At 72.7% G+C, this 56819-nt stretch carries 53 protein-coding genes and 1 pseudogene (1 of these 54 cut by a window edge); 40 read left to right on the plus strand and 14 right to left on the minus strand.

Annotated features, from left to right (window positions below; translation table 11 throughout):
- Nucleotides 1-11: 11 nt before the first annotated feature.
- Complete coding sequence (locus FHU28_RS07655; RefSeq protein WP_184682234.1) at nt 12-1103, plus strand: mannose-1-phosphate guanylyltransferase; 1092 nt, start codon at nt 12-14, stop codon at nt 1101-1103.
- Between the two features lie 25 nt (nt 1104-1128).
- Here FHU28_RS07655 and FHU28_RS07660 read toward each other — a convergent pair whose 3' ends face one another.
- Entirely contained in the window at nt 1129-1704 is a 576-nt protein-coding gene (locus FHU28_RS07660; RefSeq protein WP_184682236.1) for an NUDIX hydrolase, read from the minus strand.
- A gap of 299 nt (nt 1705-2003) precedes the next feature.
- On the opposite strand from FHU28_RS07660, the gene FHU28_RS07665 reads away from it, so the two are divergent.
- Nucleotides 2004-2993 carry an ArsR/SmtB family transcription factor gene (locus FHU28_RS07665; protein ID WP_184682238.1) on the plus strand — a complete coding sequence of 330 codons (990 nt, stop codon included), beginning with the start codon at nt 2004-2006 and terminating at the stop codon, nt 2991-2993.
- A gap of 81 nt (nt 2994-3074) precedes the next feature.
- On the opposite strand, the gene FHU28_RS07670 is transcribed toward FHU28_RS07665, so the two are convergent.
- Together FHU28_RS07670 and cofD are read right to left on the minus strand one after the other, a co-directional pair.
- Complete coding sequence (locus tag FHU28_RS07670; protein WP_184682240.1) at nt 3075-4160, minus strand: coenzyme F420-0:L-glutamate ligase; 1086 nt, start codon at nt 4158-4160, stop codon at nt 3075-3077.
- Complete coding sequence (gene cofD, locus FHU28_RS32450) at nt 4157-5104, minus strand: 2-phospho-L-lactate transferase (protein WP_184682242.1); 948 nt, start codon at nt 5102-5104, stop codon at nt 4157-4159. The genes FHU28_RS07670 and cofD overlap by 4 nt, the downstream gene beginning before the upstream one ends.
- A gap of 98 nt (nt 5105-5202) precedes the next feature.
- On the opposite strand from cofD, the gene FHU28_RS07680 reads away from it, so the two are divergent.
- From FHU28_RS07680 to FHU28_RS07705, 6 genes are all read left to right on the plus strand, one after another.
- Entirely contained in the window at nt 5203-6165 is a 963-nt protein-coding gene (locus tag FHU28_RS07680) for a hypothetical protein (protein WP_184682244.1), read from the plus strand.
- A 159-nt stretch (nt 6166-6324) separates the two neighbouring features.
- A complete protein-coding gene (locus FHU28_RS07685; RefSeq protein WP_184682247.1) occupies nt 6325-8850 on the plus strand; it encodes a bifunctional FO biosynthesis protein CofGH in 2526 nt (841 codons plus the stop codon).
- 155 nt (nt 8851-9005) lie between these two features.
- Nucleotides 9006-9299, plus strand: coding sequence for a hypothetical protein (locus FHU28_RS07690; RefSeq protein WP_071096699.1), 294 nt, complete (start codon nt 9006-9008; stop codon nt 9297-9299).
- Nucleotides 9300-9371: 72 nt separating this feature from the next.
- Entirely contained in the window at nt 9372-10769 is a 1398-nt protein-coding gene (locus tag FHU28_RS07695; RefSeq protein WP_184682249.1) for a DUF4331 domain-containing protein, read from the plus strand.
- Nucleotides 10770-10781: 12 nt separating this feature from the next.
- Nucleotides 10782-11120, plus strand: coding sequence for a phospholipase (locus tag FHU28_RS07700; protein WP_184682251.1), 339 nt, complete (start codon nt 10782-10784; stop codon nt 11118-11120).
- A gap of 460 nt (nt 11121-11580) precedes the next feature.
- A complete protein-coding gene (locus FHU28_RS07705) occupies nt 11581-11841 on the plus strand; it encodes a WhiB family transcriptional regulator (protein WP_013284161.1) in 261 nt (86 codons plus the stop codon).
- A gap of 114 nt (nt 11842-11955) precedes the next feature.
- Here FHU28_RS07705 and FHU28_RS07710 read toward each other — a convergent pair whose 3' ends face one another.
- Nucleotides 11956-12405 carry a metallopeptidase family protein gene (locus FHU28_RS07710; RefSeq protein WP_018787548.1) on the minus strand — a complete coding sequence of 150 codons (450 nt, stop codon included), beginning with the start codon at nt 12403-12405 and terminating at the stop codon, nt 11956-11958.
- A 153-nt stretch (nt 12406-12558) separates the two neighbouring features.
- Between FHU28_RS07710 and FHU28_RS07715 the strand changes: the two genes are divergently transcribed.
- Complete coding sequence (locus tag FHU28_RS07715) at nt 12559-12930, plus strand: DUF3499 domain-containing protein (protein WP_073824812.1); 372 nt, start codon at nt 12559-12561, stop codon at nt 12928-12930.
- A gap of 272 nt (nt 12931-13202) precedes the next feature.
- On the opposite strand, the gene FHU28_RS07720 is transcribed toward FHU28_RS07715, so the two are convergent.
- The 3 genes from FHU28_RS07720 to FHU28_RS07730 form a co-directional block, all read right to left on the minus strand.
- The gene (locus FHU28_RS07720; protein ID WP_184682254.1) at nt 13203-14582 is read right to left on the minus strand and encodes an NAD(P)/FAD-dependent oxidoreductase; all 1380 of its coding nucleotides are present in this window, start codon (nt 14580-14582) and stop codon (nt 13203-13205) included.
- Between the two features lie 4 nt (nt 14583-14586).
- Entirely contained in the window at nt 14587-15933 is a 1347-nt protein-coding gene (locus tag FHU28_RS07725; RefSeq protein WP_073824804.1) for an aspartate aminotransferase family protein, read from the minus strand.
- A gap of 148 nt (nt 15934-16081) precedes the next feature.
- Nucleotides 16082-16594, minus strand: coding sequence for an Lrp/AsnC family transcriptional regulator (locus tag FHU28_RS07730; protein WP_116504136.1), 513 nt, complete (start codon nt 16592-16594; stop codon nt 16082-16084).
- Between the two features lie 205 nt (nt 16595-16799).
- On the opposite strand from FHU28_RS07730, the gene FHU28_RS07735 reads away from it, so the two are divergent.
- The 9 genes from FHU28_RS07735 (at nt 16800) to FHU28_RS07775 (ending at nt 25321) form a co-directional block, all read left to right on the plus strand.
- On the plus strand, nt 16800-17984 hold the full coding sequence (locus FHU28_RS07735; RefSeq protein ID WP_184682256.1) for a polyamine ABC transporter substrate-binding protein: 1185 nt from the start codon (nt 16800-16802) through the stop codon (nt 17982-17984).
- Nucleotides 17981-19138 (plus strand): ABC transporter ATP-binding protein, encoded by a 1158-nt coding sequence (locus tag FHU28_RS07740; RefSeq protein WP_184682259.1) that lies wholly within the window; start codon nt 17981-17983, stop codon nt 19136-19138. The genes FHU28_RS07735 and FHU28_RS07740 overlap by 4 nt, the downstream gene beginning before the upstream one ends.
- A gap of 76 nt (nt 19139-19214) precedes the next feature.
- On the plus strand, nt 19215-20123 hold the full coding sequence (locus tag FHU28_RS07745) for an ABC transporter permease (protein ID WP_184682262.1): 909 nt from the start codon (nt 19215-19217) through the stop codon (nt 20121-20123).
- Nucleotides 20120-20950, plus strand: coding sequence for an ABC transporter permease (locus tag FHU28_RS07750; RefSeq protein WP_311773537.1), 831 nt, complete (start codon nt 20120-20122; stop codon nt 20948-20950). The genes FHU28_RS07745 and FHU28_RS07750 overlap by 4 nt, the downstream gene beginning before the upstream one ends.
- Nucleotides 20947-22368, plus strand: coding sequence for an NAD(P)/FAD-dependent oxidoreductase (locus FHU28_RS07755; RefSeq protein WP_184682265.1), 1422 nt, complete (start codon nt 20947-20949; stop codon nt 22366-22368). Before FHU28_RS07750 ends, FHU28_RS07755 begins: the two co-directional genes overlap by 4 nt.
- On the plus strand, nt 22368-23570 hold the full coding sequence (locus FHU28_RS07760) for a saccharopine dehydrogenase family protein (RefSeq protein ID WP_184682275.1): 1203 nt from the start codon (nt 22368-22370) through the stop codon (nt 23568-23570). The genes FHU28_RS07755 and FHU28_RS07760 overlap by 1 nt, the downstream gene beginning before the upstream one ends.
- Nucleotides 23567-24580 carry an agmatinase gene (gene speB, locus FHU28_RS07765; protein WP_184682277.1) on the plus strand — a complete coding sequence of 338 codons (1014 nt, stop codon included), beginning with the start codon at nt 23567-23569 and terminating at the stop codon, nt 24578-24580. The genes FHU28_RS07760 and speB overlap by 4 nt, the downstream gene beginning before the upstream one ends.
- Nucleotides 24581-24620: 40 nt before the next feature.
- Complete coding sequence (locus FHU28_RS07770) at nt 24621-25013, plus strand: type II toxin-antitoxin system RelE/ParE family toxin (protein WP_184682280.1); 393 nt, start codon at nt 24621-24623, stop codon at nt 25011-25013.
- Nucleotides 25010-25321, plus strand: a complete 312-nt coding sequence (locus FHU28_RS07775) for a helix-turn-helix domain-containing protein (RefSeq protein WP_013284175.1) — start codon at nt 25010-25012, stop codon at nt 25319-25321. Before FHU28_RS07770 ends, FHU28_RS07775 begins: the two co-directional genes overlap by 4 nt.
- Nucleotides 25322-25340: 19 nt before the next feature.
- Here FHU28_RS07775 and FHU28_RS07780 read toward each other — a convergent pair whose 3' ends face one another.
- The 4 genes from FHU28_RS07780 to FHU28_RS07795 form a co-directional block, all read right to left on the minus strand.
- Nucleotides 25341-25784, minus strand: coding sequence for a hypothetical protein (locus FHU28_RS07780; RefSeq protein ID WP_184682283.1), 444 nt, complete (start codon nt 25782-25784; stop codon nt 25341-25343).
- Nucleotides 25785-25884: 100 nt separating this feature from the next.
- Nucleotides 25885-26232 carry a DUF779 domain-containing protein gene (locus FHU28_RS07785; protein WP_184682286.1) on the minus strand — a complete coding sequence of 116 codons (348 nt, stop codon included), beginning with the start codon at nt 26230-26232 and terminating at the stop codon, nt 25885-25887.
- Complete coding sequence (adh, locus tag FHU28_RS07790) at nt 26232-27737, minus strand: aldehyde dehydrogenase (RefSeq protein WP_184682288.1); 1506 nt, start codon at nt 27735-27737, stop codon at nt 26232-26234. The genes FHU28_RS07785 and adh overlap by 1 nt, the downstream gene beginning before the upstream one ends.
- 40 nt (nt 27738-27777) lie before the next feature.
- Nucleotides 27778-29058: a sigma-54-dependent transcriptional regulator family protein gene (locus tag FHU28_RS07795; protein ID WP_184682292.1), complete on the minus strand. Its 1281-nt coding sequence runs from the start codon at nt 29056-29058 to the stop codon at nt 27778-27780.
- A 237-nt stretch (nt 29059-29295) separates the two neighbouring features.
- Here FHU28_RS07795 and FHU28_RS07800 point away from each other — a divergent pair, with 237 nt between their 5' ends.
- The 7 genes and pseudogenes from FHU28_RS07800 (at nt 29296) to FHU28_RS07825 (ending at nt 35797) form a co-directional block, all read left to right on the plus strand.
- Nucleotides 29296-29961, plus strand: a complete 666-nt coding sequence (locus FHU28_RS07800) for a response regulator transcription factor (RefSeq protein WP_184682295.1) — start codon at nt 29296-29298, stop codon at nt 29959-29961.
- On the plus strand, nt 29958-31010 hold the full coding sequence (locus tag FHU28_RS07805; protein ID WP_184682297.1) for a sensor histidine kinase: 1053 nt from the start codon (nt 29958-29960) through the stop codon (nt 31008-31010). Before FHU28_RS07800 ends, FHU28_RS07805 begins: the two co-directional genes overlap by 4 nt.
- Before the next feature lie 204 nt (nt 31011-31214).
- Nucleotides 31215-31862, plus strand: a pseudogene (locus tag FHU28_RS32455) (acyltransferase family protein); the annotation flags it as partial.
- 139 nt (nt 31863-32001) lie between these two features.
- The gene (locus FHU28_RS32460) at nt 32002-33300 is read left to right on the plus strand and encodes a threonine ammonia-lyase (RefSeq protein WP_260413337.1); all 1299 of its coding nucleotides are present in this window, start codon (nt 32002-32004) and stop codon (nt 33298-33300) included.
- Nucleotides 33297-34430: a D-alanine--D-alanine ligase family protein gene (locus FHU28_RS07815; protein WP_184682300.1), complete on the plus strand. Its 1134-nt coding sequence runs from the start codon at nt 33297-33299 to the stop codon at nt 34428-34430. The genes FHU28_RS32460 and FHU28_RS07815 overlap by 4 nt, the downstream gene beginning before the upstream one ends.
- A complete protein-coding gene (locus tag FHU28_RS07820; protein WP_184682302.1) occupies nt 34427-35062 on the plus strand; it encodes a M15 family metallopeptidase in 636 nt (211 codons plus the stop codon). Before FHU28_RS07815 ends, FHU28_RS07820 begins: the two co-directional genes overlap by 4 nt.
- 75 nt (nt 35063-35137) lie before the next feature.
- Nucleotides 35138-35797, plus strand: coding sequence for an RlpA-like double-psi beta-barrel domain-containing protein (locus tag FHU28_RS07825; RefSeq protein ID WP_184682305.1), 660 nt, complete (start codon nt 35138-35140; stop codon nt 35795-35797).
- A gap of 66 nt (nt 35798-35863) precedes the next feature.
- Here FHU28_RS07825 and gabT read toward each other — a convergent pair whose 3' ends face one another.
- Both gabT and FHU28_RS07835 read right to left on the minus strand, forming a co-directional pair.
- Nucleotides 35864-37135, minus strand: coding sequence for a 4-aminobutyrate--2-oxoglutarate transaminase (gene gabT / locus FHU28_RS07830; RefSeq protein WP_311773538.1), 1272 nt, complete (start codon nt 37133-37135; stop codon nt 35864-35866).
- A 5-nt stretch (nt 37136-37140) separates the two neighbouring features.
- Nucleotides 37141-38577, minus strand: a complete 1437-nt coding sequence (locus FHU28_RS07835) for a gamma-aminobutyraldehyde dehydrogenase (RefSeq protein ID WP_184682307.1) — start codon at nt 38575-38577, stop codon at nt 37141-37143.
- 142 nt (nt 38578-38719) lie between these two features.
- On the opposite strand from FHU28_RS07835, the gene FHU28_RS07840 reads away from it, so the two are divergent.
- The gene (locus FHU28_RS07840) at nt 38720-40159 is read left to right on the plus strand and encodes an aldehyde dehydrogenase family protein (RefSeq protein ID WP_184682309.1); all 1440 of its coding nucleotides are present in this window, start codon (nt 38720-38722) and stop codon (nt 40157-40159) included.
- A gap of 31 nt (nt 40160-40190) precedes the next feature.
- Here FHU28_RS07840 and FHU28_RS07845 read toward each other — a convergent pair whose 3' ends face one another.
- The gene (locus FHU28_RS07845) at nt 40191-41426 is read right to left on the minus strand and encodes an SUKH-3 domain-containing protein (protein ID WP_184682311.1); all 1236 of its coding nucleotides are present in this window, start codon (nt 41424-41426) and stop codon (nt 40191-40193) included.
- A gap of 78 nt (nt 41427-41504) precedes the next feature.
- Here FHU28_RS07845 and FHU28_RS07850 point away from each other — a divergent pair, with 78 nt between their 5' ends.
- The 14 genes from FHU28_RS07850 to efeO form a co-directional block, all read left to right on the plus strand.
- A complete protein-coding gene (locus FHU28_RS07850; RefSeq protein ID WP_184682313.1) occupies nt 41505-41918 on the plus strand; it encodes a YbaB/EbfC family nucleoid-associated protein in 414 nt (137 codons plus the stop codon).
- 3 nt (nt 41919-41921) lie between these two features.
- Complete coding sequence (locus FHU28_RS07855; RefSeq protein WP_184682315.1) at nt 41922-42278, plus strand: hypothetical protein; 357 nt, start codon at nt 41922-41924, stop codon at nt 42276-42278.
- 24 nt (nt 42279-42302) lie between these two features.
- Nucleotides 42303-46499 (plus strand): toxin glutamine deamidase domain-containing protein, encoded by a 4197-nt coding sequence (locus FHU28_RS07860; RefSeq protein ID WP_221453700.1) that lies wholly within the window; start codon nt 42303-42305, stop codon nt 46497-46499.
- A 14-nt stretch (nt 46500-46513) separates the two neighbouring features.
- The gene (locus FHU28_RS07865) at nt 46514-46981 is read left to right on the plus strand and encodes a hypothetical protein (RefSeq protein ID WP_184682319.1); all 468 of its coding nucleotides are present in this window, start codon (nt 46514-46516) and stop codon (nt 46979-46981) included.
- Entirely contained in the window at nt 46978-47424 is a 447-nt protein-coding gene (locus FHU28_RS07870; protein WP_260412858.1) for a hypothetical protein, read from the plus strand. Before FHU28_RS07865 ends, FHU28_RS07870 begins: the two co-directional genes overlap by 4 nt.
- 17 nt (nt 47425-47441) lie before the next feature.
- Nucleotides 47442-48161, plus strand: coding sequence for a deoxyribonuclease V (gene nfi, locus FHU28_RS07875; RefSeq protein WP_184682321.1), 720 nt, complete (start codon nt 47442-47444; stop codon nt 48159-48161).
- 107 nt (nt 48162-48268) lie between these two features.
- On the plus strand, nt 48269-49267 hold the full coding sequence (locus tag FHU28_RS07880) for a hypothetical protein (RefSeq protein WP_184682323.1): 999 nt from the start codon (nt 48269-48271) through the stop codon (nt 49265-49267).
- A gap of 198 nt (nt 49268-49465) precedes the next feature.
- Nucleotides 49466-49672, plus strand: a complete 207-nt coding sequence (locus FHU28_RS07885; protein ID WP_091418686.1) for a Trm112 family protein — start codon at nt 49466-49468, stop codon at nt 49670-49672.
- Entirely contained in the window at nt 49669-50865 is a 1197-nt protein-coding gene (locus FHU28_RS07890; protein WP_184682325.1) for an SIS domain-containing protein, read from the plus strand. Before FHU28_RS07885 ends, FHU28_RS07890 begins: the two co-directional genes overlap by 4 nt.
- Nucleotides 50866-50893: 28 nt before the next feature.
- Nucleotides 50894-51916 (plus strand): cation diffusion facilitator family transporter, encoded by a 1023-nt coding sequence (locus FHU28_RS07895; protein WP_184682327.1) that lies wholly within the window; start codon nt 50894-50896, stop codon nt 51914-51916.
- Nucleotides 51917-51919: 3 nt separating this feature from the next.
- Entirely contained in the window at nt 51920-53077 is a 1158-nt protein-coding gene (gene manA, locus FHU28_RS07900; RefSeq protein ID WP_184682329.1) for a mannose-6-phosphate isomerase, class I, read from the plus strand.
- 299 nt (nt 53078-53376) lie between these two features.
- Complete coding sequence (gene ahcY, locus FHU28_RS07905; RefSeq protein WP_184682331.1) at nt 53377-54876, plus strand: adenosylhomocysteinase; 1500 nt, start codon at nt 53377-53379, stop codon at nt 54874-54876.
- Nucleotides 54877-55051: 175 nt separating this feature from the next.
- The gene (gene efeU / locus FHU28_RS07910) at nt 55052-55951 is read left to right on the plus strand and encodes an iron uptake transporter permease EfeU (RefSeq protein ID WP_073824695.1); all 900 of its coding nucleotides are present in this window, start codon (nt 55052-55054) and stop codon (nt 55949-55951) included.
- A 28-nt stretch (nt 55952-55979) separates the two neighbouring features.
- A protein-coding gene (gene efeO / locus FHU28_RS07915; protein WP_184682333.1) for an iron uptake system protein EfeO crosses the window boundary here: on the plus strand, nt 55980-56819 show its 5' portion. It continues 291 nt past the right edge of the window; 840 of the gene's 1131 nt are visible here — the first part of the coding sequence; it begins with the start codon at nt 55980-55982; its stop codon lies off the right edge, out of view.

The following is a 56819-nucleotide window of genomic DNA, read 5'->3' on the forward strand; positions in this document are numbered from 1 at the left end:
ATGATGTGCTGATGTTCTACGCCGTCATCCCGGCGGGTGGCAGTGGCACACGGTTGTGGCCGCTGTCCCGTGCCGGCCATCCCAAATTCCTCCACCCGCTGACCGGTACCCCCGCCTCGCTCCTGCAGGCCACTGTCGACCGGTTGTCGCCGTTGACCACACCCGAGCGCACGCTCGTGGTCACCGGGGCCGCGCACGCCGCGGCGGTGGCTCGGCAACTGGCCGGCGTGCCGGAGGAGAACATCCTGGTCGAGCCGTCGCCCCGGGACTCCTGCGCGGCGATCGCGCTGGCCGCCGCGGTGATCGCCGCGCGTACGCCGGACGCGGTGATGGGCTCGTTCGCCGCCGACCACCTGATCGGCGACCCGGCCCGGCTGGCCGAGGTGGTACGGCAGGCCATCCGGGGCGCGGAGCAGGGGCTGCTGATGACTGTGGGTATCACCCCGACCCGCCCGGAGACCGGCTACGGCTACCTGGAGACCGGCGATCCGGTGGCGGACGGCCCGCTGCGCCCGGTGCGCGAGTTCAAGGAGAAGCCGGCGGCGGAGGTGGCCGAGGTCTACGTCAACTCCGGCCGGCACCTCTGGAACGCCAGCATGTTCGTCTGGCGGGTGGACGTCTTCCTCGCCGAACTGGCCCGCCAGCAGCCGGAGCTGCACGCGGGGATCACCGCCATCGCGGCGGCCTGGGGCACCCCGGAGCAGGACGACGTGCTGGGCCGGGTCTGGCCGACGCTGCCCCGGATCTCGGTCGACTACGCGGTCATGGAGGGCGCGGCGACGGCCGGCCGGGTGGCTACCGTGCCGGGTGACTTCGGCTGGAACGACGTCGGTGACTTCCACACGCTCGGTGAGGTGCTGCCGGCCGACGGCGCCGGGAACGTGGTGCTGGGTGGCGACGCCAAGCCGGGCGTGCTGCTGCACGACACCACCGGCACGGTCGTGGTGCCGCACTCCGGCCGGCTCGTCGCCACCGTCGGGGTGCGCGACCTGATCGTGGTGGACACCCCGGACGCGCTGCTGGTCTGCCCGCGTGACCGCGCGCAGGACGTGAAGAAGGTCGTGGACGAGCTGAAGGAACGCGGCGAGGAGGGCCTGGTCTGATCCGGCCGGGACGGCCCGCCTCCGCTCAGTGGGCGGCGTGGCGGGCCAGCACGGCGAGCGCCGGCGGCACCAGTTGGGCCGTGGCGTGGGCGAGCGGCTCGGGCAGGCGGTCCGGCGGGAACCAGCCGAGCGCCTCGGACTCCGCGCTCACCTGCTCGACCGCCCCGGCCGGGGCCAGCACCGCGTACCGGACGTCGTAGTGGAACGACCCGCCCTGGCAGGCGACCTGGTGGATGTCCACGTCGATCGGTTCGGGCTCGACGGTCAGGCCGGCGATCCCGGACTCCTCGGTGGCCTCGCGCAGCGCGGCTGCCACCAGTGTCCGGTCGCCCGGCTCGCAGTGCCCGCCGAGCTGCACCCACCTGCGGATCTTGCCGTGCAGGCAGAGCAGCACCCGGCCGTCCGGGTCGAGCACCAGCGCGCTGGCTGTGACATGCCCCGCCCGGTGCGTCCGGCTCATCGCCACCGGCCCGTCGGCCAGCAGCGCCAGCGTCCGGTCCCGGTTGGCGGCGGCGGCCGGGCTGGTCGCCGTCCAGCGGCTCAGCGCCGCGACGGCGTCGGCGTGCAGGTCGGCGTACGTGGTGAGGTCGGTGTCGGGCACCCGGACACTCTACGAGCGCCACCGCCGTACGCCGGCGCGGCGACCCACCGGCGGACGAGCGAAGACCGGGCGGCACCCCTGCGACGATGTCGCAGACCCTCGTGGTGCCGCCCGGTCACGCCCGTCAGCCGGCGACCGGGTCGGCGCTGCGCCCCGGCGTCGGCGGGCAAGGAAGAGTCTGCCGAACCGGCCACCTCACCGTCGAGGTCTTTCACCTCAGGCTTAAAGATGGAGATTAGTGCCGGCAGGTAAAGTGCGAGGCGTGGCGGGCACCCCCGCCGTCCGCACGGGAGCACTCCATGTTGAAGATCATTTTCTCGGGCGAGGACGTCCTGCGGACCCGGGTCGCCCCGGCCGCGGACCCGCTCTGGGAGTTGGTCCTCAGCCTGCACCTGCTCCAGGGGCGCGGCCGCGACCCGATGATGACCACGTGGCGACGCACAGTGGCCCACGGGCTGCGCACCGACAGCGGCGCCGAGCAGTACCGCCTGCTCCTCGCGCTCAACCCGCCGCGCGGCTACTTCCCCGACTTCCTCACCCCGTTCGCCAGCCGGGAGGGCTTCGAGGTCGGGCTGGATGCCGTCCGGGGCACCCCTGTCGACATGCTGCGCCGCGACCTGACCCGGCTCGCCGAGGAGACCACGCTGCCGTCCTCGGCGACCGCGCTGGCCCGGGGCGAGCCGGAGACGCTGCACCACCTCACCGACGCCATGGCGCGATACCAGTCGCTGGCCGTCACGCCGTACTGGGCCCGGGTGCAGGCAGCTGTCGAGGCGGACCGGGCCCGGCGCGCCCGCGCCATGCTCGACGGCGGCGCCGAAGGGCTGCTGGCCAGCCTGCGGCCGAACATGCGGTGGAACTCCGGCGTGCTGGAGGTGCTCGACTATCCGGACACCCGGGAACTGCACCTGGACGGGCGCGGGCTGCTGCTCGTCCCGTCGTTCTTCTGCTCGCGTACCCCGGTGGCGCTCGTCGACCCGACCCTGCCCCCGGTGCTCGTCTACCCGGTGGACCGCCTCGCCGGGCTGACACCGGCGTCCGGCGTCGGCGTGTCACCGCAGGGCGAGGCACTCGCGGCCCTGCTCGGCCGCACCCGGTCACGGGTGCTCCAGGCCGCCGACGAGGGCTGCACCACCGGTGAGATGGCCCGCCGGCTGCACATCTCCGCCGCCGCGGCCAGCCAGCACACCACAGTGCTGCGCAACGCCGGGCTGCTGGTCAGCCAGCGCGAGCGCAACACCGTCCTGCACACGCTGACGCCGCTGGGCCGAGCCGTCCTCGACGCCTGAGCGCACCCACCGGGCCGGGCACGCCGGACCGCGACCCGCCACGCCCGCAGCGCCGCACCGCGCCCCTGGTGGGGCAGCGCGTCAGATCGCCAGCGCGGCGCTGGCGGCGCTGCCGCCCGGGGGCGGGAGCAGGACGGACCCGATGCCCTCGGCGGCCAGCGCGGCACGCAGGCGTTGCACGTCCGCGCCGAACCGGACCAGGTCCGCCGGGTCGAGCGGGGTCGGCGCCGCGCCGAGCAGCAGGCCGGTGGCCGAGGCGGGCCAGCCGGGCACGCCGGCCGCGAGTCCGGCGCGTACCTCGTCGTCGGTGACGTGGGTGAAGACGGTGCCGGGGGCGACCACGTCGGCGACCGCGGTGATCGCCCGCCGCACCGCGGCCGGGTCGGCGGGGTCGGGGCCGGTCCGGTCGGGCAGCGTCGCCGCCTCCCGCAGACCGGCGACGCGCGCCTCGGCGGTACCCAGCGAGAACAGGTCCATCGAGGCGTCGCGGACGAGCGCCCGGGCGCCCTCGTCGTCGTCCCGGGGCGTGCCGAGATAACCCCGGACCACCGCGACCGGCACCTGGTCGCATTTGCCCTTGATCAGCTCGCCGGCCCCGGCCAGCTCGTCGACCACCGCCATCTGGGTGACGAACAGCTCGTTGCCGTACGGGTCCACCTCGCCCCGGTGGTCGCGGATCGCCGGCATGCCGGCCACCCCGAGCGCCACGTCGGTGAGCCCGTTGCGCCACGGACGGCCCATGGTGTCGCTGACGATCACGGCGACGTCGAGGCCGTACCTGTCGCGCAACGCGGCGCGCAGCTCCCGCGCGGAGGCGTCCGGGTCGACCGGCAGCAGCACCAGCCGGGTCTTGTCCACGTTCGACGCGTCGATGCCGGCGGAGGCCATCACGAACCCGTGGTGGGTCTGCACGATCCGGGTGGTGCCCCGCGTCGCCACCACCCGGGCGGTCTCGTCGGCCAGGATCCGGTCCCGCGCGTCGAGCCGCTCCGGGCCGTCGGCGGGCACGTCGACAAGCCGGCCCTCCGCCTTCGACACGATCTTGCTGGTGACCACCAGCACGTCGCCGTCGCGCAGCCAGGGCGCCGCGCCGGCGATCAGCGCCGCCAGGTCGTCGCCCTCGGTCACGTCGCCGATGCCCTGCACCGGCAGGATCTCCAGCCTCACATCAGCTCCAGCGCGGCGCGCACCATCGCGGCGGTCGCCGCCTCGTCGGTCATCCGCAGCGGCGCCGCGCGGACCACCACGTCCGGCACCACTGTGTCCTCGTCCTCCGGCGCGACCAGCCAGCCGTCGAGCAGCCCACCGGCCGACCGCGCGCCGTAGAGGCCGCCCACCCCGGCCGCGCTGCACTCCACGCCGAGCACGGCGAGGCAGCGGTCGGCCATGCCGCGTACCGGCGCGCCACCGATGATCGGCGACACTCCGATCACCGGGGCCGGCCCGCCGGTCACCGCGTCGCGCAGGCCGGGCACGGCCAGCACCGGGGCGATGCTGACGACCGGGTTGCTGGGCGCGATCAGCACCACGTCCGCCGCCGCGATGGCCTCCACCACGCCGGGCGCGGGCTTCGCCGCGTCGGCGCCGACGAAGACGAACCGGTCAGTGGGTACGTCGGCGCGGTACCGCACCCACCACTCCTGGAAGTGGATCGCGCGCCGGCCCTGCTCGTCGGTGATCACGGCATGCGTCTCCAGGCGGTCGTCGGTGGCCGGCAGCAGCCGTACGCCCGGCTGCCAGCGCGCCGCCAGCGCCTCGGTGACCTGGGACAGCGGATAGCCGGCGTTGAGCATCGTGGTGCGGACCAGGTGGGTGGCGAGGTCCTTGTCGCCCAGGCCGAACCAGCTCGGCTCCGCGCCGTACGCGGCCAGCTCGTTCTTCACCGTCCAGGTTTCGCCCACCCGGCCCCAGCCGCGCTCCGGGTCGGCGCCGCCGCCGAGCGTGTAGAGCACGCTGTCCAGGTCGGGGCAGACCTTCAACCCGTGCAGCAGCAGATCGTCGCCGACGTTCACCACGGCGGTCACCTCGGCGCCCACCTCGCGGGCGTACGCCCGCACGCCGAGCAGGAAACGGGCACCCCCGATGCCGCCGGTCAGAACCACGATGCGCATGCGTCCATCCTTCCGCACGTGCCGCCGTCGATCGTTCGGTGGCCGGAGAGACTACGCTCACTTCGGCAACTGTCCGCTTTCGTCCCCTGGGGGAGTCCGTGACCAGCCCCGCCGAGCCCGCGTCCGGCGACGCCGCGCAGGCCAGCCAGTTGATCAAGCCGTTGCGCGAACTGGCCGCGCTCGTCCTTCTCGGCGCCAACGCCGTGCTGCTCTTCGTCGGCCTGCTCCGCCTACTGGTGCCGGTCGACGACTACAGCACGTTCAGCGGCCGGGCGGGAAGCACGTATTTCAGCTTCATCGGCCTGGAGGCGACGGTCCTGCCGCTGCTCGCCGTCCTGATCGCCACCGTGATCCTCCCGGTCGTTCCGAAGGCCAAGCTGATCACGCAGGTGGCGCTGATCGAGTACGCCGTGTCCGTCGTGTTCGGCGCGCTGACGTTCCTGATCTGGCTGGTCGGCCGACTCGCCGACGGTCAGGTGCTGGACGGGTTCCTCGGTCTGCTGACCCGCGCGGCCTGGCTGGCGATCTTCGCGGTCGCCGCGTTCGTGGTGTTCAAGATCTGGCGCACGCTCTACTACGTGCCGAAGCCCAAGGCGCAGCCCGGCGTGTACGGCCAGGCCCAGCCCGGCTGGCCGCAGCAGCCGGGTCAGCCCGGCGGCTACCCCGGTCCGGGCGGCTACCCGCAGGGCGGCGTGCCGCAGCAGCCGGGCCAGGGCTACCCGCAGGCCGGCTCGCCCCCGCCCGGGTGGCCGCAGCCCGGCCAGTACGGCCAGCCGCAGTCGGCGCCGCCGTTCAACACCGCGCCGCCGCACGCCCCGCAGTCCGGCCCGCCGTTCGCCGACCCGCAGTCGGCCCCGCAGCCCGGCTCGCCGTTCGCCGGTCCGCAGCAGACGCCGCAGTACGGCTCGCCGCAGCCCGCGCCGCCGTTCGGCCAGCCGCCGTCGGCCGACCCGACGCAGGCGATCCCGCGCCAGTCCGCCGAGCCGGGCGCGCCGTCGCCCGCCGCCGACGACGAGCGCACCCAGCGGTTCGACCGCGAGGACCCGAACCAGCCCCGCTGAGCCGCGCGGCGGGCGACGGAGCGACGTCGCCCGCCCGACGGCAGACGGTCGACGGCCCGCGCCGGTCCCGCTGTGAGGCGGGCCACGCGGGCCGTCCCGTTGCCCGGACCGCGAGCGGGCGCGGGCGGCCGGCCGCCCGGCAGCACATAGGCTGGGTGGATGGTTGATCGCAGCGACCCCGAACCGACCGAGGCGAGCGTCCGGCGGGCGCTGGGACGGGCCGCCACCGGCCGGGCGCTTGACGCCGACGAGGCCGGCGCGCTGCTCGCCGCGCGCGGGCAGATGCTCGACGAGCTGCTCCGGGTCGCCGGTGAGATCCGCGACGCCGGGCTGCGCGACGCCGGGCGGCCGGGCGTGGTCACGTACTCGAAGAAGGTCTTCATCCCGCTGACCCGGCTCTGCCGGGACCGCTGCCACTACTGCACGTTCGCCACCGTGCCGCACCGGCTGCCCGCCGCCTACCTGGAACGCGACGAGGTGCTGGCGATCGCCCGCGAGGGCGCCGCGCAGGGCTGCAAGGAGGCGCTGTTCACGCTCGGCGACCGGCCGGAGGAGCGGTGGCCGGCGGCCCGCCGGTGGCTGGACGAGCGGGGGTACGACTCGACGCTGGACTACCTGCGCGCCTGCGCGGTGGCGGTGCTGGAGGAGACCGGCCTGCTGCCCCACCTCAACCCGGGCGTGCTCACCTGGTCGGAGTTGCAGCGGCTCAAGCCGGTCGCGCCGAGCATGGGCATGATGCTGGAGACCACCGCCACCCGGCTCTGGTCCGAGCCGGGCGGCCCGCACTTCGGCTCACCGGACAAGGAGCCGGCGGTCCGCCTGCGGGTGCTCGACGACGCCGGCCGGGTCGGGGTGCCGTTCACCACCGGCATCCTGATCGGCATCGGTGAGAACCGGGCCGAGCGGGTCGACGCGATCTTCGCGATCCGCCGGGCGATGCGGGAGTACGGCCACCTCCAGGAGGTGATCGTGCAGAACTTCCGCGCCAAGCCGGACACCGCGATGCGCGGCATGCCGGACGCGGAGCTGCACGACCTGGCCGCCACGGTGGCGGTGGCCCGGGTGCTGCTCGGCCCGAAGGCTCGCATCCAGGCCCCGCCGAACCTCATCGCGGGCGAGTACGACCTGCTGCTGCGCGCCGGCATCGACGACTGGGGCGGCGTCTCGCCCGTCACGCCCGACCACGTCAACCCGGAGCGGCCCTGGCCGCACCTGGAGGAGCTGGCGGCGCGTACCGCGAGCGCCGGGTTCACGCTGCGCGAGCGGCTGACCGTCTACCCGGAGTACGTCCGCGCGGGCGGCCCGTGGCTGGACCCGCGTCTGCTGCCGCACGTCACGGCGCTCGCCGACCCGGCCACCGGCCTCGCCGTCGAGGAGGCCCGCCCGGTGGGGCGGCCCTGGCAGGAGCCGGAGGAGACCTACGGCGGTCGCACCGACCTGCACGCCACCATCGACGTCACCGGCCGCACCGAGGACCGGCGGGGCGACTTCGACAGCGTCTACGGCGACTGGGCCGCGGTGGCCGGCAAGGTGGCGCCGGAGGCGCGCTCGGGCGTACCCCGGGGTGCCGGCGCGGACGCCCACCTGCGCGCGGGCCTGCGGCTGGCCGCGGACGACCCGGCCGCGTTGCTGACGCCGGCGCACGAGGCGAAGGCGCTGGCGCTGTTCGGCGCGGACGGCCCGGCGCTCGACGAGCTGTGCCGGCTGGCGGACGACGCGCGCCGGGACGCGGTCGGCGACGACGTGACCTACGTGGTGAACCGGAACATCAACTTCACGAACGTCTGCTACGTGGGGTGCCGGTTCTGCGCGTTCGCCCAGCGGGAGAGCGACGCTGACGCGTTCCGGCTCTCGCTCTCGCAGGTGGCCGACCGGGCCGAGGAGGCGTGGGCGGCCGGCGCCACCGAGGTCTGCCTCCAGGGCGGCATCGACCCGAAGATGCCGGTCACCGGCTACGCCGACATCGTCCGGGCGATCAAGGCGCGGGTGCCGGGCATGCACGTGCACGCCTTCTCCCCGATGGAGATCGTCACCGCCGCCGCGAAGGCCGGCGTGCCGGTGCGGGAGTGGCTGCTCCAGCTCCGCGAGGCCGGGCTGGACACCATCCCGGGCACCGCCGCCGAGATCCTCGACGACGACGTGCGCTGGGTGCTCACCAAGGGCAAGCTGCCGGCCGCCGCCTGGGTCGAGGTGGTGAGCACGGCGCACGAGCTGGGCATCCGGTCCAGCTCCACGATGATGTACGGCCACGTCGACCACCCGGGCCAGTGGCTCGCCCACTTCCGGGTGCTGGCCGGGGTGCAGGACCGCACCGGCGGGTTCACCGAGTTCGTGGCGCTGCCCTTCGTGCACACGAACGCGCCGATCTACCTGGCCGGCATCGCCCGCCCGGGGCCGACCTGGCGGGAGAACCGGGCGGTGCACGCGATGGCCCGGCTGCTGCTGCACGGCCGGATCGACAACATCCAGTGCTCCTGGGTGAAGCTCGGCGACGAAGGCACGGTGTCGATGCTGCGCGGCGGCTGCAACGACCTCGGCGGCACGCTGATGGAGGAGACCATTTCCCGGATGGCCGGTTCGGGCAACGGCTCGGCCCGTACCGAGGAGCAGTTGCGGGCGATCGCCGCTGCCGCCGGCCGCCCGTTCCGCAAGCGGACGACCGCGTACGGTCACGCCGGCGCCTGAGGTCGAACCTTTCCCCGTCGCCCGCCGTACCTGTGGATGCCGGCGGCGGTTTCGGCGAGGACCGCCGCCGGTGACCCCCGAACCGGGGGCCCGGCGGGTGTCCGGGCGTCCCGGGCCCGTTGCGGCGCTGCGGCGCCGGTCCGGAAAGGTTGCCGATGAGCACTGACGAGACCACCGACGCGCCGAAACGGCGGACCTGGCCGCGGTTGACCCGCAGGCAGACGCTCACCGCCGCGGCGAGCGCGACACTGGGCGCCGCCGCCCTCACCGTGCCGGGCCTGTCCGCCGCGCAGAACGCCCCCACGGCGAGCCGGCGCGACGAGCCGATCGTGGTCCACCTCCGCGACGCCGCCACCGGCGTGATGGACGTCTTCGTCGGCACGACAAGGGTCGAGGTCCGCGACCGCGGTCTGGCCGACCGCCTGGTGCGCGCCGCCGGCCGGCGCTGATCCCACCCTCCACCGGCGTGGGCTCCCGGCGCCGGTTCCGTCTTCCGTTCCCCCGACGAAGGTGCGTCCGCCATGTCCTCTCACCGCGAGGCCCCGGAGATCGCCAAGGATCCGGTCGCCGACAGTTCCGACCTGTACGCGTTCGTCACGCCGATCCAGCCGGACACGGTCACGTTGATCGCCAACTACGTGCCGCTGCAACTTCCGTCCGGCGGCCCGAACTTCTTCGAGTTCGGCGACGACGTCCGGTACGAGATTCACATCGACAACGACGGCGACGGTAATCCGGACGTCACCTATCGTTTCGAATTCACCACCGAGATCACGAACCAGAACAGCTTTCTCTACAACACCGGGCCGATCGAGTCGCTGGAGAGCAAGAACTGGAACCGGCGGCAGTTCTACCGGCTGACCCGGATCGTCGACGGCCGGGCGCGCGTACTGGCGCACAAACTGCCCTGCCCGCCCTGCAACGTCGGGCCGCTGTCCACACCGAAGTACCAGAACCTCGTACGCCAGGCGACGTTCAAGCTGTCCACCGGTGAGAAGGTCTTCGCCGGCCAGCGGGCCGACGGCTTCTTCGTCGACCTGGGCGCGGTGTTCGACCTGGGCACGCTGCGGCCGTTCCAGCAGCTGCACGTCGCCGGCAAGAAGCTGTTCCAGGCCGAGGGCGAGCCGGTGAACTCGCTGGACCGGCTGAACGTGCACAGCCTCGCCGTGCAGGTGCCGCTGAGCCAGGTACGCCGCAAGGCCGCCCGCTACGGCGTCGCCGACCGCGCCTCGACCATCGGGGTGTGGACCACCGCGTCCCGTCAGCAGGTCCGGGTGCTCGGCGACCGGGTCGCCGCTGACACCGCCGCCGGCCCTTTCACCCAGGTGTCGCGGCTCGGTAACCCGTTGTTCAACGAGGTCATCGTGCCGATGTCCAGGAAGGACGTGTGGAACACGCTGCCGCCGTCGGAGGACAAGCGGTTCGCCGGGTTCGTCGAGCGGCCGGAGCTGGCCGCGCTGCTGCCGGCGCTCTACCCGGGCGTGTTCCCCAGTCTGGACGCGCTGAACAAGTCCAAGAAGCCGCGCGCCGACCTGGTGGCGATCCTGCTCACCGGCATCCCGGCCGGACTGATCGACGGCTTCGCCAACACCACCGGTGACGTCCAGGCGGACATGCTGCGGCTGAACACGGCGATCCGGCCCAGTCGGACGCCGGACCGGTTCGGCGTGCTCGGCGGCGACCTGGCCGGTTTCCCGAACGGCCGCCGGGTCGCCGACGACGTGGTGACCATCGCGCTGCGCGCCATCGCCGGGCTGACCGTGCCGCTGGTGGACAAGACGTTCCGGCCCGACGCCGCCGCGGCGGCGGTCACTCCGGGTCTGAGCGCGGCCGACGTCACCGCGCCGTTCCTGGCCGACTTCCCGTTCCTCGGTACGCCGTACGACGGGTTCGGCAACCCGCAGGCGAAGAAGTCCTGACGGGAGGCGCGGATGTCACACCATCACGATCTCGGCCCGTCGGAGGTCGGCAGCGTCGTGCTCGACCTCGGCGGCAACCAAGGCGCGCTGATCATCCACACCGGCCGGGACCTGCACGGCCGGGAGATCGAGATCAGCCGGGCGGACCTCGACGGACCGCGGACCCACTCCGCGGTACGTGAGCGGCACGTCCTGGACGGCGTCTTCCACAGTGCCGTCTACCCGGACCTGGAGGCGGGTGTCTATACCGTCTGGTGGGACGAGAACACATCGGCCGGCGCGATCTCGGTCAGAGGCGGGTGCATCGCCGAATTCGTCTGGCCAGCCAGCTCGCCAGCCCGCGTGGACTGAACCGGCGACCGCGCCGAAGCCTGCGCCCCGTCCACCATGTGGACGGGGCGCAGTCGGCGTTTGACGGCTCGACGGGCGGTGGGACGGCGGGCGCGTTACCCTTTGCCCCACCAATTCTGATCTTGGTACGAGCGGCCGGCGGGGGCGTCCGGCCGGCCCGCCGACTGGTGCGCCACGGCAGAAACTTCCGGCAACTCGCCGCGGAGGGCGTTACTCGTCCGGGGTCTGAATCGATAGGGCAGGTTGCGAGGCTACGGGCGACCGCGGCGGTCGTCTCGGACGTGTCGGGAGGGCGACTCCATTATCAAGTTTGGCTTGACGGCGCACGCATTACACGCGTGTAATTTGAATGGGGTTGTTCGCACGGAGCGCAACAAATGGTGACCGTACGGACAGGCACGCCTTTCGCGTGGGGGGTTGCAGCGGCGAATGACGCCGGTGCGCGACAAGGAGGCAATCGATGGACGGCCAGCTCGAGGTGGCCGACCTGCTCGGGAACGCGCCGGAGTGGCAGGAGCGGGCGCTCTGCTCGCAGACCGACCCGGAGGCGTTCTTTCCCGAGAAGGGCGGCTCGACCCGCGAGGCGAAGCGCATCTGCTCGCGGTGCGAAGTGAAGACGGAATGCCTGGAGTACGCGCTCGGCCACGACGAGCGGTTCGGAATCTGGGGTGGCCTCTCCGAGCGGGAGCGGCGCAAGCTCAAGCGGCGGGTCGCCGCCTGACACACGTACGGGCCGACGGGCGGTGGGGGCCGCCCGGGCCAGGGTCGCTGTCCGGCCGGCGGGGGTCGGCCGGGTGGCGGCGCAACCAGCAGCGGGACGACCGCCCGACGGGGGTCAGGCCAGCTCGTCCGGGTCCACCCCGAGCAGGTTCGCCACCTGCTCGATGATCACGTCGTGGACCAGGTCGGCGAGGTCCTCGCGGTCCATCGCGCGGAACTCCAGCGGCCGCCGGTAGAGCACGATCCGCGGCGGCACCTCTTGGCGGCCGGGCCGCCCGGGCAGCAGCCGGGCGAGCGGCACCTCGCCGTCCTCCAGCACGTCCGAGTCGTAGACGTTCAGGTCCGGCGGAACGTCCTCGACCGCGAACTCCACCCCGGCCAGCTCCTTGGCGAACCGGCGTTCGAGCGTCTCCACCGTGTCGAGCACCAGGTCGTCGAAGACCTCGGCCTTCGTCCGGGCCAGCGGGACGGTGGCCGGCACCAGCCGCCCGCGCAACCCGCGACCGTGCCGGTCGCGGTGGGTGCGCCGGCCGGAGCCGGGGCGGCGGTTCTGCGGGCTCGTCATGACGGACAGGGTAGCCCGGGGCGGCGGCCCGCCCGCCGTCGCGCGGCCGTCCGGCGCGCCGGTGCGCCGGACGGAGGAATTGTGATCACCATGACGGGCGTGTCGTAACGCGAAGCAGTGCGCCGGACCCGGTAATGGGGATACCCTGCCGCCGTGAGGTCACCACGGCGCTGCTCCCGTAACGGCTGCCCCCGGCAAGCGGTCGCCACATTGACCTATGTCTACAACGAGTCGACAGCGGTGGTGGGCCCGCTCGCCGCGTTCGCCGAACCGCACACGTACGACCTGTGTGAGCCGCACGCCCGCAGCCTGACCGCCCCGCGCGGCTGGGACGTGGTGCGGCACGAGGGCGAGTTCGAGCCGCCGCCGCCCACCACGGACGACCTGGTGGCGCTGGCCGAGGCGGTCCGCGAGGCCGCCCGCCCGGCCCCGCCCCGCCCTCCCGAGGACGAGCCCGGCACCAAGCCCCAGACCCCCCAGCAGGGCCGCCGCGGTCACCTCCGGGTGATCCCGCCCCACCACTGACCGACCCCGCCCAGACCACGGCCCTCCATCGGTCGATCATGAAGGTCGCGCTGGTCGGCCACATGCGTCCGGCTAGGCCAAGGTCAACACCAGTACGGGGATGTGGCGCCATCCAATCCACCCGGACCCCACCACCACCCCGAACTGGTGTCGATCACGAACCCCAGGGCGCACCCAGCGCCCGGACCCACCACTTCCCCGAGTTGACGGCGTTTTCGATCTCCCTGAGTGCCGCCAACTTCATGATCAACGGGGCGTGGAGCCGGGTGCGGTCAGTGGCCCAGGAAGCGGTTGAAGAGATCGGCTCGGCGGGACGGGCGGGCCGTCCGGTGCTCTCTCCGGTCGGCTGAGGACATCACCCGGAGGCCGGCGTTCACCGCGAGCCAGCGCAGCGGTTCCGGTTCCCAGCGCGGGGAGCGGTGGCCCACCCAGGGCAGCGCCGTGAGGTCGCTGTCCACGCCACGGATCAGGTCGGCGAGCGTACGGCCGGCGAGGTTGCTGGTGCCGACGCCGTCACCGACGTACCCGCCGGCCCAGGCGAGCCCGGTGCGGCGGTCCAGCCCCACCGACGCGGCCCAGTCGCGGGCCACGCCGAGCGGCCCGCCCCAGGCGTGCGTCACCGGCACGTCCGGCCCGAGCGCCGGGAACAGCTCGCCGAGCGTGCGGCGCAACGCCGCGAACACCAGGGGCTCCCGGTCGAAGCCGGGCCGGACCCGGGAGGCGTAGTGGTAGGGCGCGCCCCGCCCGCCGAACGCGAGCCGGCCGTCGGCGGTGCGCTGGCCGTACACGATGACGTGCCGGTAGTCGGAGAACGTCTCCCGCTCCGCCAACCCGATCCGCGCCCAGGTCGCCTCGGGCAGCGGCGGCGTGGCCACCATCAGCGAGTAGACAGGCGCCACCGTCCGCCGCTGGCCTGGTAGCCCCGGCGTGTAGCCCTCCGTCGCGCGGACCACCACCGGCGCCCGGACCACGCCCGCCGCTGTCACCGCCGCGCCCGGCCGCAGCGCGGTCACCGGGGTGCGCTCGTGGATGCGTACGCCCCGGCGTTCCACCGCCCGGGCCAGGCCCCGGACCAGCTTCGCCGGGTGCACGGCCGCGCAGTGCGGGGTGTACGTGCCGCCGCGTACCCCCTCGGCGTCGCACCGCGCGGCGGCCTCGGCGGCGTCGAGCAGCGTCAGGTCGTCGTCGGTGAGCCCGTGCGCGTGGGCCTGGGCCACCTCGGCGCGGGCCCGGCCGAGCTGGGCCTCGCTGCGGGCCAGTGTCACAGTGCCGCCGGCCCGCCAGTCGCAGTCGATGCCCTCGGCGGCGGCGACCCGGCCCACCTCGCCGACCGTGTCGTGCATGGCCCGTTGCAGCGCGAGCGCCCGGTCCCGGCCGTGGCGCCGGGCCAGCGCCGGCAGCGAGGTGGGGAACAGCGCGGAGCACCAGCCGCCGTTGCGCCCGGATGCGCCGTACCCGGCGATCTCCCGCTCCAGCACGACGACGCGCAGCGTGGGGTCGGCCTCGGCCAGGTACCAGGCCGTCCACAGCCCGGTGTACCCGGCGCCCACGATCGCCACGTCGGCGTCCGTGTCGCCGGGCAACCCGGGTCGCGGTGTCAGCGGCTCGTCCAGGCTGGACAGCCAGTACGACAGGTGCTGGTAGCCCGTCATCGGCTCAGAGCCGGGACCACGCCTCGGTCAGCACCGCGCGCAGGATCTGCTCGATCTCGTCGAAGTGCTGCTGGTCGGCGATCAGCGGCGGGGCGAGCTGCACCACCGGGTCGCCCCGGTCGTCGGCCCGGCAGTAGAGCCCGGCGTCGAACAGCGCGGTGGAGAGGAAGCCGCGCAGCAGCCGCTCCGACTCGGCCTCGTCGAACGTCTCCCGCGTCGTCTTGTCCTTGACCAGCTCGATGCCGTAGAAGTAGCCGTCGCCGCGTACGTCGCCGACGATCGGCAGGTCGTACAGTTTCTCCAGGGTGGACCGGAACGCGCCCTCGTTGGCCCGGACGTGCCCGATCAGGTCCTCCCGGGCGAACACCTCCAGGTTGGCCAGCGCGACCGCGCAGGAGACCGGGTGGCCGCCGAACGTCACGCCGTGCGCGAACATGCCGGTCTCGGTGAGGAACGGCTCCATCAGCCGCTCGCTGGCGATCATCGCGCCGAGCGGGGCGTAGCCGGACGTGATGCCCTTGGCGGTGGTGATGATGTCCGGCTGGTAGCCGTACCGGACTGCGCCGAAGTACTCGCCGAGCCGGCCCCAGGAGCAGATCACCTCGTCGCTGACCAGCAGCACGTCGTACGCGTCGCAGATCTCGCGTACCCGCTCGAAGTAGCCGGGCGGCGGCGGGAAGCAGCCGCCGGAGTTCTGCACCGGCTCCAGGAACACGGCGGCGACCGTCTCCGGCCCCTCCCGCTCGATCGCCCGGCCGATCTCCTCGGCGGCCCACCGGCCGAACGCCTCGGCGTCGTCGCCGTGCTCGGGGGCCCGGTAGAAGTTGGTGTTCGGCACCTTGATGCCGCCCGGGACCAGCGGTTCGAAGTCGGTCTTGATGCCGGGCAGGCCGGTGATCGACAGCGCGCCCATCGAGGTGCCGTGGTAGGCGATGTAGCGGCTGACCACCTTGTGCTTGGTGGGCTTGCCGGTGCGCTTGAAGTAGGCCCGGGCCAGCTTCCACGCCGCCTCGACGGCCTCCGAGCCGCCGGTGGTGAAGAAGACCCGGTTCAGGTCGCCGGGCGTGAGCGTGGCGATCTTCTCGGCCAGCTCGACGGCCTTCGGGTGGGCGTACGACCAGAGCGGGAAGTAGGCCAGCTCGCCGGCCTGCTTGGCGGCGGCCTCGGCCAGCTCGGCGCGGCCGTGGCCGGCGTTGACGACGAACAGCCCGGCCAGCCCGTCCAGGTAGCGGCGGCCCTGTGCGTCCCAGACGTACGCGCCCTCGCCCCGGACGATTGTCGGAACCTCGCCGGCGGGGTAGCTCGCCATGCGGGTGAAGTGCATCCACAGGTGGTCGGTGGCGTTGGCCATGTCAGCCCCATCGGGTCTCGGGCCGGTCAGGGGTGACACCGGCCGCTCTGCCCACGGTTATCCCACAGGCGATGCCGATAAGGCAAGTGAACAAGCCTCAACGCGACGGATTCAGCGCCACGTCAGTGCTGCGTCAACGGAATCCGCATCAGGCGGTGCCCCAGCTGTAGGTCTGCTTGCGCAGCTTCAGGTAGACGAACGCCTCGGTGGACAGCACCCCGGGCACGCCGCGCAGCTTCTGCAGGATCTCCAGCAGGTGCGCGTCGTTGCGGCAGACAACCTCGGCCAGCAGGTCGAACGAGCCGGCGGTGATCACCACGTAGTCGATCTCCTCGAACTCGGCCAGCCGGTCGGCCACCGCCTCCAGGTCGCCGTCGGTGCGCAGACCGATCATGGCCTGGCGGGGGAAGCCGAGCTGGAGCGGATCGGTGACCGCCACGATCTGCATGACGCCCGCGTCGAGCAGCCGCTGCACCCGCTGGCGTACCGCCGCCTCGGAGAGCCCGACCGCCTTGCCGATGCTCGCGTACGGGCGGCGTCCGTCCTCTTGGAGCTGCTCGATGATCTGCTTGGCCACGTCGTCGAGCAGAGCGTGATTGGAGCCTTCACGCACGGTGACCCGACGGCCGCCGTTGGAGTTCTCCTGGTGTCGGTTGACCATCGACGCTCCTCGTGTCCGATTCTCCGGATCGATCGTAGTGCCCCGCGCAGTCTGGCGTATTTCGTGGCGACTGGCTATTCCTGCAACGGAATCCCTTGTGAGAGAGGTTTTCTCATGTCAGGATCAGTCGTCCATCGCCACTGACCCTCCCGCCGGCGCGCCGCCCCCGTCCCGCCGCCGACGATGCCCCCCAAGGAGTCGTCACATGCGTAGTCCCCTCCGGACCCTCACCCGGCGCGGTCTGCTCACCGGGACCGTCGGCTCGGCCGCGCTGCTCGCCACTGCGGGCACCCTGGCCGGCTGCGGGACCAAGGGCGCCCAGCAGACCGAAGCCGGGTGCAAGAGCGAGGATCTGTCCGGCAGCGAGAAGAAGGTCGCCTTCTCGAACTGGCCGCAGTACATGGACACCGACGAGAAGGACGAGTCCAAGCGCCCCACGCTCGACGCCTTCGTCGCGGCCACAGGTATCCAGGTGACGTACACCGAGGACGTCAACGACAACAACGAGTTCTTCGGCAAGGTGCGCAACCAGCTCGCCGCCTGTCAGAGCACCGGCCGGGACATCATGGTGCTCACCGACTGGATGGCGGCCCGGGTGATCCGCCTCGGCTGGGTGCAGAAGCTGGACAAGTCGAAGATGCCCAACGTCGAGGCGAACCTGCTGCAGTCGCTGCGCGGGCGCTCCTTCGACGCCGAGACCCAGCTCGCCGTCCCGTGGCAGTCCGGGCTGGCCGGGCTCGCGTACAACGCGAACGTCACAAAGGAGATCCGCACCGTCGACGAGCTGCTCACCCGCCCCGATCTCAAGGGCAAGGTGACGGTGCTGTCGGAGATGCGCGACACCATCGGCCTGCTGCTCCAGTCGCTCGGCCACGACCCGGCCAAGTTCACCTCGGCCCAGTTCGACGACGCGCTGAACAAGCTCAAGAAGGCCGTGGACAGCAAGCAGATCCGGCGCTTCACCGGCAACGACTACGCGCCCGACCTGGCCAAGGGCGACATCGCCGCGTGCATCGGCTGGTCCGGCGACGTGGTCCAGCTCGGCTTCGACGACGAGAAGATCAAGTTCGTGGTGCCCGAGTCCGGCGTGATGCTCTGGTCGGACAACATGCTGGTGCCGAACAAGGCCACCCACAAGGCCAACGCCGAGGCGTTGATGAACCACTACTACGACCCGGCGGTGGCGGCGAAGCTGGCCGCGTACGTCAACTACATCTGCCCGGTGCAGGGCGCGCAGGCCGAGATGGAGAAGATCGACCCGGATCTGGCCACCAACCCGCTGATCTTCCCGGACGACGCGATGCTGTCGAAGGCCAAGGTCTTCATGGCGCTCGACGAAGCGCAGGAGAAGGAGTACGAGACCAAGTTCCAGCAGGTGATCGGCGCGTGAAGGGGCAGCAGACCCCGGCCGGCGACCTGCGACTGGTCGACCTCACCAAGCGGTTCGGCGTCTTCACCGCCGTCGACGACCTCACCCTCACCATCCCGCAGGGCTCGTTCTTCGCCCTGCTCGGCGCGTCCGGCTGTGGCAAGACCACCACACTGCGGATGATCGCCGGGCTGGAGCAGCCCACGAGCGGAAAGGTGCTGCTCGGCGAGCAGGACATCGCCGGGCTGCGGCCGTACAAGCGGCCGGTCAACACCGTGTTCCAGAGCTACGCGCTCTTCCCGCACCTGGACATCCACGAGAACGTGGCGTTCGGGCTGCGCCGCCGCGGCATCCGCAAGGTGAGCGACCAGGTGGAGCGGATGCTCGCGCTGGTCCAGCTCGAAGGGTACGGCCGCCGCCGGCCGGCCCAGCTCTCCGGCGGCCAGCAGCAGCGCGTCGCGCTGGCCCGGGCGCTCATCAACCACCCGCAGGTGCTGTTGCTCGACGAGCCGCTCGGCGCGCTCGACCTGAAGCTGCGGCGGCAGATGCAGATCGAGCTGAAGCGGATCCAGACCGAGGTCGGCATCACGTTCGTGCACGTCACCCACGACCAGGAGGAGGCCATGACGATGGCCGACACGGTCGCTGTGATGAACGCCGGCCGGATCGAGCAGCTCGGCGCGCCCGCCGACATCTACGAATACCCGGCCACCGCGTTCGTCGCGAACTTCCTCGGCCAGTCCAACCTGCTCGCCGCCGAGGCGGGCGGCCGCGCCGCCGACGACGTGCTGGTCACGGCGCACGGCGCGCGCTTCTCGGTGCCCGCCGGCCGGGCCCGGCTCACCGACGGACCGGGCTTCCTCGGCGTACGTCCGGAGAAGCTGCACCTGGCCGAGGGCCCGGACGGGGTGCCGGCCGGGCACCAGCACATCGGTGGCGTGGTCACCGACGCCTCCTACGTCGGGGTGAGCACCCAGTACCTGGTGCGCACCGCCTGGGGCAGCGAGCTGTCCGCGTTCGCCGCGAACAGCGGGCTGGGTGGTCAGTTGGCGGTCGGCACGCCGGTGACCGCGCACTGGGATCCCCGGCACGCGTTCCTGCTGCCCCGGACGGCCGGTGAGGACGACCAGACCGCGCCGCTGCTCGACGAGCCGCCGGTGGGTGCGCTGCCATGAGCGCGCGCAGCGAGCGAATCGGCAGGCTCAGCGCGAAGGTGCCTCATGACGGCACGGAGCGAAGCGGAGTGGCGGCATGAGCGCGCTGGCCCACGTACCGACCTCCGCCGGGAAACCGGCGCCGCCGCCGGTGCGGCGCGGGCGCAACCGGCTCCTGCCGTACCTGTTGCTGCTGCCCGGCGCGGCCTGGCTGCTCGTGTTCTTCGCGCTGCCGCTGGTGCAGCTCGCCTCGGCCAGCCTCTACGACCCGGCCGGCTCGCTCTCCACCGGGTACGCGATGACCTGGGCGTTCAGCAACTACCCGGACGCGTTGCAGGCGTACTGGCCGCAGTTCTCCCGGTCCTTCCTCTACTCGGCCATCGCGCTGGTGCTCGGGCTGCTGATGGGCTACCCGCTGGCGTACGCGATCGCGCAGAAGGCCGGCCGGTGGAAGAACCTGCTGCTGGTGGCCGTGGTCGCGCCGATGTTCACCAGCTTCCTGGTGCGCACGCTGGCCTGGAAGACCATCCTGTCGGACAACGGCGCGCTGGTCGGGCTGCTGCGCGACGTGCACCTGCTCGGACCGGACGGGCGGCTGCTTGCCACCCCGGTCGCCGTGGTGCTCGGTCTGACGTACAACTTCCTGCCGTTCCTGGTGCTGCCGCTGTACGCGAGCCTGGAGCGGCTCGATCCCCGGCTGCTGGAGGCGGCGAGCGACCTGTACGCGAGCCCGGTGCGCGCGTTCGCCAAGGTCACGCTGCCACTGTCGATGCCCGGTCTGATCGCCGGCACGCTGCTGTTCTTCATCCCGGCCACCGGTGACTACATCAACGCCGAACTGCTCGGCACCCCGAGCGAGTACATGATCGGCAACGTCATCGACTCGGCGTTCCTGGTCCGGCTGGACTACCCGCAGGGCGCGGCGCTGTCGTTCCTGCTGATGGCCGCGATCCTGGCGATCGTCTTCGTCTACCTGCGCCGGGCCGGCACGGAGGAGGTCCTGTGAAAGCGAGGCGCTGGCTCGCCGACCGGTGGGTGATGGGTGTGGCGCTGCTCGTCCTCGGCTACCTGACGCTGCCGATCATGGTGGTCGCCGGGCTCTCCTTCAACCGGCCCTCCAGCCGGCTCTCCTACGACTTCAACGAGTTCACGCTCGACAACTGGAAGCAGCCCTGCGCCACCTCGGACATGTGCGACGCGGTGGTACGCAGCATGCAGATCGGCCTGATCGCCACAGTCGCCTCCACGATCCTCGGCACGCTGATGGCGTTCGCGCTGGTCCGGCACAGCTTCCGCGGCCGGTCCGGGCTCAACGGGCTGATCTTCCTGCCGATGGCCACCCCGGAACTGGTGATGGGCACCTCGCTGCTCGCCCTCTTCGTCGCCGCCGGGGTGCCGCAGGGCTTCTGGACGATCGTCATCGCGCACGTCATGTTCTGCATGTCGTTCGTCGTGGTCACCGTGAAGGCCCGGCTCTCCGGCATGGACCGGCGGCTGGAGGAGGCCGCGATGGACCTGTACGCCAGCGAGTGGCAGACGTTCCGAAGAATCACGCTGCCGCTCGTGCTGCCCGGCATCGTGGCCGCCGCGCTGCTGGCGTTCTCGCTCAGCTTCGACGACTTCATCATCACGAACTTCAACGCCGGCACCACAGTCACGTTCCCGATGTACGTCTGGGGCGCCTCCCAGCGGGGCATCCCGCCGCAGGTCAACGTGATCGGCACGGCGATGTTCGTGATCGCGTTGCTGCTGGTCGGCGCCACCTCGCTGCGCGGGCGGCGGGCACGACGGGCCGCCCTCGCGGTGGTCGCCACACCTGCGGGCAAGCCATGACACTCCCGCATACCGGCCGGGCGCTGGCCGACGCCGCGCCCGTGTCGTACTGGCTGGACCGCCCGGTTCGGCCCGACCCGCTGCCGCCGCTGTCCAGGTCGCACGCCACCGACCTGCTCGTGGTCGGCGGCGGGTACGCCGGGCTGTGGACCGCGCTGCTGGCCAAGGAGGCCGACCCGGACCGCGACGTGCTGCTCGTCGACGCGGGCACGTGCGGCTGGGCGGCGTCCGGGCGCAACGGCGGGTTCTGCGCCGCGTCGCTCACCCACGGGCTCGCCAACGGCGTCGAGCGGTTCCCCGGCGAGATCGACGAGCTGGAACGGCTGGGCCGGGAGAACCTGGACGCCATCGCCGCCACGGTGGCGAAGTACGACATCGACTGCGACTTCGAACGCACCGGTGAACTGGCGGTGGCGGTCGAGCCGTACCAGCTCGACGGGCTCGCCGCCGACGCGGACCTGGCCCGCCGGTACGGCCACGACGTACGACTACTCGACCGCGACGAGGTACGCGCCGAAGTGGCGTCGCCGACGTACCTGGGCGGCATGTGGGACGCCGACCGGGTGGCCCTGCTCGACCCCGCGAAGCTCGCCTGGGGACTGCGCCGGGCCGCGCTCGACCTGGGCGTACGCGTGCACGAGCACACCCGCGTCACCGGCCTGGCCCGCGACGGCGCCGGGCTGCTCGCCACCACCGCGGGCGGCGTGGAAGCGGCGCCCGGCGCGGTCCGGGCGCGGCAGGTCGTGCTGGCCACGAACGCGTTTCCGCCGCTGCTGCGCCGACTGCGCTCCTGGGTCGTGCCGGTCTACGACTACGCGCTGATGACCGAGCCGCTGACCGCCGCGCAGCGCGACGCGATCGGCTGGCGGCACCGGCAAGGGCTCGCCGACACCGGCAACCAGTTCCACTACTACCGGCTCACCGCCGACAACCGGATCCTGTTCGGCGGCTACGACGCGATCTACCACTACGGCAACCGGGTGACGCCCGCGCTGGAGCAGCGCGAGGCCACCTTCGCCGCGCTGGCCTCGCACTTCTTCGCAACCTTCCCCCAACTGGACGGGCTGCGGTTCAGCCACCGCTGGGGTGGCGTCATCGACACCTGCACCCGGTTCTGCGCGTTCTTCGGCACCGCTTACTCCGGACGCCTGGCGTACGCGGCCGGGTTCACCGGGCTCGGCGTCGGCGCGACCCGGTTCGGCGCCCGCGTGACGCTCGACCTGCTCTCCGGCGCGGACACCCCGCTGACCCGGCTCGACCTGGTACGCAGCAAGCCGCTGCCGTTCCCGCCGGAACCGGCCCGGTCCGTGGGCATCAACCTCACCCGCTGGTCGCTCGCCCGCGCCGACGCGCGCGACGGTCAGCGCAACCTCTGGCTCCGTACTCTCGACCGTCTTGGACTGGGGTTCGACTCCTGATGCGTATCCTCCTCGTCGGCGCCGGTGGCGTCGGCTCCGCCGCCGTATCCATCGCCGCCCGCCGTTCCTTCTTCGAACTCATGGTGGTCGCCGACCACGACCCGGCGCGTGCGGCGCGGGCGGTCGCCGGGCACGGCGACCGCTTCGTCGCCGCCACAGTGGACGCCGCCTCCGCCGACGCGGTGGCCGCGCTGTGCCGGGAACACCGCATCACGCACGTGCTCAACGCCGTCGACCCGCGCTTCGTCATGCCGATCTTCGACGGCGCGTTCGCCGCCGGGGCCGACTACCTCGACATGGCCATGTCGCTTTCCCGGCCGCACCCCGAGCGTCCCTACGCCGAGACCGGGGTCAAGCTCGGCGACGAGCAGTTCGCCGTCGCGCAGCGGTGGGCCGCCGCCGGGCGGCTCGCGCTGTGCGGCATCGGCGTCGAACCGGGCCTGTCCGACGTCTTCGCCCGCTACGCCGCCGACGAGCTGTTCGCCGAGATCGACGAGATCGGGGTACGCGACGGCGCGAACCTCACAGTCGCCGGGTACGACTTCGCGCCCTCGTTCTCCATCTGGACCACCATCGAGGAGTGCCTCAACCCGCCGGTGATCTGGGAGGCCGGGCGCGGCTGGTTCACCACCGAGCCGTTCAGCGAGCCGGAGGTGTTCGACTTCCCGGCCGGGATCGGCCCGGTCGAGTGCGTCAACGTCGAGCACGAGGAGGTGCTGCTCATCCCGCGCTGGGTCGAGGCGAAGCGGGTCACCTTCAAGTACGGCCTCGGCGCCGAGTTCATCGAGGTGCTGCGCACGCTGCACAAGCTCGGGCTCGACTCGACCGAGCCGGTGCGGGTACGCGGCGTCGAGGTGTCGCCGCGCGACCTGGTGGCCGCCGCGCTGCCGGACCCGGCCACGCTCGGCGACCGGATGAGCGGCAAGACCTGCGCCGGCACGTACGTCACCGGCACCGGCCCGGACGGGCAGCCGCGCCGCGTCTACCTCTACCACGTGGTCGACAACGAGTGGTCGATGAGCGAGTACGGCCACCAGGCGGTGGTCTGGCAGACCGCCGTGAACCCGGTCGTCGCGCTGGAACTGCTCGCCACCGGCGCGTGGTCCGGCACGGGCGTGCTCGGCCCGGAGGCGTTCCCGCCGACCCCCTTCCTGGACCTGCTCACCGGCTACGGTTCGCCGTGGGGGATGGAGGAACGATGACCCGGTACGGCCCGATGTACGGTCCCGACATCACGTTCCTCGGCGTGCCGCCGTGCACCGTCGAGGAGCCGGTCACGTACGCCGACGCGGACGTGGTGATCATCGGTGCGCCGTTCGGCGGCGGCACCTCGCACCGGCCCGGCACCCGGTTCGGGCCGTCCGCCATCCGGCAGGCCTGCTACCTGCCGCACGACGGATCCCGCCCGTCGCTGGCGCTGCGCGTGGACGGGCTGAAGGACCTGTGCGTCTACGACGCCGGGGACGTCGAAATGTTCAGCGGCGACATCGAGCGCTCACTGGCTGCGCTGGAGACCGCCGTGCACGCGGTCGCCGCCGCCGGGGCGATCCCGGTGGTGCTCGGCGGCGACCACTCCATCGCGCTGCCGGACGCGACAGGGGTGGCCCGGCACCACGGGCTCGGCCGGGTGTCGCTCGTGCACTTCGACGCGCACGCCGACACCGGCGACGTCGAGTTCGGCTCGCTGCACGGGCACGGCCAGCCGATGCGGCGGCTCATCGAGTCCGGCGCGGTACGCGGCGACCGCTTCCTGCAGATCGGGCTGCGCGGCTACTGGCCCGGTCCCGACACGCTGGCGTGGATGGCCGAGCAGCGGATGCGCTCGTACGAGATGACCGAGATCGTGGCGCGCGGACTGGACACCTGCCTGACCGAGGCGTTCGGCATCGCGACCGACGAGTGCGAGGGCGTCTTCCTCTCCGTCGACGTGGACGTGGTCGACCCGGGCATGGCGCCGGGCACCGGCACGCCCGAGCCGGGCGGGTTCACGTCCCGGCAGCTGCTCGACGCGGTGCGCCGGGTCTGTTACGAGCTGCCGGTGGTCGGGTTGGACGTGGTCGAGGTCGCCCCGCCGTACGACCACGCCGACATCACCGCCTACCTGGGCAACCGGGTGGTGCTGGAGGCGCTGTCCGCGATCGCCCGCCGACGCCGCGACGCCGAAACCGGAACCCCGTGGAACCCCACCCAGCCGCTCCTGGACGGCCGCTGATCGGTAGCCCGGCGTGTTTAGCCCGGGCTATAGTCGGGGCATGGGTGCGGACGGGAAGCGCTGGCCGGTCCGGGTCACCGGAGAGGTCCGGCACTGGCTGCGCGACCTGCGGGACCACGACCCGGCGTCGTACGAGAGCGTCCGGGTGGCGGTGGACAAGCTGGCCGAGGTCGGGCCAGGGCTGGGTCGCCCGCTCGTTGACACGCTGCGCGGGAGCAGCCTCCGTAATCTGAAGGAGCTGCGGCCCCGCTCCGGTCGGGACGTGGCGATCCGGGTGCTGTTCGTCTTCGATCCGTGGTCGCAGGCGGTCCTCCTGGTCGCCGGCAACAAGGCAGGCGACTGGAGTCGCTGGTACCGGCAGCACATCCCGGCGGCGGAGGTTGCCTACAAGGCTTGGCTCGACAGCGAGCGCGAGCGAAGGGGGGAGTCGTGACGGAGTTCTATCACTGGGACGAGGTCCGCGCCGAACTCGGCGGCGACGACGAGGCGTACGAGGCGGAGCGCGCCCGGACCGACGCGTGGGTGAGCGCGTTCCACCTGGCCGAGGAGCGCAAGCGGCTGGGCCTGACCCAGCGCCAGGTGGCCGAGATCATGGGGGTCACGCCCGGCCGGGTCAGTCAGATCGAGAACGGCGACCTCGACGTCAACGAGGTGGCAACGCTGAGCCGGTACGCCAACGCCCTCGGAGCCCGGCTGCGGATCATCTTCGACTACGGCGACGACCTCCGGCAGATCGCCTGACCGGAGGCCGCCGACGCGGTCAGGGGCGGGCGCAGTGGGGGCGCAGGCGCACGGGCTCGGTGGTTTCGGTGAGGGAGTTGGGCTCGATCACCAGACGGGCGATCACCGTGGCCGGGCCGGGACGGAATCTGCCCTGGTCGGCGGGGATGGTCGCGGTCCAGGTGCCGGCGGTGCGCTCGTCGGTGCACGCGCCGATCACGCCGAACCCGAAACCGGTGACCGCGCCGCGCCGCTGGTCGAGGTGCACCTCGATGTACGCGAGGCCACGCTCGGCGCCGCAGTCGAACCGGCCGCGGACGGTGGCGGTGTGCGCTTGCCTGTCGGCCGTGCCGAACCAGTTGACGGAGATGCTGGGGGAGGCCGCCGGGGCGGCGACGGCGGCGCCCGGCGCGAGCCCGAGCGTGGCGGCGGTGGCCAGGGCGGTGAGGCCGGCGGCGAGCACTGGCTGTCGGACCGGGTGCATGGGCGGGCTCCTGTCGGGCGGTGGTGGGACGCGACTCCGAAGTGGACGGCGTCAGCATCCCACCGCCGCGATGCCCGCGAGCTGCAAGATCTCGGACAGATCAGCGGTTCAGGTGGGACCGGATGAGGAACCGGACGCCCTCCGGGGCCTCCAGGGAGAAGCCGCTGCCCCGGCCGGGCACCACGTCGACGGTGAGCCGGGTGTGCTGCCACAACTCCCACTGGGCCTTGGACATCCAGAACTCCACCGGCTCGGGTACGCCGTCGACCGCCAGCGAGGCGAGCAGCACGTCCGAGCCGCCGGTACGGAACTCACCGGCCGGGTAGCACATCGGGGCGCTGCCGTCACAGCAGCCGCCGGACTGGTGGAACATCAGCGGGCCGTGCTGCCCCCGCAGCGACCGGATCAGGTCGGCCGCCGCGGGGGTCAGGGTCACCGGGTCGCCCATCAGAAGAAGCCGAGCTTCTTCGGCGAGTAGCTGACCAGCAGGTTCTTGGTCTGCTGGTAGTGCTCCAGCATCATCTTGTGGTTCTCCCGGCCGATGCCGGACTGCTTGTAGCCGCCGAACGCCGCGTGCGCCGGATAGGCGTGGTAGCAGTTCGTCCAGACCCGGCCGGCCTGAATCGCACGCCCGGCCCGGTACGCGGTGTTGAGGTCCCGGGTCCACACGCCCGCGCCGAGCCCGTACAGCGTGTCGTTGGCGATCTTCACGGCGTCGTCCAGGTCGGCGAAGGACGTCACCGACACCACCGGCCCGAAGATCTCCTCCTGGAAGATCCGCATCGAGTTGTCGCCCTCGAAGATCGTCGGCTGGACGTAGTAGCCGCCGGACAGCTCGCCGCCGAGGTCGGCCCGCTCGCCGCCGGTCAGCACCTTCGCGCCCTCCTGCCGCCCGATGTCCAGGTAGGACAGGATCTTTTCCAGCTGGTCGTTGGACGCCTGCGCGCCGACCATCGTGTCGGTGTCCAGCGGGTGCCCCTGCTTGATCTGCCGGGTCCGGTCCACAGCGGCGGCCAGGAAGTCGGAGTAGTGGCCCTGCTGGATGAGCGCCCGGGACGGGCAGGTGCACACCTCGCCCTGGTTGAGCGCGAACATGGTGAAGCCTTCGAGCGCCTTGTCCAGGAAGTCGTCGGAGGCGGCGCTGACGTCGTCGAAGAAGAGGTTCGGGCTCTTGCCGCCCAGCTCCAGCGTGACCGGCCTGATGTTCTCGCTGGCGTACTGCATGATCAGCCGCCCGGTGGTGGTCTCGCCGGTGAACGCCACCTTCGCCACCCGCGGCGAGGACGCGAGCGGCTTGCCCGCCTCGACGCCGAAGCCGTTCACCACGTTGAGCACGCCCGGCGGCAGCAGGTCGCCGATCAGCGAGAGCAGGTAGTGGATCGAGGCGGGCGTCTGCTCGGCCGGCTTGAGCACCACCGCGTTGCCGGCGGCGAGCGCCGGGGCGAGCTTCCACACCGCCATGAGGATCGGGAAGTTCCACGGGATGATCTGCCCGACCACGCCGAGCGGCTCGTGGAAGTGGTAGGCCACTGTGTCGTCGTCGAGTTCGCCGAGCGAGCCCTCCTGCGCCCGGATCGCCCCGGCGAAGTAGCGGAAGTGGTCGATGGCGAGCGGGATGTCCGCGGCGAGCGTCTCGCGTACCGGCTTGCCGTTCTCCCACGTCTCGGCGATCGCCAGGGACTCCAGGTTGTCCTGCATGCGGTCGGCGATCCGGTTGAGGATCAGCGAACGCTCGGCGACCGACGTGCGGCCCCACGCGTCGGCCGCGCCGTGCGCCGCGTCCAGCGCCTTCTCCACGTCCTCGGCGGTGCCCCGGGCCACCTCGCAGAAGGTCTGCCCGGTCACCGGGGTCGGGTTCTCGAAGTATTTGCCACCGTGCGGCTTCACGTACTCGCCGCCGATGTAGTGGTCGTAGCGGGACTGCCAGTGGGTGGGGGCGTCGTAGCGCGTCATGGGTACCTCCGCCGTCCGTCTGGGGTGGATGGCGGGCAGGCTAGTTTCCGGGACGTTGCAGGAACGTTGCGCGCGGCAGCGCGTACTCCTCGGCGAGCTGGCGGGCCCGCGCGACAGCGAGCGGCCGGCGCGGCGTGCCCGGCGGCAGCGCCCGGGCCAGGGCCTGCCAGGCGGCGAGGTCGTCGGCCCCGGCCGCCGTCGCGGTCCAGGCGGCGATCAGACCGGGGTCGGCGCCGGCCAGCACCGCGGCGCGCAACTGGCCGTCGACCAGGCGGCGCAGCCGCGCCACTCCCGGCGCGTCCGACCCGGGCAGGAGCGGCCCACGGTACGCGCGCAGCGCCGCCGCCTGATCGCCACGTTCGAGCAGTTCGGTGACGGTACGGAAGTCGGCACGGACGGCCGGCCGCAGCCGGTACGGGCGGGAGTCGAGCAGTTCCTCGCCGAGCACGCGGCGCAGCCGGGACAGCTCGGCGCGCAGCGTGACCGGGTGCCGCCTGTCGTCGCCGTAGAGGTCGAGGCCGAGTTGTTCCCCGGTGCGCCCCTCGGGGTGGTCGACGAGCAGCACCAGCAGTTCGCTGTGCCGCCGGCCGAGCCGGATGCGCCGGCCGCCGACGCGCAGCTCCGCCTCGTCGCGGCCGAGCGCCGACACGTACGCCACGTCCGGCGCGGCGGGCGCGGCGCCGGCCAGGAACGCCTCGGCGGCCCGGGCGGTGGCCCGGACCAGTGCCAGGCTCTGCGGGCTGGCCAGATGGTCCCCGCCGGTGATGTCGACGGCGCCGAGCAGCGCGCCGCTGACCGGGTCGTGGATCGGCGCGGCGGCGCAGGTCCAGCGCTGCACCGGCCGGACGAAGTGCTCGGTGGCGAAGATCTGCACGCCGTGGTCGACGGCGAGGGCGGTGCCGGGGGCGTTGGTGCCGGCGTGCGCCTCGTCCCAGCGTGCGCCGGGTACGAAGTTCATCCGCTCGGCGTGCCGCAGCACCCCGGTGTTGCCCTCCACCCAGAGCAGCCGGCCGGCGGCGTCGCAGACCGCCATCAGGTGCGCGCCGTCCTGCGCGATGCCGCCGAGCAGGTCGCGGAAGAGCGGCATCACCCGGGCGAGCGGGTGCGCGGCGCGGTAGGTCTCCAGCGCGTCGTCGGTGAGGTCGACCGGTGCGGTGGCCTCCGGGTCGAGCAGCGCGGACCGCTCCCAGGAGCGGGCGACCACCTCACGGACGCCGCCTGTGGTGCCCGCGGTGAGGAACGCCTCGTGGGCGGCACCGACCTGCGCGATCCGCTCCGCCGGATCCGCGCCGAACTCCAGGGCGAGCCACGGGTCAGCCACCAGCGCCTCCTTCCACCCATCGTGACCTACCTCACGCCTGAGCGCCAATGCGTGATCCGGGTCACTTCAGCAGTGCTCGCGCCGCCTTCGGACCGGACGAACGGCCCATCCGGTCCTACGCCGGTTGTCGCAGCGTGGCCCGCGTGGAGGATGGCTGCTGCGGACGCTTACAGAACCCTTAACTGCGGCCTGCGAAGGTGTGCCGGACGACGAGGGAAGACACGGGGGAGCGCAAGGGTGCGGGTGCTGGTGGCGGACGACGAGCGGCTCTTGGCGGACACGGTCGCCGAGGGGCTGCGACGGTTCTCCATGGCGGTGGACGTCTGCTACGACGGCGACGGCGCGCTGGAACGGATCGGGGTCAACCGGTACGACGTGGCGGTGCTGGACCGGGACATGCCCGGCGCCACCGGCGACGAGGTGTGCCGGAGCCTGGCCGGGTCCGATGCCGGTACCCGGGTGCTGCTGCTCACCGCCGCCGCCGGCATCCGGGACCGGGTCGCCGGCCTCGGGCTGGGCGCCGACGACTACCTGACCAAGCCGTTCGCGTTCGCCGAGCTGGTGGCGCGGGTGCAGGCGCTGGGCCGCCGGTCCACCCCGGCGCTGCCGCCGGTGCTGGAGCGGCACGGCGTGATCCTCGACGTGGCCCGGCACACCGCCACCCGCGACGGCCGCCCGCTCGGGCTCAGCCCCAAGGAGTTCGCCGTCCTGCACGTGCTGATGCGGGCCGGTGGCCGGGTGGTCAGCGCCGAGGACCTGCTGGAACAGGCGTGGGACGAGTTCGCCGACCCGTTCACCAACGCGGTCCGGGTGACTGTGATGACCCTGCGCAAGAAGCTCGGCCAGCCGTCGGTCATCCACACCGTGCCGAAGGCCGGCTACCGGATCGGCGAGCCGGAATGAGCCCCCGCCGCCGCATCCTGCTGGTCGGGGTGCTCGCCCTGCTCGCCGGGTTCTTCGTGCCCGACATGGTCAAGTCGCTGCTCGAACTGGTGTGGGGGCGGGCCCAGTGGTTCTGCGGCCTGGCCACGATCGGCGCGGTGTGCGAGCCGGGCCGTCCGTTCATGCCGCTGCTGCCGCTGCTGACCGAGTTGCTGGTGCTGGTGGCCGCCGGGTTCGCGGTGTGGGGCGCGGCCCGCTGGTGCCTGCGTCCGGTGCACGACCTGGCCGCCCCGATGGCGAACCTGGGGCCGCAGAACCTCGGCTACCGGATCCGCCGCGGCGGCCGGGACGAACTGGCCGGGCTCGCCCGCTCGATCGACGACATGCTGGACCGGGTCACCGCCGGGTACGAGGGACAGCGGCGGTTCGCCGCGAACGCCTCGCACGAGCTGCGTACGCCGCTCGCCGTGCAGCGCACCCTGATCGAGGTCGGCATGACGCAGTCGCTCACCGGCGAGCAACTGGAGCTGCTGACCGCGCAACTGCTCGCCACGAACGAACGCAACGAGCGGCTGATCGAAGGACTGCTGGCGCTCAGCGAGAGCGACCAGGGCCTGCGGTCCTCCACCCCGCAACGCCTGGAACAGATCGTCACCGGCGTGCTGGCCGCGTACGCCGACCGGGCCGCCGAGGCGGGCGTGACAGTGGAGGCCCGGCTGTCGCCCCGCATCCTGACCGGTGAGCGGGTGCTACTGGAACGCCTGGTCACAAACCTGGTGGAGAACGGCATCAAGTACAACCGCCCGGGCGGCCGGCTCACCGTCACCGTCGGCGGCGACCCGGCGCTGACCGTCGCCAACAGCGGGCAGGCCGTCCCCGCCGAAGCTGTCGACGGGCTGTTCGAGCCGTTCCGGCGCCTCGCCCGGGACCGGACCAACCAGGGCGGTGGCGCCGGGCTCGGCCTGGCCATCGCCCGCTCCATCACCCAGGCGCACGGCGGCATCATCGCCGCCCGCCCGGGTGCGGACGGCGGCCTGCGGGTCGACGTCCACCTGCCCCACGTGGGCTGACCACCCCCACACACGACTCCGGGAGCCGCCGTCGCGGCGTCCCGCGATGACACCTGCCCGAGGACGGGACCGGCGGCACTGCCGCCTGCCCCGGAGACGGCCGGAGAGGAGACCGCAGTGCCGACGCGTACCGAGGGGAGCGCACCACCCGGTGACCGGGTGGTCTGGGCCGACGTGGCAAAGGGCGCCTGCGTCGTGCTCGTGGTGCTGTGGCACGTCGTCGTCAAGGACTACCTGCGCATCGACTGGCAGGTCGGCCTGCCGGTGCCGGGCGCGTGGGGGCTGCTCGGCGAGCAGTTGCTGCCGCTGCGGATGCCGTTGTTCTTCGCGATCTCCGGCATCTTCGCGGCGAACGCGGTGGCCCGCCCGTGGCGGGTGTCCGGGCGGCCCCGGATCGCGCGGAACCTCTACCTCTATGCGATCTGGCTCCTGATCCACACCACGGTGCTGGCGCTGGCGCCCGGTTTCCCGACCGACCGGGCCACCAGCCCTGGCGAGCTGCTGGCCCAGCTCACCGTGACGCCGTCCAACCTCTGGTACCTGTACGCGCTGGCGCTCTACTTCGCGCTCGCGAAGGCGCTGCGCCGGGTGCACCCGGCGGTACTGCTGACCGCCGCGGGCGCGCTGTCCGCGGTGGCGGCCACCGGGCTGCTGGACAGCCCCGGCAACCGGGGGCAGGTCTACCAGAACCTCGTGTTCTTCCTGGCCGGCGTGCACCTGAAGCCGTACCTCACGCGGTGGGCGGACGGCGTGAGCACCCGGCGGCTCGCGGCAGCCGGCGCGGCGTACGCGATCGGGCTGGCCGCCATGGCGCTGGCCGGCGCGCAGAGCTGGCCCGGCGTGTACCTGCTCGTCTCCGTCGCGGCGGTGGCGTTCGGGCTGACCGCCGCCGCCCGGCTGGCCCGCCGCCGCCCGGCTGGCCCGGCACCGCCTGGCCGGTCCGGCACTGGCCCGGCTCGGCCGCCGCACGCTTCCCATCTACGTGATCCACATGCCGGTGCTGGCGCTGCTGGACCGGCTCCTCGCCGAACCGGTGGCCGGTCTGGGCGGGCCCGCGCGGGCGCTGCTCGTGACCGTCTACCCGGTAGTGCTCACCGCGCTCGTGCTGGCGCTGAGCCTCGCCGCACATCGCGGCCTCACCGCGCTCGGCGCGCGCCGGCTGTTCGACCTGCCGCGCCGCCGCGCCCACTCGAATCCCGAAGGAGAGACCATGCCCCGAATCGACGCGCCGGCGCTGCCGGCCCGAACACAGGTCGAGGAGGCCGCCCGCGTGCTGTCCGGCCGGGTGGTGCGTACCCCGGTGCTGCACAGCCCGGCGATCGACCGCCTGGCCTGCGCCCGGATCCTGCTCAAGGCGGAGAACCTCCAGGACGGCGGCTCGTACAAGATGCGCGGCGCGATGCTGGCGGTGGGCCGGCTGGCCGCCGCCGGGCACACCGGCGTGGTCGCGCAGAGCACGGGGAACCACGCCGTCGCGGTGGCGCTGGCGGCGCGCCGGCACGGGCTGGCCGCGACGGTCGTGCTGCCGGTGGACGCCGCGCCGGTCAAGGTGGACCGGGCGCGAGCGGCCGGGGCCCGGGTGGTCCGGGCCGGCACCACAGTCGAGGAGCGTCTGGCCGTCGCCCGGCGGATCGCCGAGGTGGAGGGCCACCCGCTGGTCGACGCGTACGACCACCCGGACGTGGTGGCCGGGCAGGGCAGCGCCAGCCTGGAGCTGATCGAGGAGGCGGCGCGGCGCGGGACGCCGCTGGACGCTCTCGTGGTGCCGGTGGGCGGAGGCGGCGGCATCGCCGGGGCCTGCCTGGCGGCGGCCGGAACGCCGATCGAGGTGTACGGCGTGGAGCCGGTCGGGTGCGACTCGCTCGCCCGCAGCCTGGCCGCCGGACGCCCCACACCTGTCGCGCCGGCGCCGAGCCTGGCCGACGGACTCCGTCCCGGCTGCGTCGGCGACCTGCCGTTCGCGGTGGCCCGGACCGCCGTGCGGGGGGTGGTCCGGGTCGACGACGACGCGATCGTCGAGGCGTTCCGGCTGCTCCTGCTGGACCTCAAGGTGCTGGTCGAGCCGTCCGGCGCGGCCGGGCTGGCCGGCGCGCTGCGGCTGGGCGAGGTGGCCGGTCCCGGCGGCGGCGCGGTCACGGCGGCCGGTCCCGGCGACGTCGGCGGGACGCCGTGGCCTTCGGGTGGTGGGCGGCGAAGGACGGTCGGCGTGGTGCTGACCGGCGGAAACGTGGAAGCGGACCTGGTGGCCCGGCTGGCGGGCGACCGGATGACGGCGGGAGTGGCGGCATGAGGGCGACAGTGCGGATCGGTGTCCTGTTCGGAGGCCCGTCGGCGGAGCACGAGGTCTCCTGCGCCTCGGCGCTCGGCGTGGCCCGGGCCCTGGCCGGGCAGGGCCACCGGGTGGTCGCGCTCGGCCTCACCCGGACCGGCGGGCTGCGGCTGCTGCCGGAACCGGTGCTCGCTCAGCACCTCGGGACCGTGGCGGCCGGGCGGGCGATCGACGACCGGCTGCCGGTCACCGGCCCGGCGGTGGAGCTGCGGCGCGGGGCAGCCGCCGGCACTGTGGCGGTCACCGCCGCCGACGCCCCGGCCACTGTGCACGCCGAACTGGACGTGGTGTTCCCGGTGCTGCACGGCCCGTACGGCGAGGACGGCGTGGTGCAGGGGCTGCTGGAATCGCTGGGGGTGCCGTACGTCGGGTGCGGAATCCTCGCCTCCGCCGTCGGCATGGACAAGGTGGCGATGAAGCGGGCGCTGCGCGCCGAGGACGTGCCGACCACCCCGTACGTCTGGTTCGACGAGCCGACCTGGCGGGCCGCGGCGGACCCGGAGAAGCTGGTCGTGGGGCTGCGCGGACCGCTGTTCGTCAAGCCGGCCCGGATGGGCTCCTCGATCGGCATCTCCCGGGTGGCCGACGGCGACGACCTGGTGGCGGCGGTGGAGGAGGCGTTCCGGCACGACCACGTGGTGCTCGTCGAGCAGGGCGTGACCGGCCGGGAGCTGGAGTGCGGCGTGCTCGGCGGCTGGCAGCCGGAGGCGTCGGCGGTCGGCGAGGTCCGGGTCGCGGGCGGCTGGTTCGACTACCGGCAGAAGTACTTCGGCGACGCCGACCCGATGATCGTCCCGGCGCCGCTGCCAGACGAGGTCACCGAGCGGATCCGTGAACTGTCGGTGCGGGCGTTCACCGCGATCGGCGGCTGGGGCCTGGCCCGTGTCGACTTCCTCTACGACGAGACCACCGGCGACCTGTTCGTCAACGAGCTGAACACGCTGCCCGGCTTCACCGCGCACTCGATGTACCCGAAGGTGTGGGCCGAGTCCGGCGTCACGTACCCCGAGGTGGTGGACCGGCTGGTCGCGCTCGCCTTCGCCCGGCACGCGGCCCGGCCGTCCACCGCACACCCCGGGGGTACGCCATGATCCTGCTGTCCGACCCCCGGGTCGCCGCGGTGTCCAGCCGGGACGACGGTGAACCCCTGGTGGACCTGCGCGAGGTGCCCGGGCTGCGGGTGGACGCGCGGGCCGCCGATCCCGCCGGGGCGTACGCCCGCGTGCGTCGCGGGGTCTCGGACCGGCTGCTGGCCGCGCAGCGCGCGCTGCCGGCCGGGCTGCGCCTGCTCGTGGTCGAGGGCTACCGGCCGTTCCGGGCGCAGCTCGACATCTTCACCGGCTACCGGGACGAGCTGCGGCGGCGGCATCCGGACTGGCCGGCCGACCGGCTGCACCGGGAGACCACCAAGTTCGTGTCGCCGGTCGAGGTGGCCCCGCACAGCACCGGCGGGGCAGTGGACCTCACGCTGTGTGACGCCGACGGGGCGGAGCTGGACATGGGTACGGCGCTCGACGCCACTCCCGAGGAGAGCGCGGACGCCTGCTTCACGGCGGCCCGGCACATCCCGGTGAGCGCGTGGCGCAACCGGAACGTGCTGGTGGCGGCGTTGAGCGGCGCGGGCCTGGTGAACTACCCGACGGAGTGGTGGCACTGGTCCTACGGCGACAGGTACTGGGCGCTGATGACCGGAGCGCCACACGCCCGCTACGGTCCGTTGTAGCCCGCGGGCCGAAGTGAACGGTCTGGCCCTCCCGTCCGTACCACGCGTCGAGCGACAGCGACGACGGGAGAGAACGTGAGGGTGCAGCGCAAGCACGTGCTGGCGGCGACCGTGGCGGTGACCGCCACGATGGCGGTCTCGGTGGGGACCGGACTGGGTTTCGCGGACACCGCGCCGGCCGCGCGATCGGTCTGCGCCGGGTCGGTGACGTTCTCGGCCGAGGGCGGGCCGCCGGCCGCGACGAGCGACCGGTTCCCCGTGGGCACCCGGCTGCGGGTGACGAACCTGGACAACCGCAAGGTGACCACGGTGACGGTGACCGGCCCGTCCGGGAGCTGCGTGCTGCTGAACGCCGCCGCCATGGACCTGGTACGCGAGCCGGGCAAGAACGTCATCCGCCGCAACGTGGTGGAACGCCTCGACGGCGCCGCCGCCCCGGCGCCGGGCGCCCAGCCGGGCGAGACCCGGCCCGGCGCCGCGCAGCCGATCGGCGGCAGCGTCTGCTCCGGCGCGATCACGTTCTTCGCCGAGGGCGGTACGCCGGCCGCCACCAGCGGTCAGTTCCCGCTCGGCACCCGGCTGCGGGTGACGAACCTGGACAACAACAAGGCGGTGACCGTGACTGTGACCGGGCCGTCGGGCAGTTGCGTGCTGCTCAACACCGCCGCCATGGACGCCATCCGCGAACCGGGCAAGAACCTGGTCCGGCGCAACACCGTCGAGCTGATCCGCTGAGTTCCCGGGTGGAACACCATGGGCAGGCCCGGGGGAGATCACGCCCATGGTGTTCCACGTCCGGGGTCAGCCGAAGGCGGCCTCCAGGATGTCCAGGCCCCGGCCCAGCTCGTCGTCGGAGATGACGAGCGGCGGCAGGAACCGCAGCACGTTGCCGTAGGTGCCGCAGGTCAGCGTGAGCAGCCCGGCCGCGTGGCAGGCCGCCGAGATCGCCGCCGTGGCGGCCGGGTCCGGGGTCAGCGTGCCCGGTACGACGATCTCCACGGCGAGCATCGCGCCCCGGCCGCGTACCTCCGCCACGCGCGGGTCACCGGCGGCGATGGCGCGCAGCCGCTCGCCCATCACCGCGCCGATCCGGCGGGCGGCGGCGGCCAGGTCCAGCTCCCGCATCGTCTCCATTGCGGCGAGCGCGGCGGCGCAGGCGATCGGGTTGCCGCCGTACGTGCCGCCGAGGCCGCCGACGTGCACCGCGTCCATCAGCTCCGCCCGGCCCGTCACGGCCGCCAGCGGCAGCCCGCCCGCGATGCCCTTGGCCAGCGTGATCAGGTCCGGCTCGACGCCCTCGTACGCGCAGGCGAACCAGTCGCCGGTGCGGCAGAAACCGGTCTGGATCTCGTCGGCGACGAACACCACCCCGGCCGCCGTCGCCCACTCGCGCAACGCCGGCAGGAACCCCTCCGCGGGTACGACGAAGCCGCCCTCGCCCTGGATCGGCTCGATCAGCAGCGCCGCCACGTTCTCCGCGCCCACCTGCTTCTCGATCATCTCGATCGAGCGGGCCGCCGCTGTGGCGCCGTCCAGCCCGCCGTCGCGCAGCGGGTACGACATCGGCACCCGGTAGACCTCACCGGCGAACGGCCCGAACCGGTGCTTGTACGGCATGTTCTTCGCGGTCAGCGCCATGGTCAGGTTGGTCCGGCCGTGGTACGCGTGGTCGAACACCACCACCGCGGGCCGCCCGGTCGCGTGCCGGGCGATCTTCACCGCGTTCTCCACCGCCTCGGCGCCGGAGTTGAACAACGCCGAGCGCTTCTCGAAGCCACCCGGGGTCAGCGCGTTGAGCTGCTCGCAGACCGCCACGTACGACTCGTACGGCGCGACCATGAAGCAGGTGTGGGTGAACCGTTCGACCTGCGCGCGTACCGCCTCGACCACGCGCGGCGCGGAGTTGCCCACGTTGGTGACCGCGATGCCGGCGGCGAAGTCGATCCACTCCCGCCCGTCCACGTCGGTGATCGTGCCGCCGCCCGCCCGGTCCACGTACGCGGGAATCGTGCTGCCCACGCCCCGCGCCACCGCCTCGACCCGGCGCTTGTGCAGCTCCTCGCTGGTGGCCACCGGGATCAGCCTTCGATGTTGTGCATGACGTGCTTGACCCGGGTGTAGTCCTCCAGGCTGTAGACCGACAGGTCCTTGCCGTGGCCGGAGTGCTTGAAGCCGCCGTGCGGCATCTCCGAGACGAACGGGATGTGCGTGTTCACCCAGACGCAGCCGAAGTCCAGCCGCCGGGTCATCCGCATGGCCCGGCCGTGGTCGCGCGTCCACACCGAGGCGGACAGGCCGTAGTCCACGCCGTTGGCCCAGCGCACCGCCTCGTCCTCGTCCGAGAAGCGCTGCACGGTGATGACCGGCCCGAACACCTCGTCCTGGATGATCTCGTCGGTCTGCCGCAGGCCGGAGACCACAGTCGGGGCGTAGAAGAAGCCGCGCTCGCCGACCCGCGACCCGCCGGTGGTGACGTTCGCGTGGTCCGGCAGGCGGTCCACGAACCCGCTCACCCGGGCGAGCTGGTTGGCGTTGTTCAGCGGGCCGTAGAGCACGTCGGCGTCGTCCGGCGCGCCGGTACGGGTGTTGCGGGCCTGCTCGGTGAGCGCGGCCACGAAGTCCTCATGGATGCCCGGCCCGGTGAGCACCCGGGTCGCCGCCGTGCAGTCCTGGCCGGCGTTGAAGTAGCCGCCCGTCGCGATCGCCTCGGCCGCCGCCGCCAGGTCCGCGTCGTCGAAGATCACCACCGGGGCCTTGCCGCCCAGTTCCAGGTGGGTCCGCTTCAGGTCCGGCGCCGCCGCGGCGGCGACCTCCATGCCCGCGCGGGTCGAGCCGGTGATCGACACGAGCTGCGGGGTCGGGTGGGAGACCAGCGTACGGCCGGTGTCGCGGTCGCCGCAGACCACGTTGAACACGCCCGGCGGCAGGTGCTCGGCGGCGATCTCGGCCAGCAGCAGCGTCGACACCGGCGTGGTGTCCGACGGCTTCAGCACCACCGCGTTGCCCGCCGCCAGCGCCGGGGCGATCTTCCAGACCGCCATCATCAGCGGGTAGTTCCACGGGGTCACCTGGGCGCAGACGCCGATCGGCTCGCGCCGCACGTACGAGGTGTGCCCGGCCATGTACTCGCCGGCCGAGCGCCCCTCCAGCAGGCGGGCCGCCCCGGCGAAGAAACGCAGCTCGTCCACCGCGGGCGGCAGTTCCTCGTCGGCGGTGAGCTGCCGCGGCTTGCCGGTGTTGCGGACCTCGGCGTCGACCAGCTCGGCGGCCCGCGCCTCCACCGCGTCGGCGAACTTCAGCAGCGCCCGCTGCCGCTCGGCCGGAGTGGTGTCCCGCCAGGTCTCGAACGCGGCGGAGGCGGCCTTCATCGCCGCGTCCACGTCCGCCGCGCCGGAGACCGGGGCCTGGGCGAAGACCTCGCCGGTGCACGGGTCGATCAGGTCGGCGTAGCCGCCGTCCACCGGGTCGACGTACTCGCCGTTGACGAAGTTGCGCAGCTGCTGCTGGTCGCTCATCAGAAGTCTCCGTGAGGGTGGCCGGGGAGAGGGTCAGCGGAGGTTATCGCAATCTGACTGCCATCTTGGCTACTAAATCCGAGGCAGACAAGGGTTTGAGCAACTGTTTCCGCGTGAGCGCCTGTGGTCTAGGCTGCCGGTCGTGGAGCCGAGAGCCTTCTACGTCGCCGGTCGTCCCGCCCACGGCGAGGACGAGCTGACAGTCACCCACCCGTACGACGGGCAGCCGGTGGGGCGTACCACGCTCGCCACGGCCGACCAGGTCGAAGCCGCCGTCGCGGGCGCCGCCCGGGTGGCAGCGGAGGCCGCGGCCCTGCCCGCGCACGCCCGCGCGGCCGCCCTGGACCACGTCTCCCGGCGGCTCGCCGAGCGGACCGACGAGGTCGCCGCGCTGATCACCGCCGAGAACGGCAAGCCGGTCAAGTGGGCCAAGGCCGAAGTCGGGCGGGCGATCTCCACGTTCCGCTGGGCCGCCGAGGAGGCCCGCCGCTTCTCCGGCGACCTGCAACGACTCGACACCGACCCCGCCGCCACCGGGCGGATCGCCCTGGTCCGGCGCGTGCCGCGCGGCCCGGTGCTCGGCATCACCCCGTTCAACTTCCCGCTCAACCTGGTCGCCCACAAGATCGCCCCGGCGCTGGCCGTCGGCACCCCGATCGTGGTCAAGCCGGCCCCGGCCACCCCGCTCACCGCGCTGCTGCTCGGCGAGATCCTGGCCGAGACGGACCTGCCCGACGGCATGTTCTCGGTGCTGCCGCTGCCCAACGAGCGGGCCGCCGAACTGGTCGCCGACCCGCGGCTGCCGGTCGTGTCGTTCACCGGCTCCGGTCCGGTCGGCGCGGCCATCCGGCGGGCCGCGCCGGACAAGCACGTCACGCTGGAACTCGGCGGCAACGCCGCAGCGGTGATCTGCGAGGACTGGTCGGCGGACGAGGACCTGACCTTCGCCGCGCAGCGCATCGCCACGTTCTCCAACTACCAGGCCGGGCAGTCGTGCATCGCCGTGCAGCGCGTCTACGTGCACGAACGGCTCTACGACGGCTTCCTGCCCCGGCTCGTCGCGGCGGTGCAGGCGCTGCGCACCGGCGACCCGCGCTCCGAACTGACCGACGTCGGCCCGCTGGTGTCCGTCGAGGCGGCGCAGCGCGTCGAGACCTGGGTGGACGAGGCGGTCGCCGCCGGCGCGGTTGTCGAGACCGGTGGGCGGCGCGACGGCGCGACCTATCCGCCCACTGTGCTCAGCGGCGTGCCGGCCGACGCGAAGGTGTGCGCCGAGGAGGTGTTCGGGCCGGTGCTCGTGGTCGCGCCGGTCGCGAACGACCGGGCCGCGTTCGCCGCCGTCAACGTCTCCGCGTACGGCCTGCAGGCCGGCGTCTTCACCCACCGGCTCGACGTGGCGTTCGACGCCGCCCGGACGCTTGAGGTCGGCGGCGTGATCGTCGGAGACGTGCCGTCGTACCGGGCCGACCAGATGCCGTACGGCGGCGTGAAGGGCTCCGGCGTCGGACGGGAAGGGCTGCGTAGCGCCATGGACGACTACACCGAGCCGCGGGTCACCGTGCTGACCGGCGTGGCCCTCTGATCGCTCGCCCCCGGCTCACTCGCCCCCGGCCTCACCAGGTGCCGTCGTCGCGGACCCGGGCGGGGGCGCGGCCGAGCAGCAGGGTGGTGAGGGCGGCGTCGATGTCGGCACCGAGGAACCACTCGCCGGCCTGGTCGAGGGCGAAGATCCGGCCGTGCTCGTCGACGGCGAGGATGCTCTCCTGACGTTCGCTGCCGAGCGGGAAGAGGCGGGCGCCGATGACCGCCCCGAAGTCGGCGAGAGAGTCGGCGCTGTGGGCCATCTTTCGCGGACGTACCTCGAAGCGCGAGATCCACACCGCTTCGCCCGGGCCCTGGCGGGCGGTCACCAGCCCGGGAAAGGCGGTGAGCGTCGCCAGCGCGGCGGGGAAGGAAGCGTGCGTGTGCTTGGTGCCGCTGACCTCGGTGACCTTACGGACCGAGGTGGCGGCGGAAACCCCGTCGCCGAAGTGCGGCCGCCAGCCCGCGATCACCAGCGCGTTCGCGACCTCGGTGGGAAACCGGCCGGGCTCGGGGGGTGTCTGCGGATCCGACTGCCATTCCTCGGCGTAGGCCAACTCCGGCCAGGGAAGCACGTTGACGTGCACGAGGAACCTGATGCACGACTCGCAGCGGAGGTCAGCCGGACCACCCGCGGGGTCACCGGGCTCGCGAACCCGGAAGCTCTCGATCCGGCTCGTGCCGAGCAGGTCGCGCGCGTCCTCGATGGTCAGTGGCGGGAGGCCGTCGGCGGACCGGCGGTGGTCGTGCTCGTACAGCGCGTCGGAGACCACGATCATCTCGGCGTGCCGCTCACCGCCACGCACCAGATGGCCCGGGGGTAGATCGTCCAGGTAGGACTGGACCAGCGGATGGTGCCGGACCTCGACGTCGCCCTTCGCGCCCTGCGCGACGTGCCGTCGGCCGTCGAGCGTGAGATGCGCGGCGGCGCCCGGCGTGGGCAGCCGGGTCAGTTCGCGGAGCAGTTGAGCGGCCGGGTCGACGGCGCGCGGCGCACGGGGTTCAGCGGGCCGCTGCTGCCGGTACATCGCCTCGACCGCCGGTGCGGGAATCCGCGGCCAGGTGGACACCTCGCCGGTCTCCTTGTCGATGACGGTGGTCGGCAGGTCACCGGGCAGCGCCCGCGCGCCGGTGGACACAGTGGACAGCACCACGTAGCCCAGGTCGAACTCCTCGACCACCGGCGTGCAGGGAAAACCGAGGCGGTCGGAGTCCCGCCGGGCCCATACCGAGGCGATCTGCTCGGCCTGCTGTCGCTCGATCACCACTTGAAATTACCGGACCCCACGGATTTCGTGGCACCCGGTATGGTCGGGCCTACCCACGGTAACGGAAGGGGTGCGGCGGTGGCCGAGAGTGCGGACCGGGATGCGAACCGTGCACTACGCGCGCGATTCGACGAGGTGTACGGCCAGTACCAGCGGTTGCGGTCCGGTCTGGACGAACTTCAGGTCAAACTGGCCGAGCTGCGGGTCACCGAACGCTCCGACGACGGTCAGGTGACCGCTGTGGTCGGTGCGCGGGGCGAACTGATCAGCGTCGAGCTGAGCCCGGCGGCCTTCCAGGAGCGGGATGCCCGAGGGTTGAGCCGGAAGATCACCGAGACCGTGCTGCGCGCCTCCACGGCCGCGGTCACCGCCACCCGCGAGCTGGTCTCCGGCTATCTGCCCCCGGGCTCGCCGTCGGTCGAGTTCCTGCGTACCAATGACTTCGGCGCGCTGCTCGGCCGGGCCGACGCCGTGCTGGCACGCGGCGAGTGACAGGTGGCCGGCGGAGAGATCTGGCTGGACCCGGACCGGGCCCGGCGCGGCGGCGCCGACCTGACCCTGTCCGGTAGGGCGACGAGCGCGGCCCGGCGGGAGACAGGCGACCCGATCGCGACCGCGAGCGCCCAGCGGCCCTGGGGCCGAGACGACATCGGCGCCGCCTTCGACAAGCACTACCAGGGCTACGCCGAGACGCTGCTGCGCGCATGGGAGCTTCTCGGCCGGTCGCTGGAGGTGCTCGGGTCGGATGTCGTCCGCTCGGTCGCGGCCACCGTGGAGACGGACCTGAGCAACGCCCGTGACCTCGGGAAGATCCCGCAGCAAGGCCACAACCCGCATCGGCACTGGCGCTGACCACCGGAGGATCCGCGCGTGAGCATGCTGCCCAGCCCGATCCCGCACCCGCTCGACTTCTGCCCGTGGGACGTGCCCGGCTGGATCTACGAGGCGCTCGACTGGGTCGTCGGCGTCGAGTGGCCGGAGGGCAACGAGCGCGCCGTCTGGGACCTGGCCGACCAGTGGTACGGCGTCGCAGGCGTCCTGACCGGTCCGCGCGACGACGCCACCGCCGCCGCCGGTGAGGTGAAGAGCGGGTACGGCGGCGTCGGCCTGGTCGCCGGTGCGTTCGACACGGCCTGGCACAAGCTCGCCGAAGGTGAGGACGCGCCGCTGCACGTCCTCGTGGCGGCCACCGACGAGCTGGGCCGGCTGGTCGACTCCTGCGGCTGCGACATCGAGGGCGCGAAGCTCGAAGCCTGGATCGAGCTGGGCATCCTGGTGGTGGAGCTGCTGGCCCTGGCGGTGGCCGCCGTGCTCACCCTGGGCGCCGCCTCCCCGGCGGCCGCCGCCGCGATCACCGCGACGAGGGTAGTCGTCCAGCAGATCTTCAAGCGCCTGGTGGCCCAGCTCGCGCGCAAGGCGGTCAAGCAGGGGCTCAAGGAGGCGGGCGAACGGGCCGCGAAGGAGGCGGCGAAGGCCGGTGCCCGTGGGCTGGCCCGGCGGGCGGCGCTCGGCGGCCTGGTGGAGGCCGGTCAGGAGGCGGGCACCAACCTCGCGACCCAGACGTATCAGAACACCACCGGCCGACGTGACGGCCTGGACCTGACCGACGTGAGCACGTCGGCTCTCGGCGGCTTCGCCGGTGGGGCGGTCGCGCCGTTGGCGGGTCTGGGCCGGCATGCGAGCGGACGGTTCGCGGAGATCGGCGAGCGGTTCGGCCGGGAGATGGCCGGGGAGACGCTGGCCGAGACCGCGGCCGGGCTGGCCACCGGCCAAGGGCCGTCGCTGGAGGATCTGGCGCGGGCGGCCGCCTCCGGTGCGGCCGGGTCCACCACCAATCAGGCGGACTCGGCGCTGCAACGCCGCCTCGACGGGCAGTTGAGCGGGCTGACCGTTCCGCCGGTCGGGCTGGACGTGCCACCCGTCGCCGACCCCGTCGGGCTCATCCCGGCCCAGCGGGTCGCCGAGCCGATCGTCCCGAGCGGCGCAGCGGTGGCGGGCCAGGTCTCCCCGACACCCGCACCCGTCCCACCGCACGCTGCAGCCGCTCACCCGCTGGCGGTGGACCCGCCGCCTCCGGCGCCGGAGACGGTGACGTCGCCGGTGGTCGGTGCCACCCCACCGGACGTGGCGCGGCCACTGGTCACTTCGAGCCCCACCTTGTCCTCAGTGATCACGGATGTGCCCGTCGCGTCCCCCACTGAGCAGGCCGACCCGCGCACCGGCACGGGTTCCCCGTCCCTGGCGCCTGGTAGCACCGTCCCGCCGCCGTCGACTCCGGTCCAGGCGGCAGCGGGACCGGCCACGCTGTCCCCATCGATCGGGGATCACCCGCAGTCGGCGGCGCCACCACTGTCGGACCGGACCGCCCCCGGCGTCGGGCACCCCGCACCGTTGAGCGCCCCGCCGCCACAACCGCAGCCCGCGTCACCCCAGGGGCCGCTCGGGCCGGACCCCCGCCCGAACCCGAACCCCCGCTTTCCGCTCCTGGAGTCGTTGGCGCCGCCCCGGCCCTCCACCGATCCCGTGGCGCCCAACCCCGGCCCGCTCGACTCGCCGCCACCCGACCTGTCAACCATCCGCGAGCGCACCGCACGCCTCGTAGCCGATCGAGAGTCGTTCGACCGGCGCCGCTACCACGGTTATCTGCAGTCCCAGCGAACGTGGTTCGAGGATCGTCGGCGTCAGACCAGGGCCGACTGGCTGCACGAACGTGCCGCCTATCACGAGGAACGGGCCAGCGACTGGGCCGCGCAGGCGATGGAACTGCGTCGCACCGGGCGGACGGTGGCGGCGCAACGATGGCACCGCGAAGCGCACGAGGCGGATCTCGAGGCGGCCGACCTGCGCGAGGAAGCTCGGCAGGTCCTCGCCGGGCGACTCGTGCCGGAGCAGGTGATGGTCGAGGACGACCTCGACTTCTACCGCATCAACGACGACGTGGCGGACCTGGCCGTCGGCGCTGTCGAGACGGCCGACCATTCGGCGCTCACCGGCCGTGGCCATCCCGACCCGATCGACAGGTCCCGGCCCTACGGCCGCCGGGGAGGGCTCCGGCCACCGCTCGCGCTGCATCAGACCGACCTGGAACGGCAGATGCCTCGCAACCCGGACGGCAGCGTCGCGCGTACCGCCGATCCCCGGCGTGGTGGGTGGTTCCGCCTGGCTAACGACGGCGGGCCGGCGGCCGACGCGACCCGGGGCATCAACTGCCTCGACTGCACCCTGTCCCTGTTCGAGACCTGGGTCCACGGACGGCCGCGAGTCGCCGCTCCGCGTACGTTCGACGGCTACCTCGACGGTGACGTGCTGCGGCCGGTGGGTGGCGAGGCGGACGGACCGCTGCGGGTCGAGGAGACCACCGGCGGCCGGTTCCAGAACCTGTGCCCGGTCGACCGGCCCGGCATCACCGGCCCGGAGCGGCGGTGGCTGGTGGATCGCGGCTACCGCGACCTGTACGCGCAACTGGCGTCGGGCGGCCACGGCAGCTACGCCTTCCTCATCACCAGCTTCGAGGGTGGCGGATCGCACGCCTGGGTGGCGTTGAACCAGAACGGCACGATCCTCTTCCTCGACCCGCAGTCGGGCGCTGTTGCGGACCGGCCGCTCTACCACCACAGCGGCCGTCCGTTCGAGGGCAACGTGGTCGGCGTCGACGCGCTGGTGCTCGGCCCCGACGGCCGGCCGATGCCGCTCACCGGCCGGCCGCCCGGCACGTACAACGTCCTGCCCGAGCCGCGGCCCCGTCCGGCACCGCCTCGCCTGCCCGAGCCGCCGCCGGCCGACGACGGGGACGCGCCGGACTTCAATCACGTCCACCTGCTCGGCGAGTCCACCACCGTCCACCCCCGCGCGGACGGACCGGCTCCGGGCAACGCGCCGCCCGTCGTGCCGGAGCCCGACCGGGTACGCGAGGAACACCGGCAGGCGCACGCCGACCGGATCGCCGCCGGGCTCTACGTACGCGACGTGCTCGCCGAGAGTGGAAGCCTCGACGCGGCCTTCGCCGCCGGGGTGACGCCCGTCGAACTGGCGCAGCACGCCGACGTTCCGACGCTGCGGCGGCTCATACCCGGGGTGGACGACGCCGCAGCAGCGGACCTGACGCGGTTGTTCGCCGACCCGCGCGTGCAACTGATGCTGGACCAGAGCTGGGAGGCGCCACCGCGACGAGAGGAGTTGCTGGCCGAGACGCTGGTACGGCAGCTCGCGGAGCGGCCCGACCTGGTCCGGATGATCCTGGCGACACCGGAACTCGCGAACTCGCTGACCGCGCGGCCGCTGACCCTGCACCACCTGGCCAGCCACCAGCAGGCCATCGACGTGTTGAAGGACGTGGTGGACGAGGTCTACGAACGGGGAGCGGATGTCGTCGCAGCGACGGAACTGCCGGCGCCGACGCCAACTCCGCTGACAGACGCTCAATTGGCAGTGAGTGGCTCCTTTGCCACGGCTGACGTGGAGGCGGTGCAGCCCGGGTTCGATCCTGCACGACTCGGTGAGACGGCCTACCGAAAGCGGTATCTCAACCAGTTGTACGAGGAAGCCGCTGTGGCGCAGTTGGAGATCAACTCGCTGGGGCGGGACTTGGCGGCGTCATGCGGCAGTGGCGCCGAATACCAGCCGCGCAGCAAGCCCAAGGACCGCGATCGGGCCGAGGACAAGATCAAGGGGTACGGCGGCGATGCCTCACGGCTGAAGGACGTCGCGGGCGGCTATGTCTCGTTCAACAACCTCGACGAACTCTACGGCGGACTGGCGCGCCTGAGGAATGACGAGCGAATGGATTTGGTGAAGTTCGAAGACCGCTTCCAGAACCCGCAGAATGGTGGATACCGAGATATACAGATGTTCCTCCGGGCGTCCAATGGCCATGTCGCAGAGTTCCGGCTGCAACTGGCGGCACTCGACGAAGTGGCGACCTGGGAACATTCCCTCTTCGAAGTGCGGCGTGACCTCGGAGCGGTGGCTCGTGAGGAGGGACGTAGCCTGACGGCGACGGAGCTCGCCATTCGTCGAGGGGTGCTTCGGCGCCAGCGCGAGATGTTCTGGGCGGCTCTTCAGACGGCGCTGTAGGGGGAGATTGAGTGATGGCTACAGTCGACGGCGTCGAGCTTCCCGCCTATTTCGAGCACTACGACACGCCTGTGAAGCTGGTGGCCACACCGGACGGCGGTTACGCCGCCTGGAAGCTGGACCGCTCGACCGGCGGCTGGCGGCCGGCGGACGATCTCGTCGACGACGTGATCGGTGGCATCGGCGGCGAGATCTACGTCCGCTCCGCTGATGCCTTCGTCCAGCACGTCGAACAGCTGCGGGGACGCCATCTGAGGGGCGAGGGAGAGATCTTCGCGCTCTACGACAGGGTTCGCGCCATCAACGAGCAAGCTCTCGCCGAGAAACGCAACTACACCGCGGACGAGGCGGCGCTGGTCAACGGTATCCGGCGGCGGACCTTTGTGATGTTCGAGGAGCAGCTCCAGCGGGCCGGTGATCCCGGCGCCGACCCCAGCATCGTCGACGGGTCGAGTCCGAAGCTGGACGGTGAGCGGCAGTGACGGATTCAGTGGCTGAACTCGGCCTCGCGGGCTACTACGACTACTACGACAATCCGGTGAAGTTCGTTCCGACCCCCGACGGTGGCCTCGCTGCGTGGCGGCTGGACCGCACCACGGGCGGTTGGCGGCCGGCGAACAACATTGTCGATGAGATCCTCTTCGCCAGGGAGCAGGAGATCTTCGTGCTCTCGGCTGATCGGTTCGTGCAGCGGGTCGAAGAAGAGCGCGGGCTGAGTCTGAATGGAGAGGGACCGATCTTCGCGCTCTACGAGACGGTCCGGGCACTGGCGGCTCCCGCGATCGCGGAGAGGCGACCGTTCACCGCGGAGGAAGCGGCGTTGATCAAGGGAATCCGGCGGCGGACCTTTGTGATGTTCGAGGAGCAGCTCCAGCAGGCCGGTGACCCCGCCGCCGACCCCACCATCGCCGCCACCGCCTCCTGACGCGGCCCGGGAACGTCATGTCCGTCGACGAGGGCATACCCGTGCCGTACGTGCCGCCCGCCGACGCGGCGGAGGCGACGCGCGTACAGGAGGAGTTGCGGTCGCGGGTGGACCTGGTGGGGCCCGGGCCCAGCGCGCCCGCGACGGTGGCCGGGCTGGACGTGGCCTACGCGCCCGACGGCGACCTGCTCGCCGCGGCCGTCACCGTGCTGGACGCGGCCAGTCTTGCCGTGGTGGACGAGGCGGTGTGCGTGGGCCGGCCCGCCTTCCCGTACGTGCCGGGGCTGTTCGCCTTCCGGGAGATGCCGGCGCTGCTGGCGGCGTTGGACCGGCTGACCGTTCGCCCGGAGCTGCTGGTGTGCGACGGGCACGGGCTGGCGCATCCGCGCCGGTTCGGGCTGGCCTGCCATCTGGGTCTGGTGACCGGCGTGCCCGCGATCGGGGTGGGCAAGACACCGCTCGTCGGCTCGTGGACGGGGCCGGGCCCGGAGCGTGGTGACAGCGCCGACCTTCGTGACGAGGGCGAGGTGGTCGGGCGGGTGCTGCGCACCCGGGACGGCGTCCGGCCGGTCTTCGTCAGCGTCGGGCACCGGATGGGGTTGGACAACGCGGTGGATCGGGTACTGGCACTGACGCCCCGGTACCGGCTGCCGGAGACGACCCGGACGGCCGACCAGCTCTGCCGCCGGGCGCTCGCCGCTGCCGTCGTCTCCGGCGGTGACCTGGACCGGCGGTGATCGCGTGGCGCGGCGCACATGTGGCGTGGTCGATGCGCGGGCACCCGCAGGGCCCGGTAGTAACCTGACCGGCGGATTCGGTCCGGGCGGAAACGGTGAGGTGGGGGATGTCGGTGGGGCGGCACGCGGCGCGGTGGGCCATTGTCGGCGCGCTGCTGGGTGGCCTCGTCGCCGTTCCGGCGTCGCCGGCGCTGGCCCGGGACGACCGGGTCGGACTGCGCTCGGCGGGCAGCTTCACCGCCGGTGGCTCGCCGGGCGCCGTGACTGTCGAGGTGCGCAAGCGCACCGACGGCTGTGTGCAGCTGCGTACCGCGATCGGGCTCCGGCTGGAGGGCCTGCGGGCGGACCAGGTGCGGGTGCAGGTTGCCGCTGACGGCCGCTGGGTGCCGGTGCCGGTCTCCGGTGGTGACGGCGCGGTCGCCACCGCCGAGGTCGCGCCGGTCGACCGGCCGCTGTGCAAGGGCAAGGCCGCCACCGTGCGCTACCGGGTGTCGTTCCTGGCCGGCGCCGTCGGCGGGCGGCTGGAACTGGCGGGCGAGGCGAGCGCCGCGAACGGTGACGTGCTCGGCCGGGCCGGTGGGTCGGCCCGGCTGGTGGGCGCGCCGCGTACGCCGAGCCCGAGCCCGTCCCGCAAGCCCTCGCCGACGCCCACGCCCAGCGCGAGTGAGACCACGCCGGCCGAGGCGACGGACACGTCGCCGGTCGCCGCCGCCGTCGCCCCGGCCACCGCCGCGGCCGACGACTCGTCGTTCGGAGGTTCCATGATCATGTGGTTCGGTATCGCGCTGGTGCTCGTCGGCGTGGCGCTCATCGTCCTGCTGCTGCGCCGCAGCCGCGCCGACCGCACCGGCGGCGGGCCGGTCGCCGACCCGCCGCCGGTCCCGCTGCCACGCAGCACCACCACCTACCGTTCCGGCGCCACCGGGCCGGCCCCCACGGTGTACGGCGGCGCGCCGGCGCCCCGTCCGGCCGGCAACGTGTACGGCGCGCCCGCGCCCGGCTCGACGCCGCCCGCGCCCAGCCCCATGCCGCCCGCGCCCGGCCCGATGCCGCCGGCCCCCGCGGGTGGGGACGCGACAAGCGTCCTGCCCCGCTTGCCGGACTGAGGCCGAACCCGACCGGCTCGCGGGGTTACCGTGACGGTGGGTGGTCGCGCCGTGACCCGGTGGCCGCCACCTGCCCGGCCGGAGGACGGACACCGGGGCCGAACGGGGCCCGGTGCCGGGGCCGGTTGGCCGATAAGATCGCGTGCGCCGATCGGCACCGCCGACCGGTGAGACCACATACGTGGAAGGAGCCGCGCCGTGGCCCTGGACCCGCAGTTGCTCGACATCCTCGCCTGCCCGGACACGCACCACGCCCCGCTCGACTACGACGCGCAGGCGCAGACGCTCACCTGCACCGAGTGCGGTCGCATCTTCGAGGTCCGCGACGACGTACCGGTGCTCCTGCTGGACGAGGCGCGCGGTGGACCCGCCGCCGACGAGGCGCGGGGCGGGTCGTCGCGGTGATGGAGGGTACGGCCGGGGTCAGCGGGCACCGGCACGCCGACGAGGCCCTGCTCGACAACGCGCCGCTGCTGGCCGAGCGGGATCCGGGCGGCATGCTCCGGCACACCGCGTCCGCCGGCGCCCAGGTGCGCGAGTCCGCGGCGCTGGCCGCCGAGGCCAACCTGTCCGTGCTCGCCGACGACGGCCGGCCCCGCGCTGTGGTCATCGCCGGAATCGGCACCGCCGGGCGTACCGGTGACGTGCTGGCCACTGTCGCCGGGCCGCGCTGCCCGGTGCCGGTCATCCCGCACCGCAGCGCCGGAGTGCCGGGCTGGGTGGGCGCGGCGGACGTGGTCATCGCGGTGAGCGCGTCCGGCCGCAGCCCCGAGGCGCTGGGCGCGGCCGAGGCGGCGCACCGGCGAGGCGCCCGGCTGGTAGCGGTGGGCGCGCCCGACTCGCAACTCCAGTCGGTGGCGGAGCGGGCCCGGGCGCCGTTCATCCCGGTGCCGCGGCGCGCGCCGGCCCGAGCCAGCCTCTGGGCGCTCACCGTGCCGGTTCTGCTCGCCGCCCGTACCCTCGGGCTCGTGAAGGTCAACGAGGCCGATCTGGCGGAGACCGCGGCCCGGCTCGACGCCGACGCCGATCGATGCCGGCCGACCGCGGAGTCCTTCGTCAACCCGGCGAAGTCGCTGGCGCTGGGGCTGTCCGGCTCGATCCCGATCGTCTGGGGCTCGTCCCCGCTGGCGACAGTCGCGGCCCGGCGGTTCGGCGACACGTTGTCCGCAAACGCCCGTTACCCGGTGGTCGCCGGCGCGCTGGGTGAGGCGGGCCGGGGCCGTGTCGGCCTGCTCGACGGGGTGTTCGGCGGCCTGGCCGAGGGCGAGCGGGACATCTTCGCCGACCCGGGCGACGACGAGCCCGACGGCACCCGGCTGCGGCTGGTGCTGCTGCGTGACGGCGGGCTCAACGCCGACGACGACACCGACGAGCCGCTGGCGGTGGAGGAGCGCCGCGCGGACGCGGTGCAGACGCTCGCCGAGCGCCGTGGGGTGCGCTGCGACGTGGTGACCGCCGAGGGCGGCTCCGCGCTGGAGCGGCTCGCGTCGCTGGTGGCGGTGCCCGACTTCGCCTCGATCTACCTCGCCCTGGTGCACGGGCTGGACCCCATGGCCGTACCGGCCATCACGGAGATGAAGGAGCTGGCAAACCAGTGAGCACACGGGGCATCGAGCGGGGCGGGGAATGAGCGCGAACGGGGGCACGAAGGCGATCGTCGCCGCCCTGGCGGCGAACCTCGGTATCGCCGTCACCAAGTTCATCGCGTTCGCCCTGACCGGCTCGTCATCGATGCTTGCCGAGTCGATCCACTCGGTGGCCGACTCGGGCAACCAGGGCCTGCTGCTGCTCGGCGGCCGCCGGGCCAAGCGGCAGGCCACGCCGCAGCACCCGTTCGGGTACGGCCGGGAGCGCTACATCTACGCGTTCATCGTGGCGATCGTGCTGTTCAGCATCGGTGGCCTGTTCGCGCTCTACGAGGCGTACCACAAGGCGTCCGACCCGCACCCGATCGACAGTTGGCAGTGGGTGCCGGTGGTGGTGCTGGTGGCGGCGATCGTGATGGAGAGCTTCTCCTTCCGTACCGCCATCAAGGAGTCCAACCTGGTCCGGGGCAACCAGAGCTGGGTCCGGTTCATCCGCCGGGCGAAGGCCCCGGAGCTGCCGGTGGTGCTGCTGGAGGACTTCGGCGCGCTCGTGGGTCTGGTCTTCGCGCTGTTCGGCGTCGGCATGACGCTGATCACCGGCAACGGCATGTGGGATGCGGCGGGCACCGCGATGATCGGTGTGCTGCTGGTGGTCATCGCGATCACGCTGGCGATCGAGACCAAGAGTCTGCTGCTGGGCGAGGGCGCGGAGCAGGGCGAGCTGGACAAGATCGAGCAGGCCGTGACCAGTGGCCCCGAGGTCGAGCGGATCATCCACATGAAGACGCTCTACCTGGGCCCGGAGGAGCTGATGGTGGCCGCGAAGATCGCGGTGCCGGCCTGGGAGACCGCCGAGGACCTGGCCCGCGACATCAACGCGGTCGAGGCGCGGATCCGGCGTGAGGTGCCGACCGCCCGGGTGATCTACCTGGAGCCGGACATCTACTCGCCGGAGGCGGAGCGGGCCGGCACCGGGCAGGCGGCGAGGACCGCCGTCCGGGAGGCCGCTGCCACCGGTGAGGCGCACACGGCCGACGAGGTGGCCGGGCGGCCCGGGAGCTGACCGATGGAGTTGTTGCAGGGCCGGATTCGCGACTACGCCTGGGGCTCGCGCACCGCGATCGCCGAGTTGCAGGGGCGGCCGGTGCCGAGCAACGGGCCGGAGGCGGAGCTGTGGCTGGGCGCCCACCCGGGCGCCCCGGGCACTGTGCAGCGGGACGGCCGTCCGGTCAGCCTCACCGAGCTGCTGGTGGCCGAGCCGGGCCACTGGCTGGGTGAGCGGCTGGTCGGCCGGTTCGGCACCCGGCTGCCGTTCCTGCTGAAGGTGCTGGCCGCCGACTCCCCGCTGAGCCTCCAGGCCCATCCGGACGCCGAGCAGGCCCGCGCCGGGCACGCCGCCGACGTGGGGCGGGTCAACTACGTCGACCCGTACCACAAGCCGGAGTTGCTGGTGGCGCTCTCGGAGTTCGACGCGCTGTGCGGCTTCCGCGACCCGGGGGAGTCGGCGGCGGCGATCGCCGCGTTCGGCGTACCCGCGCTGGAGCCGGTGGTGGCGGCGTTGCGCGCCGGGCCGGTGGGGCTGCGGGAGGCGGTACGCCTGCTGTTGAGCTGGCCGCAGGCGGAGCGTGCCGGGCTGGTGGCGGCCGTGCTGGCGGCGGACGGCGGTCCGGCGCCGGCGGACGCGGAGCTGGTACGCACGCTGGCGGCCGGCTATCCGGACGATCCGGGCGTGGTGGTGGCGCTGCTGTTGCATCACGTCCGGCTGGCCTGCGGCGAGGGCATCTGGATGCCGGCCGGGAACCTGCACGCCTATCTGCGCGGCACCGGTGTGGAGATCATGGCGGCCAGCGACAACGTGCTGCGCGGCGGGCTGACCGCGAAGCGGGTCGACGTGGACGAGTTGCTGCGGGTGCTCCGGTTCGAGGTGCTGACCGAGCCGGTACTGCGGCCGGAGACGGTGGCGCCCGGGGTGCTGACGTGGCCGGTGCCGGTGGAGGACTTCGCGCTGCACCGGGTCGAGGTCGCCGCCGGTTCCCCGGGGACGCGGCTGACGCTGCCCGGGCCGCGGGTGGTGCTCTGCCGGGCCGGGAAGCTCACCGTCGACGACGGGGTGGGCGCGGTCACGCTCGGCGCGGGACAGGCCGCCGTGGGCACGGCTGCGGGCGGTCCGCTGACGCTGGGTGGCGACGGCGAGGCGTTCGTCGCCACCTGCGGCCTGCGCTGAGCGCTCCGGCAATAACCGCAAGTCCGACTTTCCCGAAATGGCTTGACGCCCCACTGGCGTGGTGTGACTCTATGGGTACGCAGCGTTGTCGCGACGAAGGTCCGATGACGTGCGGGGGAACCAAACCGGGGGGATGCACGGGGCGGCCGGGCCGTGGACGGAAAGTCCGTTCATGACCGACCGCCCCGTGCGCTGTCCGCCGACCGGCCGATTGTGTGCTCGGTCAACCGGGCACCGGCCGGATGGGTCGCGCGCGTAAGGTGGAAGGCTGCGCACCACATCGTTCGACAGGAGCTTCCATGACCAGCACCCTCCCCGCGGCCTCCAGCGGCGCGTCGTCGCAGGCTCGGCCGAGCACCCTCGCCGAGGGCGACTACAAGGTGGCGGATCTGTCGCTCGCCGCGTTCGGGCGCAAGGAGATCCGGCTCGCCGAGCACGAGATGCCCGGCCTGATGGCGATCCGGCGTGAGTTCGCCGAGGCCCAGCCGCTGGCCGGCGCCCGCATCACCGGCTCGCTGCACATGACCGTCCAGACCGCCGTCCTGATCGAGACCCTGGTCGCGCTCGGCGCGCAGGTCCGCTGGGCGTCCTGCAACATCTTCTCCACCCAGGACCACGCCGCCGCGGCGATCGTGGTCGGCCCCGAGGGCACCCCGGAGGCCCCGGCCGGCGTGCCGGTCTACGCCTGGAAGGGCGAGACGCTGCCGGAGTACTGGTGGTGCACCGAGCAGGTGCTCGCCTGGCCGGACGGGCAGGGCCCGAACATGATCCTGGACGACGGCGGCGACGCCACCCTGCTCGTCCACAAGGGCGCCGAGTTCGAGAAGGCCGGCGCCGTGCCGCCGGTCGAGTCCGCCGACTCCGAGGAGTACGCGGTCATCCTCGAACTGCTGCACCGTTCGCTGGCCGAGGACAACCAGCGCTGGACCCGGATCGCCGCCGGCATCAAGGGCGTCACCGAGGAGACCACCACCGGCGTGCACCGGCTCTACGAGATGCACCGCGCCGGCACGCTGCGCTTCCCGGCCATCAACGTCAACGACTCGGTCACGAAGAGCAAGTTCGACAACAAGTACGGCTGCCGCCACTCGCTCATCGACGGCATCAACCGGGCCACCGACGTGCTGATCGGCGGCAAGATGGCAGTGGTCATGGGCTACGGCGACGTGGGCAAGGGCTGCGCCGAGTCGCTGCGCGGCCAGGGCGCCCGGGTCGTGGTGACCGAGGTCGACCCGATCTGCGCGCTGCAGGCGGCGATGGACGGCTACCAGGTCGCCACGCTCGACGACGTGGTGGAGCAGGCCGACATCTTCATCACCGCGACCGGCTGCTTCGACGTCATCACCAACGAGCACATGGCCCGGATGAAGCACCAGGCCATCGTCGGCAACATCGGCCACTTCGACAACGAGATCGACATGGCCGGCCTGGCCAAGCGCAGCGACGTGACCCGGGAGAACATCAAGCCGCAGGTCGACGTGTGGCGCTTCGACGACGGCCACGCGATCATCGTGCTCTCCGAGGGCCGCCTGCTGAACCTGGGCAACGCCACCGGCCACCCGAGCTTCGTGATGTCGAACTCGTTCGCCAACCAGACGATCGCCCAGATCGAGCTGTTCACCAAGCCCGACGAGTACCCGATCGGCGTCTACGTGCTGCCCAAGCACCTGGACGAGAAGGTCGCCCGGCTGCACCTGGACGCGCTCGGCGCGAAGCTGACCACGCTCACCAAGGAGCAGGCCGCCTACCTGGGCGTCTCCACGGAGGGCCCGTTCAAGCCCGACCACTACCGCTACTGAGTTCACACTCCGGAAGGGACCGGGGCCGGCCGTCGCGCGGCCGTCCCGGTCCCTTTTTCGCGTTCGGGGCAGCCGGTGGGTGCCGAACCGGGTGACGTTACAGCGATCAGCTTGACGTTCGCTGTGAACAGGAGGAAGGTATGCCTGCCCTAAGTTAACGACGACGGAGCAGTTGATGTTCGCCACGTACCTGATCGGCCTGCGCGAAGGCCTGGAAGCGACACTTGTGGTCAGCATCCTCGTCGCGTTCCTCGTGAAGTCGCAGCGGCGGGACCGGCTGCCGCAGGTCTGGGCCGGCGTCGGCCTGGCCGTGGCGCTCTCCGTCGGCTTCGGCTCCCTCATCCAGTACACCTCGACCTCGCTGCTGCGCACGTACGAGTCGCGCGAGATGTTCGAGGCGGTCACCTCGATCGCCGCAGTGGTCTTCGTGACCTGGATGATCTTCTGGATGCGCCGGGCCGCCCGCACCATCGCGGGCGAGTTGCGCGGCAAGCTCACCGACGCGCTCGCGGTCGGCTCCCTGGCGGTCGCCGGCATGGCGTTCCTCGCGGTGATCCGGGAGGGCCTGGAGACCGCGCTCATCTTCTACGCCGCAGCGGAGAGCGTGGCCGGCGGCACCGGGCCCGGTTCGCTGCTCGCCCTGGCCGGTGGCGTGGCCACCGCAGTGGTGATCGGATTCCTGCTCTACCGCAGCGCGGTCCGGATCAACCTGAGCCGGTTCTTCACCTGGACCGGGGCGCTGCTCATCCTGGTGGCCGCCGGCATCCTGAAGTACGGCGTGCACGACTTCCAGGAGGCGGGCGTCCTGCCCGGCCTGAACGACCTGGCCTTCGACATCTCCACCACGCTGGACCCGAACACCTGGTACGGCGCGCTGCTCGCCGGCATGTTCAACATCACCGCCGCGCCGACAGTGCTGGAGCTGATCGCCTGGGTCGCGTACGCGGTGCCGGTGCTCGTGCTCTTCCTGCGCAAGCCGGCCCAGCCCGCGAAGCCGGCCCGGCCCGCCGAGCCCGCAGCCGACACGCCCACCGCGCCGGCCGACGTCGCCGCTGTTCCGTCCCCCCGCGCCTGAACCACCCGTTTCCGAGGAGACCCGCACGATGCGTACCACTCGATTCGTCGCGCCCGCCGCCGCCGGGCTGCTCGCGGTCGCCGGACTGGCCGGCTGCGGGGGCGGTGACGACGCCGACGCCACGGGCGGCGGGCCGATCGCGGTCAAGGCCACCGACACCGTCTGCGAGGTCGGCGACACCGAGATCGACGCCGGTCAGGTCACGTTCAAGGTGACGAACAGCGGCTCCAAGGTCAACGAGTTCTACGTCTACGCCGCCGGGGACCGGGTGATGGGCGAGGTGGAGAACATCGCCCCCGGGCTCAGCCGCGAGCTGCGCGTCGAGCTGTCCGCCGGCACGTACGAGACGGCCTGCAAGCCCGGGATGAGCGGCCGGGGCATCCGGGGCGCGCTGAAGGTCAGCGGCACCGCCGCGACTGTCGCCCCGGACGCCGCGCTGACCCAGGCCACCGAGAGCTACCAGCGGTACGTGCGCAGCCAGACCGCCGCGCTGCTGACGAAGACCGAGGAGTTCGTGGCAGCGGTCAAGGCGAACGACGTGGCGAAGGCCAAGGCGCTCTACCCGGTGGCCCGCACCTACTGGGAGCGGATCGAGCCGGTCGCGGAGAGCTTCGGCGACCTCGACCCGAAGATCGACGGCCGCGAGGAGGTGGTCGAGGAGGGTATGGAGTTCACCGGCTTCCACCGGATCGAGAAGGACCTCTGGACCACCGGCGACGTCAGCTCCGACGGCGCGATCGCCGACCAGCTCCTGGTCGACGTCAAGGCGATCGTGGCCAAGGCGGACGCCGAGAAGCTCACCCCGCTCCAACTCGCCAACGGTGCCAAGGCGCTGCTCGACGAGGTCGCCAGCGGCAAGATCACCGGT

The organism is Micromonospora echinospora (assembly GCF_014203425.1).
Classification (GTDB): Bacteria; Actinomycetota; Actinomycetes; order Mycobacteriales; family Micromonosporaceae; genus Micromonospora; species Micromonospora echinospora_A.

Bases quoted from the DNA above. Each gene is read 5' to 3' on its own strand.
- FHU28_RS07655 (WP_184682234.1), top strand. From the start codon at position 12: ATGTTCTACGCCGTCATCCCGGCGGGTGGCAGTGGCACACGGTTGTGG.
- FHU28_RS07665 (WP_184682238.1), top strand. From the start codon at position 2,004: ATGTTGAAGATCATTTTCTCGGGCGAGGACGTCCTGCGGACCCGGGTC.
- cofD (WP_184682242.1), bottom strand. From the start codon at position 5,104: ATGCGCATCGTGGTTCTGACCGGCGGCATCGGGGGTGCCCGTTTCCTG.
- FHU28_RS07685 (WP_184682247.1), top strand. From the start codon at position 6,325: ATGGTTGATCGCAGCGACCCCGAACCGACCGAGGCGAGCGTCCGGCGG.
- FHU28_RS07690 (WP_071096699.1), top strand. From the start codon at position 9,006: ATGAGCACTGACGAGACCACCGACGCGCCGAAACGGCGGACCTGGCCG.
- FHU28_RS07695 (WP_184682249.1), top strand. From the start codon at position 9,372: ATGTCCTCTCACCGCGAGGCCCCGGAGATCGCCAAGGATCCGGTCGCC.
- FHU28_RS07700 (WP_184682251.1), top strand. From the start codon at position 10,782: ATGTCACACCATCACGATCTCGGCCCGTCGGAGGTCGGCAGCGTCGTG.
- FHU28_RS07705 (WP_013284161.1), top strand. From the start codon at position 11,581: ATGGACGGCCAGCTCGAGGTGGCCGACCTGCTCGGGAACGCGCCGGAG.
- FHU28_RS07710 (WP_018787548.1), bottom strand. From the start codon at position 12,405: ATGACGAGCCCGCAGAACCGCCGCCCCGGCTCCGGCCGGCGCACCCAC.
- FHU28_RS07720 (WP_184682254.1), bottom strand. From the start codon at position 14,582: ATGACGGGCTACCAGCACCTGTCGTACTGGCTGTCCAGCCTGGACGAG.
- FHU28_RS07725 (WP_073824804.1), bottom strand. From the start codon at position 15,933: ATGGCCAACGCCACCGACCACCTGTGGATGCACTTCACCCGCATGGCG.
- FHU28_RS07730 (WP_116504136.1), bottom strand. From the start codon at position 16,594: ATGGTCAACCGACACCAGGAGAACTCCAACGGCGGCCGTCGGGTCACC.
- FHU28_RS07735 (WP_184682256.1), top strand. From the start codon at position 16,800: ATGCGTAGTCCCCTCCGGACCCTCACCCGGCGCGGTCTGCTCACCGGG.
- FHU28_RS07745 (WP_184682262.1), top strand. From the start codon at position 19,215: ATGAGCGCGCTGGCCCACGTACCGACCTCCGCCGGGAAACCGGCGCCG.
- FHU28_RS07755 (WP_184682265.1), top strand. From the start codon at position 20,947: ATGACACTCCCGCATACCGGCCGGGCGCTGGCCGACGCCGCGCCCGTG.
- FHU28_RS07760 (WP_184682275.1), top strand. From the start codon at position 22,368: ATGCGTATCCTCCTCGTCGGCGCCGGTGGCGTCGGCTCCGCCGCCGTA.
- speB (WP_184682277.1), top strand. From the start codon at position 23,567: ATGACCCGGTACGGCCCGATGTACGGTCCCGACATCACGTTCCTCGGC.
- FHU28_RS07770 (WP_184682280.1), top strand. From the start codon at position 24,621: ATGGGTGCGGACGGGAAGCGCTGGCCGGTCCGGGTCACCGGAGAGGTC.
- FHU28_RS07780 (WP_184682283.1), bottom strand. From the start codon at position 25,784: ATGCACCCGGTCCGACAGCCAGTGCTCGCCGCCGGCCTCACCGCCCTG.
- FHU28_RS07785 (WP_184682286.1), bottom strand. From the start codon at position 26,232: ATGGGCGACCCGGTGACCCTGACCCCCGCGGCGGCCGACCTGATCCGG.
- adh (WP_184682288.1), bottom strand. From the start codon at position 27,737: ATGACGCGCTACGACGCCCCCACCCACTGGCAGTCCCGCTACGACCAC.
- FHU28_RS07805 (WP_184682297.1), top strand. From the start codon at position 29,958: ATGAGCCCCCGCCGCCGCATCCTGCTGGTCGGGGTGCTCGCCCTGCTC.
- FHU28_RS32460 (WP_260413337.1), top strand. From the start codon at position 32,002: ATGCCGGTGCTGGCGCTGCTGGACCGGCTCCTCGCCGAACCGGTGGCC.
- FHU28_RS07815 (WP_184682300.1), top strand. From the start codon at position 33,297: ATGAGGGCGACAGTGCGGATCGGTGTCCTGTTCGGAGGCCCGTCGGCG.
- FHU28_RS07820 (WP_184682302.1), top strand. From the start codon at position 34,427: ATGATCCTGCTGTCCGACCCCCGGGTCGCCGCGGTGTCCAGCCGGGAC.
- FHU28_RS07835 (WP_184682307.1), bottom strand. From the start codon at position 38,577: ATGAGCGACCAGCAGCAGCTGCGCAACTTCGTCAACGGCGAGTACGTC.
- FHU28_RS07860 (WP_221453700.1), top strand. From the start codon at position 42,303: ATGCTGCCCAGCCCGATCCCGCACCCGCTCGACTTCTGCCCGTGGGAC.
- FHU28_RS07865 (WP_184682319.1), top strand. From the start codon at position 46,514: ATGGCTACAGTCGACGGCGTCGAGCTTCCCGCCTATTTCGAGCACTAC.
- nfi (WP_184682321.1), top strand. From the start codon at position 47,442: ATGTCCGTCGACGAGGGCATACCCGTGCCGTACGTGCCGCCCGCCGAC.
- FHU28_RS07880 (WP_184682323.1), top strand. From the start codon at position 48,269: ATGTCGGTGGGGCGGCACGCGGCGCGGTGGGCCATTGTCGGCGCGCTG.
- FHU28_RS07895 (WP_184682327.1), top strand. From the start codon at position 50,894: ATGAGCGCGAACGGGGGCACGAAGGCGATCGTCGCCGCCCTGGCGGCG.
- manA (WP_184682329.1), top strand. From the start codon at position 51,920: ATGGAGTTGTTGCAGGGCCGGATTCGCGACTACGCCTGGGGCTCGCGC.
- ahcY (WP_184682331.1), top strand. From the start codon at position 53,377: ATGACCAGCACCCTCCCCGCGGCCTCCAGCGGCGCGTCGTCGCAGGCT.
- efeU (WP_073824695.1), top strand. From the start codon at position 55,052: ATGTTCGCCACGTACCTGATCGGCCTGCGCGAAGGCCTGGAAGCGACA.